This window comes from Bacillus paralicheniformis, from assembly GCF_001042485.2.
Lineage (GTDB): Bacteria > Bacillota > Bacilli > Bacillales > Bacillaceae > Bacillus > Bacillus paralicheniformis.
In genome coordinates, this window is record NZ_LBMN02000039.1 from 1 (window position 1) to 57,671 (window position 57,671).

Sequence of the window (57,671 nt, forward strand, 5' to 3'; positions counted from 1 at the left end):
CGACGGGAGCAACCGGTCCAACCGGAGCAACGGGAGCGACAGGTCCAACAGGTCCAACCGGAGCGACAGGTCCAACCGGAGCGACAGGTCCAACTGGCCCGACAGGTCCAACTGGCCCGACGGGTCCAACTGGCCCGACAGGTCCAACTGGCCCGACAGGTCCAACCGGCCCAACAGGTCCAACCGGCGCTTAATATTTAACGACTATTAGCAAATATTTTCCGTTTGTTTTTCCGGAACTTCGCTGGAATGCTATGCGAATGATTCAGGGGGCAGTAAACCTATGGTTTACTGCCTTTTTTCTATTGCTTATTTCTAAGAATAAAAACATCCCTGTCACTATTTTGTGAAAGGGATGTTTTTGATTGATTAGACTTTACGTTGGCTAAATGATTGAATGGCTGAGACTACCTGCTCCACATTGACTTGGTCATGACAGGGGAGGGTGATCGTATTTTGTTCAAGAAAAATGGAATTGGGTTTAATCTGTCTGTATTTGCGGCGGTAATAGGTAGTGCCGCTTAAGCAATAGGTGCCGAAAGTCGACTCTATATGGCAGTCGCTCAAATATTGAATCAATTCGTCGCGAACGATGTTTTTTGGAATTTTGAAAACGGCGGATTGTGTATTGTGTACAACGTCAGGTCCGATTTTTTGACTTTGGAATCCGAGGGGTTCAAGCTGTTCACTATATGCTTTCTGCTGAAGGTTTCTGCGATGAATGATGTCATCTAGTTTTTGGAGCTGTTTGATTCCAAGAGCGGCTTGGATATCAGATAATCTGTAGTTGTAGCCGAAATCCATAAAATCCAATTGGCCGTCAGAGATAGCGGCGCCATGGTTTAACTTGACTGAAAACCAATCTTTCAACGCTTCCCGGTCGGTTGTAATTGCCCCTCCTTCGCCTGTCGTAAGCAGCTTTCTGGGGTGAAAGCTAAAACAGGTAAGATCGGCAATTTTTCCGGATTTACAACCGTATTCACTGCTGCCCATCGCACAAGCGGCATCATCCACAAGCGGTAAGCCGTACGCTTCACAAATGTGTTTGATGTTTGTGATACCTGTCGGGTTTCCAAGAGCATCTACAAAAAGAACGGCTTTTGTCCGGGACGTGATTTGACTTTCCAGCTCTTCTGGAAGCATGTTAAATGTTTCAAGATCAACATCGGCAAAAATCGGCTTGGCACCTAAATCTTCTATTACATTGACAGTGGCGGGAAACGAAAAGTCTGAGACGATCACTTCGTCTCCGGGTTGGACGTTAAGGCTTTTAAGGCACATCGATAAAGCCGTTGTAGCCGATGTTGTTAAAAAAGCATGCTTTGCACTTACATACTGTTTAATATGATCAGCAAATGTTCTGACATAAGGGCCTTTTGTCAGGATGCCGGAAGAAAATATTTCTTTTAATTCTGCTTCCACTTCTTCAAACGTAATATACGGCTCGATCAATCTGATCATGAGGGCTCCTCATCTTTCATCCTTCGGTTTTTGATCACCTTTGCCGGCACGCCTACCGCTATGCTGTACGGGGGAATATGACGATTGACGACGGCGTTTGCTCCGATTTTGGAGTGGGCGCCTATCGTAACGCCTGCTAAAATAGACGCACCGATCCCGATGTTGCAGTTTTCTTCAATATGAATGGGAGCGAATGTAAGCGGCGAAAACAAAATGGTACTATCGGGTATATCAGGATCGGTATGGTAGGCGGCGTGTATCCGGACATTCGGACCAATTCCCGCAAATTCTCCGATTGTAACCCCGCCGGCACCGTGTATAAAACATTGCTGACCGATCCAGCTGTTTGAGCCGATGATCAGGTCATGCTTATAATAGCCTTTTAAAATCGTGTCATGGCCGATATAAACGTTATCTCCGATATAGATATTTTCCGGATGAAAAATGCGGACTCCGTCTTCAATAACGACATTTTCGCCGCACCCTCCAAGCTGGGAAAGGGTAAATTCACCTTTTCCTTCGCTTTTCCATTGTTTCAACAAAAGCGCCTCCTTTCTTATTGATCCAAATTTTTTCGAATGCTTTCAGCTGTTCTTGTGATCCCTTCTTCCAGATCTACTTTTGCGCTGAAACCGAGCATTTCTTTTGCTTTATTGACCTGAGGGATGCGAAGTTCAATATCGGCTTCTTTTTTCTCTCCAAAGATGATTTGCGATTTTGATCCAAGAACTCTGATAATCGTGCTTGCCAATCCGTATACAGTGATCACAGTCCGTTCATTGCCGATGTTGAAAGACTCTCCGATGGCTTCTTTCATCGTCAAACAGCGCAATATTCCGTCGATCATGTCATCTACATAACACCAGGCCCGGATTTGCGTTCCGTCGCCGTGAATATAAATCGGCTCATCTAACAGAGCTCTGTGAACCATCGTTTTGATGGCGCCTTCCCCGACTTGTTCCGGTCCATAAACATTAAAAGGGCGGACGGTGACGGTCGGGAGCCCCAGTTTTTTAAAATAGGCATATGCCATATGTTCCTCGGCGAGTTTGCTGACAGCATATGTCCAGCGAGCTTCTCCCACAGCCCCTAAAACAGTATGACTGGTCTCGCGCGCTCTGAAAGCGATTTGGCCGAACACTTCACTCGTACTGAAACAAACGACCCTTTTGCATTCGGTTAAACCTGCAGCCGCTTCTAGCAGATTGGCTGAACCGATCATGTTGACCTGCATCGTTTTAACGGGATTTTGAATGACCGTGTCAATCCCTGCGATGCCGGCGGCGTGGACAATGTGGCTGGCCCCCTGGATCGCCTTTTTAAGCGTGTTCACATCTAAAATGTCTCCCTGCACCACTTTCAAGTGAGGATGGTCCCGGTAAGGTTTATACCGGAGGGAGTCTCTTGAAAAATTGTCGTATACGGTGACGCTGTTGCGCTCTATCAGCTTTCCTATTAAAGAGGATCCGATAAAGCCTGCTCCGCCAGTTATGAAAATATGCTGGCCGGATAACTCTGTCATATCGCTCATCAATTGTTCACCTGCTTGTTTCGTTTTTTTGAATTACAAATCCCGCGACGCGAAAGGTGTTCAATATCATCCCGAAAGTAGCGCCTGATAAACAGCCAGCATTTTTTTGCTATTTTTCACCATATCATGATGAACTTCTGCATACTTTCTTCCTTTCTGGCCGATTTCCGGCAGCATATCCCGGTTTTTCAGCACATTTTCAATCACTTCTGTAATGTTGTCGGGATTTGCTCTTATGAGAGGCAGTTCGGAAGGATAGTGCTCCTTCATAAAATCACTGACCCAACAGATAACGGGTTTCCCCATTGCCATCGATTCGACGGCAAATAATCCATAGCTGCCGATATGAAGCTGATCAATGATCAAATCCGCCTTTTGATAGATTTTCTTTGCCTGTTCATGAGAAACCCCTCGTACTAGGTGAAAATGAAAATCGTATTTTTCTTTTAAAGACTCCACCGCCTTAAGGATATGGCGGGTTCCTTTTATTCCTGGAGAGGTGGGGGCATGAACGATGAGCGGTTTTTCATTTGACCTGTAGTCGGGAATATAGCGGTCAAGCTGGATCATGGTAGGAATCATGTGGATATGCTCATAATAGTCTTTTACATACTCGTAAAGTTCCATATCGGCGACGATGCAGTGCTGGACATATTGTGAAATTCGTTTGAGGTGATATCGAATTAGCGCTTCGTTTTTCGTTTTGACAACGGCGTATGGATTTGTTTTAGCCAATGTTGAATAAAGCCTCACATCGCTGCCCCAATGATGCATGATCATTGGTTTACCTGCCTGTTTTAAAATGGGATAATCCGACATGTCCAGCGTAAAGCTTGTGCCAAAATGAAAATGGAACAAATCATAGGATGGCAAGAGATCACTGGCAAGCCTTCTCAGCTTCGCATTCATGGCGGGCGTATTGCGTTCTTTCAGCAATGACCAGGTGTAGTCGGCAGCGTAATTTAAATAATAAGGATAGTAATTTAAAGTGTGGGCAAGCGCGCCATGCTGTGAGAGCCCTTTAGCCAAGGTGTTCATTTGGTTGGCGATTTCCATTGTGCCTTGCAAAACGCGAATTTGCCCGGCCGGAGGCTCGGTTTTTTCATGAACAGGAAGATCAAGCTTTGGCCCGCTTTCGGTTTCTGCTCCATCTCCTTTTTGAAGATAGGCCGCGCTCTCTTTTTCCCTTCCGGTGCGCAGGCACACTTTTCCCATCAGCAGATTTAAAGATCTGTTATCAGGAAAAAGGTCAAGCCCCCTCCAGAGCCATAGCCAGGCGTTATGGTCATGGCCGAGATAGACAGAAAGAGAGGCTTGAAAAAAATAAAAATCGGGCTCGTTATGCGAGCCGTCGGCTTCCCACTCTTTTAAGCGTTTCATGGCTTTGTTCCAATCTTTTTGTTCCAGACAATGAATGATGTCTGACTTGAAATCTTTCATGATGACCTCCCATCGATCACGCTGCTTTCAATTTCTCCTTTTAATGGCAGAATAAAAACGCTTTGTGCGCTCTATCATACGTATAAATGAATCTATATGACTGTGTATTTGTGCGAGAGTATAAGAGAAAAACCTTCCACAGAGCGGAAGGCATTATATCAGCTGGATTTTTTTTATATTTTTCATATATCGTTCATACTGATTGTCTGAAGCGAGGCTTAATAGGAAGTATTCATCCATTTTATCCAGGAGCGGCTGAATGCATTCTTTTTTGGCGTCTTGATCTAAATGCCGGGTATATCCGTTTTGTGCGTATCTCCGGGCCATTCTCCAAAAGGTTTTTCCGATGCTGAAATATTTCAAGGACTGTCTTTGATTTTCCTCAAGCTCCTTCCATTTGATATGGGGAAAATAGACGCTTTCGTCAAATTCTTTCACAATATAGTCGATGACGTACACAAGCGATTGAATCCTTTTATGCAATTGGTAGGAAATATTGTTTTGATGGCGGCGGTAGCACAATACAGGTTTTCTTAAATAGCGGCGCTTCCAGCCGCGCTTCGTGTTGGCCAAACAATTCAGCACATCCCCTGCAAGCGGCTTTTGCGGATCAACCAGCCAAGTAAAGCCTTTTTGCTGATAATAAGATGCTTTAAACATGCCCACCATCGGGACAATGCCTGAGCCGCCCCTTTGAAAAATAGTCCTCACCAGCTCCTCATCGCCATACTCTTGATACGTCCACAGCCCCGCATTTTTTCCGTGTTGATCAACAAGCAAAAGGTCCCCGTACACATAATCTAATCCCTCTTCTCCAAAAAAGCACTGCATAAAGTCATGGAGCACCAAATTGTGCGGAAGGAAATCATCTGCGCTTAAAAGCAAAACATATTCGCCTTTTGCCTCTTGGAAGATTTCCTTAAAAGCGAGATCAGGAAGTTTTGTATTTTCGCTGTGGCATATCGTTCGAATGTGCGGATGCGTTTTTTGATAGCTGCTGATTTTTTGCATCGAGTCGTCAGTTGAGTGGTCGTCAACGATCAGAATGTCGATATTAGGGTAGAGTTGATTTAAAACGGATTGAAGGCATTCATCAATAAAATTACTGTAATTATAGTTGATGATGCCTACCGTAATCAGCGGCGGATTTGGCATAACCGTCAACTCTGACTGCTTTGCAAAGCCTGAAATCATCTCTTCAATTTTGCGCATGCTCAGGTCATATGAATAATGCTCTTCAATAAACGACCGATAATGGAGAGATGTATAATCACCGCTTGTGATCATGGCCACGAATTCATCTATTGTATTCCAAACAACTGATTCATCGTATATCGTCTTTGCGCCGTAAAAATTGTGAATCAGCGGTTTTATGCCTTTAGCCATCGCTTCCATGGCCGACATATGCTGACTTTCAAGAAGGCTCGTGCAAATCAGGTAATGCTTATCTTCCAAGTATTGATTCATATCATCCTGCCATCCGTCAAATTGGACGCTGTCAGTCAGCCGGAGTTCATCAATCATTTGCTTGAAGTACAACTGATAGCGGGCGTCCTGAAACGTCCCGGCGATGAACAGTTTGTATCTTGAGTCTTTGTCAATCAGTGCCTTGAAAGCCTGCAGCAAAAGCATCGGACCTTTTTTATAGTTGATATAGCCGACATATGCGATATGAAAGCCTTTTTGCCTTTGCTGAAAGGTGTATTCGTCTAAATTGATTCCATTTGGAACGACGGCCGTTTTCTCTTTTTTCAACGATTTAACTTGATCTAATACATATTCCCGCATGTGTTCCCCGTCAAAGATCACTTGATCCACCGCTTGCCAATATACCTTTTTAATATAAAAAGTAAATGCTTCATAGCTGTGGAGCCTGCATATTAATGTTTTGGCCGCTGCAGAAGGGACTTTGCTCCCGTGGATCAATAAATCATCGCACCATTCAAACCAGCAAATATCCGCCCATTGCATACCAGTGTCGATTTGATTCAAATCATGAACCGCGATTTTTCTGGTCCGGTAAGTTCCGGAAAGGCGCTCAACGACAGCATTCAAAAACCGGTCTAAATCCGGTTTGACGAAAAAAATGATCTTTGGACGCCTGACCATTTTTTTGAAAAGGTCTTCTTTCTCCTTCATGAGGCGATGTTGATGTTCGCTCCTGACAAACAGGAGGGCATCATCATATAATTCAGACGCTCTCTGAACCTGCTGCTTTTTTTCATAAACAAAAGCAGCGCTTATCAGTAAGCCGGGATCGAAGGGAGCGGCTTCCAGCCTCTCTTCCAGCTTCTGCGCAGCATCGTGCCATTTGTGTTGAAATATCAGTTGGGATATTTCGGTTTCTCTCCAACTAAGCCCAACAGAGTCTAGCAAATATTCCAATTCATTATCCATCTGAAACCTCCTGGTTAAACACATTTTCGCTAGTAGTATCTATATTCAAGCGAGAAAAGAAAGTTCTATGAAAAATACTTCGGAAATGGCACAGCCTGAAAAGCTAAAACAGTGACAGCGGCACAAACGCGATCAGCTGCTGGTTCATATTTTATGGGTAGATTTTAAAAAAGAGTCTCAGGGAGTGAAGGCTTTGGTTACAATCAGTCTATGTATGATTGTCAAAAATGAAGAAGAAGTATTGGCGAGATGCCTTGATACAGTGAAAGACATTGTAGATGAAATTAACATTGTGGATACGGGATCGACAGATCAAACCGTAGAAATTGCGAAGCGCTACACAGACCGCGTCTTTTTCTTTGAATGGATCGGCGATTTTGCGGCTGCCCGCAATGAATCGTTTAAACACGCCACGAAGGATTATATTCTCTATCTGGATGCGGACGATGTGTTGCTTGAGAAAGATCAGAAAAAATTAAAAGAGTTGAAGGAAACGCTTGATCCTTCCGTTGATTCCGTGTCCATGTACTATGATGCGGGAACTGATGAATTCGGAAATGTGACCTTAAGGTACCGCCGCAACCGCCTGGTGAAAAGGGAGAAAAACTTTAAATGGAAAGGCGACTGCCATCAATATTTGGAGGTATTCGGGAACATCATCAATGCCGATATCTCGGTGACGCATAAAAAAATCCGCCACTCTGTCGGACGAAACCTCAATATTTACCAAAAGAAGATCGATCGCGGCGACACGTTTACCCCGCGCGACTATTTTTACTACGGAAATGAATTAAGAGAAAACAGACACTACGAAAAAGCAATTGAAAGCTACAATAAAAACATTGAAATGAAAGAAGGATGGATTGAAGACAAAGTATACGCCTGCATCAACAAAGCCGACTGCCACCGCTTTCTCGGCGACTTGGATAATGAGCTGAGATCGCTCTTCCAGTCATTTGAATTTTCCAAAACGCCTCGTGCCGAAACATGCTCAAGAATCGGCTATAACTTTCAGCGGCGGCGGGAATACAATGCCGCTATCTACTGGTATGAGCTGGCGACAACACTGGTGCCTGATTCGAATAAATGGAGCTTCACCTATCCGGCATATTACACTTGGTACCCTCACTTGCAAATGTGTGTGTGCTACTACAATTTAGGAGACTTTGAAAAGTCGTATCAGCACAATGAAGAGGCGAGAAAATACCGTCCCGATGACAAATCCGTCCTTCATAACAAACAGCTGCTGGAAGGGAAATTAGGCATTAACAAATAAGCATGGTCAAGACTTACTGAACAAGTAGGTCTTTTTTTATGAAAAAAATCAAGCCGTGCCAAATTACCGGCAGGCATCATAACTTATTTTGGAACTTTTTGATTTTAGAGGAGGAACAGAGATGATCCCGTTAATCAATTTAAAACGCCAGTTTCAAACGGTAAAAGAAGATATTTTACAAGAGTTTGAGCATGTGTTGGACAGCGGCCAATATATATTGGGGCCGAAGGTTGAAGAGCTGGAGAAAAGAATAGCCGAAAAGCTTGGTGTAAAAGAAGCGGTCGCGGTCGCCAACGGAACGGATGCATTAGTGCTGACGCTCGAAGCTTTCGGTATCGGCAAAGGGGATGAGGTCATTACGACGCCGTTCACTTTTTTTGCGACCGCCGAAGCTGTCTCAAGGGTGGGGGCTAAGCCGGTGTTTGCTGATGTTGATCGTGAAACCTGCAACCTTGATCCGGAAGAAATAGAAGAAAACATCACCTCTGCTACTAAAGCGATCATTCCCGTCCACATTTTCGGACAGCCGGCTGATATGGACGAGATCATGGCGATTGCCAAAAAACACGGACTGCTTGTGATTGAGGATGCCTGCCAAGCGTTCGGCGCATCGTATAAAGGGCGGCCTGTCGGCAGCATCGGGGATGCCGCCTGTTTTTCATTTTTCCCGACAAAAAACCTGGGAACGTTGGGAGACGGGGGAATGGTGACGATTTCAGATCCGGATGCGGCCCGGCAATTAAGAACACTCAGAACCCATGGCACAAGCAAAAAATACTTCCATGACAAAATCGGTTTCAACAGCCGTCTTGATGAATTACATGCCGCTGCTTTGCTCATTCTTCTTGAGAAAATCGACGGCTGGAATGAACAAAGAAGAAAAGTTGCCAGCCGCTACAAGAAAGGTTTGAAAACGGCGGAGCATCTCACACTGCCGGCTGAGAAAGAAGACCGCACACATATCTATCATCTCTATTGTATCGGCGCGAAAGACCGCGACGAATTCATTCAATCGCTGAAAGAGCAGAACATTCATTCTGGCGTGTATTATCCTTGCTGCCTTCATTTGCAAACGGTCTATTCTTCATTGCAGTACAAAAAAGGCGATTTCCCTATAGCTGAGTCCTTGTCCGAAACCCTTTTCGCGATTCCGATGGATCCTTTTCTAGCCGCTGAGGAACAAGAGCAAATTATTTCCGCGCTGCTGAAAAAAGGAGGAGGGGGAAAGTGACGGTTCATTTCGGTTTAATCGGCTGCGGCTATATGTCAAGAAAACATCTTCAAGCACTGGCCGGGTGCGGTGATGCAAAGTTGTCGGCCGTCAGTGATTTGCAGGAAGAACGGATGAAGGAGGCGGAACAATACTATGCTTCCTTCGCCGGAGATGAAAGCCGAATGACCCGTTATCAGCAGTATCAAGCGCTGCTTTCAGATTCTAAAATAGAAGCGGTCATTATTGCGGCGGTTTCGGGACTGCACGCCGAAATGGCCAAAGCTGCGCTGCAGGCAGGCAAGCACGTCATCGTCGAAAAACCAATGACCTTGTCATTACAGGATGCCGATGAGCTGATAGAACTGGCGGAACAGAACGGGCTGAAGCTCATGGTCTGCCACCAGATGCGCCACCGGCCGATCATGAAAAAACTGAAGGGAACGATTGAGAGAGGAAAACTGGGAAGGATCTACTTAGGCACAGTATCGCTTCGCTTAAACAGGTCACCCGCTTATTATGAAGCGGCAACCTGGCGGGGAAGCTGGGAAAAAGACGGCGGGATGCTGGTCAATCAAGGGATACATCTGATCGATCTGCTGCAATGGTTTTTAGGTGATGTAAAAGGCGTTTACGGAGATATACTGGGCGGTTCCGGAGCAAAAGAAACGGAAGATGTTGCTGTCGGTGTTCTGACGTTTGCCAGTCAGGCGAAAGGAGTAGTAGAAGCGAATATCGTCACACAGCCAAACAATATCGGAAGCTCTCTCTCGATTTTTGGAGAACATGGAACGATTTCATTGGAAGGCCCGGCATTAAACCGGATCAGCCGCTGGTATATCCACGGGGAGAAGGATGCTGCTGAAGAAGCGGCGCAGCTGATTGATCTCGGCGGCGAACAAACCGTCATGTACCAAAACTTTATAAGCGCCGTCAAGCGCCAAGACACACTATTGGTTGACGGTTATGAAGGGAAAAAGGCGATTGAAACGATTTTTGGAATCTACCAGTCTGTGCTGCAGAAGCAGCCGGTGCAGCTGCCTCTTTCTTCGTTTCAAACATCTGATATGAAAAATAAATAGGTTTTGATTTGGTAGATCGTCCCTTTCAAAAAAAGATTTAAAACATAGTTTATTAAAGGAATGTACAGAAGGGGCGATTTGATAAATGAGCAAACAGGAAATGCATAACGAAACGATAGCGGTCATCGGCTTGGGGTTTGTCGGTCTGCCCTTGGCCATGTTGTTGATATCAAAAGGAATTCGGGTTATCGGTGTTGATTTGGATAAAAAGAAAGTCGAGGCATTACGGAAAGGGAACAGCTATATTTCAGATATCAATGATCAAGCGGTGCAGGACGGAATAGGCACCGGTTTCTTTCGTCCTGTTTCGGACTACGGTTTAATCGGCGAAGCGGATGCCGTCATCATCTGCGTACCGACGCCGCTGAATGATGATGCGGGTCCTGATTTGACTTATGTGAAAAGAGCGGCGCAATCGATTGGAGGGCACTTGAAAAAAGGGCAGCTCGTTGTGTTGGAAAGCTCGACATATCCGGGTACGACAAGGGACATCGTCAAACCGATCCTCGAAGAAAGCGGCCTTGTATGCGGAAAGGATTTTTATTTGGCTTATTCTCCAGAACGCGTTGATCCGGGCAATCAATTCCCGATTGAAGTCGTGCCGAAGGTAGTGGGAGGCACGACGGAGGCATGCCTTGAAAAGGTGCATCAATTATACAGCGGCATTTATGAAGAGGTTGTGCCTGTCACATCGCCTGAAACAGCGGAGCTGACAAAGCTGCTGGAAAATACGTACCGGTTTATTAATATTTCATTCATTAATGAATTTGCGATGATATGCGACAAGCTCGGGGTGAATGTATGGGAAGTCATCGAGGCGGCAAGCACGAAGCCGTACGGCTTTGCGGCGTTTTATCCAGGTCCCGGCATCGGCGGCCATTGCATCCCCGTCGATCCGCTGTATTTGCAGTTTGTCATGAAACAAAGCGGTTTATCGAGCGACTTTATCGAGCTGTCGGAAGCGACAAATGATAGAATCGTCCGCTATATCGCAGAGCGTTCCTTGCAACTGGCAGGGAAAGATAAGGCGACAGACGCCCGCATTTTAATCTATGGCGTCACCTATAAACGTAATATAGCGGATGTCCGCGAATCAAAATCGCTTGATATTATAGAGAAGCTGATCGGCATGGGGGCTGATGTTTCCTACCATGATCCGCACGTTCCGGAACTCGACCTCAGCGGCAAAAAACTGGCAAGCATGCCGATAGATTCAGAGATGCTGAAAGCGTACGACTGTGTTGTCGTTTTGACCGATCATGACGCACTTCCGAAAGAGCTGTTACTAAACCATGCAACCGTGATATTTGATACAAGAGGCGTGTTGAGAGAAGCAGCAGGAAAAGCGAAAGTCATCCAGCTCGGAAACGGGTGCTCTTGACGCCAATTTTTTTTCCGCGACTCACGCCCAGACCCGTTCGGAATACAATAAGTTAAAACAAGAACGTAAAGGGTGAGGGCCGTGTGGATCGGAGTTTTGTTGATGGTCTTTGGAATTGGGATCAGTATTTTTGCCGTCAGTTTGATTGTCAGCTATTTGTTTGTTATGCCGAACAGGAGCACATATGAAGAAACCTTTTTCAGCGGACTCAAACACGGCGAGATCATCGATGATGTGTTTGAGTCACACGACAAAGAAGAGCTGTTTTTGACGGCGGGGGATGGATGCCGGCTGCATGCGCTGCTTTTTCCCGTTCAAAAGAGCAGGAAAGCCGTCATCGTTTCCCACGGCATCAAGTGGTCGCTGTTTGGAGGGTATAAATACGTCGAGCTGTTCCAGTCCATCGGCTACAATGTTCTGCTTTGCGACAGCAGGTGCCACGGATTGAGCGGCGGTTCACACGTTTCTTACGGATTTTACGAAAAGGATGATTTGGCGAGGTGGGCTGACGAGCTTGAGAACAGGTTCGGCAAAGACCTTTGGATCGGAGTGCTTGGCGAATCGCTAGGAGCCGCGGCTGCCATCGAGCTGATGAAACAGGACAGGAGAATCAAGTTTTGTATTGCCGATTCCTGCTTCAGCGATTTAACAGAGCTATGCCGCTTTCAGCTGAAAGCCGCCGTCAAATTGTCCGTGCCGTTTCTCATCCCGTTGGCAAGCGGGCTGATCAAACGGCGCCACGGCTGGAGCCTTGCCGACATATCGCCGGTCAGCAATCTTGAGCAGTCAGACACGCCGCTGTTGATCATCCACGGCACAAATGATCAGCTTGTTCCGCCGGAAATGGCCAAAAGCCTGTATAACCGGAAAAAAGGGATAAAGAAACTGTATTTGATTGAAGGTGCCGGACATGTCGGCGGATTCCGCCACGATCCTGAAGAATACTTAAGCAGAATCAAAGACTTTCTCTTGAAAATCGAGCCGGCCAATTAGCCTTGCGATTCCAGCATTTCAGCGGCAGCCGATCGTTGGCGCGCTTCCTTGATTTTTCCGGCATAGGAAGCTCCCCAATTCATCATTTGACTGATGATCGGAATCAGCGTCTTGCCGAACTCAGTTAAACTGTACTCGACTTTCGGGGGAACCTGCTTATAAATCGTGCGGCAGACGATGCCGTCACGCTCAAGTTCGCGAAGCTGGAGGGTCAGCATCCGCTGTGTCACGGCGGGAATTAAACGACGCAGCTCATTAAAGCGTTTTTTATCATCGATCAAATGATACAGAATGACGCTTTTCCATTTGCCGCCGATGATATCGATCGTTGCTTCCACCGGGCATGAATAACCGTCCGGTGTTTCGCATGCCTTCGGATTCTTGTTCATTTTCCTCTCTCCTTAGTATAAAAAATGATACTATGCCACAAAAATGTGCGTACTTTCTTATTGCTATTATAATGATTAGAATGAAATTAAGAAAGGAATATAAACTATAGACAAAAGGAGAGAACAGAACATGACACAGCAATCCAAGAAGCAGGAGATTCTTGACGCATTCCAATTTAGACACGCGACAAAAGAGTTTGATCCGGACAGAAAGATATCAGACGAGGATTTTCAGTTCATTTTAGAAGCGGGCAGACTGTCGCCAAGCTCTGTCGGCCTCGAGCCGTGGAAGTTCGTCGTCGTCCAAAATAAAGAGCTGCGTGAAAAACTGCGCCAGGTCTCATGGGGCGCACAGGGACAGCTGCCGACAGCCAGCCATTTCGTTTTGCTGCTCGGACGCACGGCTAAGGAAATGCGGCATGATTCCGGGTATGTTGCAGATCAGTTAAAGCATGTGAAAAAAATGCCGGAGGACATCATTGAAAATATGCTGAAAGAAGACGGCGTTCTGAAAAGTTTCCAAGACGGCGATTTTCATTTGTACGAAAGCGACAGAGCGATGTTTGACTGGGTATCAAAGCAAACGTACATCGCGCTAGCCAACATGATGACGGCGGCCGCCTTGATCGGTATTGACTCCTGCCCGATTGAAGGCTTTAACTACGACAAAGTCCACGACATCCTTGAAAAAGAAGGATTGTTGGAGGACGGCCGCTTTGACATCTCGGTCATGGCCGCTTTCGGTTACCGCGTGAAAGAACCGCGTCCGAAGACGAGACGGGCGCTTGATCAAATCGTGAAATGGGTTGAATAAAAAAAGTGCGGTTCTGCCTTTAGCAGACCGCACTTTTTTATTTAGATTTGGAGTTTGCGCCGCTTCCTTTGGTAAAGGTACAGACCGCTTCCGGATATAAGCAGCAGCAGGCCGAGCATCAGCCAATGATAGGCGTTTGAAGCGGTGTCAGGCAAAAACCCGCCGTTTGAACCATCTGAAGGTTCATTTCCGTCATCTGACCCGCCGCTGCCATGACCGCCTGATCCGTCTCCGCCGCTTCCGGCGCCGGGCGAAGCAGGGGGTTCACCGCCGCTGCCGCCATTCGGACCGTCATCATCGCCTGAACCCGGCGGAAGTGAAGGAGACCCGGCATCTTTGTCATTCATCACGGTATACTCGCTGAAATGGTCGACATAGCCTGCAACGGTACGGCCTTTCGTATAGCCGTTTGTCACTTTTGTGAAGCTGTTGTTTTTGCGGTCGACATAATAGACGCTCAAATGTTTGTCAGGAGCCTCGACTTGGAAAAACAGTCCGACAGGCTCTTTAAATGTGCTGACCGTTTTTCCATTCTGCTGAATGTTGAAATCATATACCTTTGTGACCGCCTGTTTGATATTCTTGGCGATTTTGATGCTGATTTTAGTCTTTTCGCTTGCCAGATTAACGGCTGGAAGCTGCATCGCAATGCGATCGTTTTTCAGGGTGATACTTGGATCATCAGTTCTTTCTTTGACAAGGTCAGTCTGTGCTTTTGTCATATTCAGCTTGATGTGGTCTTTTTCTGTGTCGGGGAAATAAGCAATCACCTGATTTGCGTTTTTCGCGTATGTTTCGAACGGTTTTTCCGCAAGCGTCCAAGTGCCGTCTGTCTGACGGTCAGGAAGGAACACTTCTGTGATTCTGTTTTCGATGTTCGGTGAAACAGAATCGTACAAGGCAAGCTGCTCTGTAAAAATGTCGTAATCGGTAAAACCGAGATCGACACCGTTTTTCGCTTCTTTAAAAACGGAATAGCCGTCTCCGCCGCCGCCCATGAAGTTATTTGTAGCCACACGATAGGTTTTGTCCAAATCGAGCGGAACAGCATCCCCTTTGTCATTGACAAGGTTCACATCAAGGATGCGCTCACCTTTTGGCTTGCTCAGTGTAAATGTGAAGGATAAACCCGCGACATGCGGAAACGCGCCTCCGCCTTCTTCGACTTGGCTCACCCCGTGCTCAAGCGCTTCTTTGATTTGCGCACCCGTCAAATCAGCGGCATAAAGGGTGTTGCCGAACGGCATAACCGTCAGCACATCGCCGAGTGTGATGTCGCCTTTGGCAATACCGCTTCTGATTCCGCCGCCGTTTGTGATGGCGATGTCAGCCCCGCCAGCTTGTTTTGCTTTCTTCAGCATGCCGTCCGCGATAAAATTGCCGAGGTTGGTTTCTTTTGAGCGGACATGCTCGCGTTTTCCGTCAAGCGGGACATCGGCATAGCCTACTTTTTTCTTCTTCAGTTCGTCAATATCTTCTTTAAAGCCGTCAAGCACTTCTTTCGCTGGAGGATCTTCGTCCACTTTGCCGTCAATCGCGATCAAATTGAACCTTGATTGATCCGTTTGAACGACGCCTTTCTCATCAAACACAACATCGACCCGTCCTAAAAACTGCCCGTAGTCTTTCACTTGGGCGACGATTGTCGGTTCTTCGCTCTCCACCACTTTTAAATGATCGACGAGTGTATGCGTATGCCCGCCGATAATCAAATCGATGCCCTTCACTTTTTTTGCCAGCTCCAGATCCCGGTTGTAGCCGAGGTGGGTGAGGGCGATGATTTTGTTGACCTTTTCTTTTTCTTTCAGTTCCTTGACCGTTTTCTCCGCTGACAGATAAGCGTCATGGAACGCAATGTTCGGTCCGGGGCTTGACGTATATGACGTATCTTCCGTCGTCAGGCCGAATACGCCGACTTGCTCGCCATTTACATCAAGCAGAATATAAGGATAGATGCCGCTTTCTTTCTTTTCTCCCGCTGTTAAGAGTGCAGGCTCTTTTTGAAAGCTTCGCAGCTGAGGCTCCTTTGATACATCGACATTGGAGCTGACGATTGGAAAATCGGGCTTTTCCAGCTGGTGTCTGTTTAACGGATCGACGGCCGCATTGTTTCCGCTCAGAAAGTCTGCGAGCACTTTCGGCCCTTTATCAAATTCATGGTTGCCGAAGGTCATGGCGTCATAGCCCATCATGTTCATCAGCTTCAAATCGGCGAGTCCGTTCCATTTTGTAAAATACAAGTCACCGGAAAAGACATCGCCGGCATCGAGCAGCACATTGTTTTCTGCTTCACTGCGGATTTCTTTCACTTTGGCAGCGCGCCTTGCCGCTTCATCAAGGTGGGCGTGCGTGTCGTTCGTGTGCATGACTGTTAACGTCCAGTTTCCATTATCAACCGGAGGCTCTGTACCTTCAAAGTTCAGCTTATAGACGCCATATCCGCTGTTTTCGGATTCTCTGACAAAATCGATGTCCTTCGCTTTTTCAGCAAACGGTTTGGCGAGGAGAGAAGATTCGAATGTCACATCGGCTCCTTTAATCGGAGCGATCGACCAGTTGTTATCGGCGGCAGGATTGACCGTTTTCTTTTCCATGATGTAGTTCATGAGCACCTGCCTGTTTTCATCAGCCGCCGCATAAACGACTTTGTCCTGCGTCAGATGCGGGAATCCGCCGCCCCCGGACGCGCGGTAATTATTTGTGACCACAAGGAATTCCTGATCGTCGCGGACGGCTTTTCCGTTGTAAGACAACTGTTTGACGCGGTTAGCCTGCGGATTTTTCACCCCGCCTGACGCATTGTATTTTGCCGGTTGTGTGACATCGATCTGGTAGGTCACACCGTCAATGACATCGAAATTATACGACCTGAAATCGGGGTTGAGGAGCGCCTGTTCACCCGATTTTGAAGGGGCGATCTGGTTGAACTGCCCGGCCGACATTTCGATCCAGTCCTTCACTTCGCTTCCCGTCAGCTTGACGATATAGAGCGTATTGTCGTACAAATACAAATCGCCGATGTTTTTGATCGCAAGGTTTCCTGCTTTAATGTTTGTATAATAATCAGCACCGTTACGCCCTCCTGCTTTAAATGGCGCGCCCGCTGATAAAATCGGCAGGTTTTCGTATTCCGTTCCCTTCATGACATCTTCCGCATACCATTTTTGTGCGTCTGTGACAATCTGAATCGAAGGATCGTCTTTTACTTGTGCGAAAAAGCTGTTAATATCAGCTTCCGTTTGGCCAACCGGCGCGCGGACGTATTCAAGCGTTTTTTCGTGTGTGTCTTTAATCGTGGAAACGACGGTGTCGTGTCGTGACGTCACATGTCCGGCAATCGCTTCCGTTTTTGCGCTGGCATCTTTCACTGTCCATTTGCCGCCGTCCTGTTCAAGTTGCATATCGATGATTCCTAAATGGCTGCCCCAGTTTTTCGGCATGACGACAGGGATGCCGTTGATCGTTCCTTTTTGATTGTCGATCACGCCATTTCCTGGATAGTCCGTACCGGGGAACAGACCGTGCTGATGTCCGGAGATGATCGCATCTATTCCTTCCGTCTTGAGAGCCAGGTCATATACGGCGTTTTCTGCTCCCGCCGCCTGTTCGCCATTTTCAATTCCGGAGTGGGCGATCGCAATGATCACGTCGGCGCCTTCTTGCTTCATTTTCGGAATCGTTTGTTTCGCTGATTCGGTGATGTCCTGCACCGTGATTTTGCCGTCCAGATGCTTTTTATCCCATGTTAAAATCTGCGGCGGAACGAAGCCGATGTAGCCGACTTTAAGCTGGTGCTTTTGGCCGCTTTCATCCGTCAGCGTCCGCTCTTCAATATGATATGGCGTATATTTGTTCTTTCCGTCCGATGTTTTTATATTGGCATTGACGATGGGAAATTCGGCGCCTTTTATCGTGCCGTCAAGGAATTCAAGGCCATAGTTGAATTCGTGGTTTCCGAGCGTGCCGGCGTCATAGTGCAGTTTGTTCATGACATCAATGATCGGGTGTGTTTTCGTTCCGGAGATAATTGCTTCACGTTCATGTTTGAAGATATACTCCCCTAGAGGGTTCCCTTGAATTAAGTCGCCGTTGTCGACAAGAATCGTGTTCGGATTCCGGCTCCGGTGCTTTTCGATCAGCTGAGCCGTGCGGGCCAGTCCGAATTCTGCCGTTTCTTTGTCGGCATAGTAGTCATAGTCCATGATATGGGCGTGGATATCTGTCGTACCCAGGATGCTGAGGTTGATCAGCGGGTGTTCATTTGGTTCTTCTGCATATGTCTGGGTGTTTGGAATGAGTAAACTGAGTATCATCACTGAGGTTAGCAGAATACGGAGAATGTTTTTCCTTGAAAACCGTCTTTTCTGTATTCCCACCATTTCTCCACCTTTCAGATTAGAGTAACAATTTCTATTGTAAGAACTTTTTGTAAAGTTTTGTAGAACTTTCGTTGCGAATATTGTAAACACTCAGAAAATGATTCCAAAGTCTGTCCCTGTCTGCCGGGTGACTTAGGTACTTTGTCGCGAGGAACGTGCGGATGTTTTATTTAGTGTGGCAGGGGGAAATGGATTTATGTAGACAGAAGCTTTTGGGAGGGTGATCAAATATGAGCAAAAACATTGCAGTTGTTCTGACAGATTACTTTGAGGATTCGGAGTATACCGAGCCTGCGAAAGCGTTCAAAGACGCCGGGCACCAGCTTACGGTTATTGAAAAAGAGAAAGGCAAAACGCTGAAAGGCAAGCAAGGCGAGGCGCAAGTGGAAACAGATGCGTCCATTGATGAAGTCAGCCCGGCCGATTTTGACGCGCTGTTGATTCCAGGCGGATTTTCGCCGGATATTCTCAGAGCCGACCAGCGTTTCGTATCGTTTGCGAAATCCTTTATGGATGACAAAAAACCGGTGTTTGCGATCTGCCACGGCCCGCAGCTTTTAATCACCGCCAAGGCTCTGGACGGACGCAGTGCAACAGGCTACACATCGATTCAAGTCGATTTGGAAAACGCCGGGGTTCAATTTAAGGACGAGGAAGTTGTCGTCTGCCAGAACCAGCTTGTTACAAGCCGGACGCCTGACGACATCCCTGCGTTTACACGCGAATCTTTGAAGCTGCTCGGCTAATGAAAAAGACCGGAATAGATTTCCGGTCTTTTTTATGTTTATTTTCGGAGTGCAGCCAGTTCCTCTGCGATTGCCTGCATTTCGCTCGGACTGAAAGATTTCTTTTTCATCACCATTTTGTGCAGGTATTCAAGATCTTCAAGCTTTTCATTGCTGAAGGCTTCAGCTTTGATGACGCCGATGTTCAGCATGTTTAGTTTTTGCGAGATCTCTTCGATCATTTTGTTAAGCTCGGCTGTTTTCTGCTCTGACAAGAAGGCACATCCTTTCTCACTGATTTTGTAGTCTTTATTGTAACAGAATTAAGCGAGAAGAAAAGGACGGCTGTCAAAAAGCATCTCCGGTTTAAACGGATACGCTGTTTTGCTTTTCCGCTTTTTCGGCTTTGATTTTGGCAAGGATCTGTTTGGACTCATAGATGACAATCCCTGTCAAACCGAGCAGGCCGATCAGGTTCGGTATCGCCATCAGACCGTTCAGCATATCGGCGAGCGCCCAGACAAAGTCATTTTTAAAGACCGCTCCGAAAAAGACGGCGATCACAAAGATGACACGGTAGACGATCGCATATTTTTCATTCAGCAGGTAGGTGAAGCATTTTTCTCCGTAGTACGACCAGCCCAAAATCGTCGAATAAGCGAACAGCAGCAGACCGATCGCAACGATTGTCGATCCCGCAGGGCCGAGAAAATGTGCGAATGTCATCGATGTCAGCGCATCGTTTTTTTCTGTCAGATACATGTTTCCCATGACAATCGATATCCCCGTAATCGAGCAGACAATCAATGTGTCGATGAAAACCTGGGTCATAGAGACAAGCGCTTGGCGAGCCGGCATATCAGTTTTTGCCGCGGCTGCCGCGATCGGCGCCGAGCCGAGCCCTGCTTCATTTGAAAATACGCCCCGCGCCACGCCCCAGCGGATCACGGTTCCGATCGCGCCTCCTGCCACGGCCTGGCCGGTAAACGCGTCAGAAAAAATTAAACCGACCGCGCCGGGGACAAGTTCAAAGTTTGTGACAAGAATGATCAATCCGGCGATGACATAAAATAAAGCCATGATCGGCACGAACAGCGAGGTGACTTTGCCGATGCTTTTAATCCCACCGAGAATGACAAGTGCTGTAAAAATCGTGACAATGATGCCGGTTACCCAGGCAGGCACGGAAAATGTGGAGCTCATGACTCCGGATACAGAATTTGACTGAACCATATTGCCTATTCCGAAAGCGGCAAGCGCCCCGAATATGGCAAATAACACACCAAGCCACTTTTGCTTGAGGCCGTGTTCCAAATAATACATCGGGCCGCCTGACATTTCGCCGTTTTTGTCTTTCACGCGGAATCTGACGGCAAGCACCGCTTCGGCATATTTCGTGGCCATTCCGAAAAAGGCGGCGAGCCACATCCAAAACACGGCGCCAGGCCCTCCGGCAATGACAGCTGAGGCGACACCGACGATATTCCCGGTACCGACCGTAGCGGCAAGGGCAGTCATCAACGCCTGAAAGTGGGAAATATCGCCTTCGGAGGATTTATCCTGATGTCTTGAAAAGGCAAGCTTTAATGAGTAAGGCAAAAGTCTGATCTGCAAAAAAGCCAGCCTGAAAGTCAAATAAATACCTGTTCCAACAATGAGGATCAAAAGCGGAGGTCCCCATAAAAAACCGTTCATTGTATCTACAATATGTGAAATAAAATCCATAGGCGAAATATCCCCCTTTAATTTTGTGTCTAACTAGAATATTCTGAAAGTTTGTTAGATTTGTCAATAGCATTGTCATCTTTTCTTCCCAAAGTTGAAAAAAACAAAAAAATCTTTAGTATAAAAGCAAAAGTGTTTTTTCTTTCTGAAATGTGGGGAAAGAATAGAGGAGGCTCTTGTTTGATGATCAAAGTGCTATTTGTCTGCCTCGGCAATATTTGCCGCTCTCCGATGGCAGAAGCTGTATTTAACGACATGCTCAAAAAAAGCGGACTGGAGGACCGAATTGAAGCCGATTCGGCGGGGACGGGGAACTGGCATGTCGGAAAACCGCCTCATGAAGGCACACGGTCGCTGCTATCTGCAAAAAAGATAAGCTGCGAAGGCCTTTACGCGAGGCAGATTACCGACAAAGACCCGGAAGCGTTCGATTATATCATCGCGATGGATGCCGAAAACGCTGGCCATGTGAGAAGCCTTGCCGGCTACGGGAGCAAAGCCGTCATCCGGAGGCTGCTCGACTATGTCGAGGACTGTGAGACGGCAGATGTTCCTGATCCATACTACACCGGGAACTTTGATAAGGTGTACGAACTCGTCGCGAAAGGATGCAGCGAATTGCTAAAGGACATTCGAAAAGAACACAAATTATAAAAAACGAAGGGAGAGATTTTTTATGAAAAACGACCGCGTTTTCATCAGAAATATCCTCCTCGGCGCTTCGGTCGGGGCGGTTATGTCACTGCTGCACAAACCGACCAGAGAAGCGTGCGGCGCAAAGCTTGACGCGTGCAAAAACAAAGTCCGCCTTTACCGCGCAAATCCCGGAATGTTCACCGAATGCGTGAAAGAAAAAATGGACGAAGCCAAAAAACTGACCGCTTCCATATCGGACGATTTAAGCTTCTTAAATCAACAGATGAAAGAACTGAAAGAGACGACGCCAAAAGTGATCGGTCTGATCGAGGAAACGAGGGATCACTTCACAGCTAAATCCAAAGGGCGTACGGAGCCGGAAAAAGAATGAGCTTTTTGAAAGAGCTGGCTTGGCGTTTTTTCCTTCATGAAGGGCCGAGCAAATCGGCGGAACTTGCCTACTTTTTCCTGCTGTCCCTGTTTCCGTTTATGATTTTCCTATTGACTTTGATCGGCTACCTGCCTGTCAAAACGGGCGATGTCATCGGGCTGATTGAACAGTATGCTCCAGAAGACACGATGTCCGTTATTGAAGAGACGCTCAATACAGGAAACAGGGGCCTGCTTTCTTTCGGGATCATCGCGGCGCTCTGGTCTGCGTCAAACGGATTGAACGCGATTGTCAGAGCCTTTAATCATGCTTATGAAGTGGAGGAAAACCGCTCATTCATCATGGTTCGGCTGACATCACTCCTCCTGACCGCCGCGATGGTTTTCACCATATTGGTCGCGCTTCTTCTTCCGGTATTCGGGAGGGCCATCGGCCATTTCATCGCCAATCTGGACGGTACGCCGGAAATGTTTCTAGCGGCATGGTCAGCGCTCCGCTGGGGAATCAGCCCGCTTGTGCTGCTGATCGTCTTTACGGCTTTATACTTTTTTGCCCCGAATAAGCGGCTGTCATTTAAATTCGTGCTTCCGGGAGCCGTTGCAGCGACAGCCGGCTGGATCCTCGTCAGCATGCTGTTTTCATACTACGTCAGCGAATTTGCAAACTACAGCGCAACATACGGAAGCCTCGGCGGCATCATCGTCCTGATGATCTGGTTTTATTTAAGCGGAATGATGATTATTCTTGGAGGGGAGATCAACGCCCTTTTACATAAACGTAAAATCATTCCTGAAGAAAATCCGCGGAAATGAGCAATCTATAAAAGAACGTTTCATGAGTTCAAAAGCGGAGGGATCATCATGACAAAACACACGAAAAAAGGCGGCAGCCATAATAAACAAAATTCAAAGCAAAGTTCGAAAAACAAAACGAGCGGAAGCGCCAACGGACAAAACGGATATCATTAAAACTGCCTGACGTTTTCGAAAAGGCCGGCTGCCTATAGTAAGCAGCCGGCCTTTTTTACATTGGCGCCGCCTCAGATTGTTCGAGAGCGCCGTTTTTCTTCGTTTTGCCAAAGAGCACCCCGATCCAGATCAACACCATCACGATTGTAATCAAATAAAACAGATTGCTGTTATGAAATGTCTGCATATACCAGCCGCCGGCAACCGGGCCGAAAATGCTTCCGAAGCTGAAGGTGATTCCGCACATCAAGTTTCCGGCCGGGAGAAGGCGTTTTGGAAGCAGGTCGGCCATAAAGCTGATGCCGAGTGAAAAAGTTGATCCAACAGCCATTCCGGCTATGAAAAAACATGCCGCAAGCAAGGGGACAGAATCGGAAAAGCCTGCCGCAAAGAAGCAGCCTGCCCCGACAGCCAATATGACAAGGAGCACATTTCGTCTTCCATACTTGTCGCTCAACACGCCGAGCGGATACTGAAAGACGATGCTTCCGATCGCAAAAGCCGGAAGAATAATTGATAGGCCTTCGACGGAAATGCCCGAGCGGAGAGCGTAGACGGGAAAATTGCCGTTCAGGGCGGTTTCCAAAAAGCCGTAGCCGAATGTCGGCAAAAACGCGACCCATCCTAGCAGAAAGGCTTGGACGAAGCGCTTCAAGCTGTTATCGCTGCGGCTTTCAGAGCCGCTTTTCTCAGGAAAATCGTTTTGAAGGCAAAAAATAAACAGCCACGCCAGCAGGCTGAATGCACCTGAGACGATAAACGGCAATGACGGGGCAATGTTGACAAGCGGCGTTAAAAAAGGACCGGCAGCAAATCCCAAACCAAACGAAAGGCCGTACAAAGAGATATTGCGGCCGCGGTTTTTTTCAGACGATAATGTGGTCACCCAAGTTTGCGTTGAAAAGTGCAGCATATGATCCCCGATTCCAATCAAGAGCCGTAAAAAGAACCAGACGATAAACGACTGAATAAAAACAAAGGCGAACAAACTCGCGCAGACCATCACCCCGCCGATGACGATCAGCGGTTTAAAACCGAGCCTGCGAAGCGGTGCTTCCATAAACGGCGAAGCGATCAGGACGCCGATGTAGAGGCCTGTCGCATGTAGACCGTTCAGCGCAGCCGAATGGCCTTCCTGTTCGAAAATAACAGAGATGACAGGAAGGAGCATCCCTTGCGAAAAACCTGATATACTGACAATCAAAACGAGAATGAAAAAGTGAAATCTAGTCATCGGCCGATTCTCCTTATCCGTAATCCTTCTTTGATCGTACAACTTTCACAAGTTTTTAGGCAAGGCGATTTTTCTTTTTCTGTCAAAAGAGGTGTGAATCATGGAAATCGTGTGGAATCAGAACGGCTTTGAGGCTGATCTGGAATATGGAAAGCTTAAGATATCAGGCAATGAAGAAGCAGGATTCAGGCCTTATCAATTGCTGGCCGCTTCGATTGCGGCATGCAGCGGAACCGTTCTTCATAACATATTGGAAAAGAAAAGGATACAGCTGAAAGATATGACCATCGAGACAAAAGAAGAACGCATTTCCGAAGAGGCGGGCCGCATCAAAAGCATCCATCTTCACTTCATATTGAAGGGAGAAAACCTCGGTGCAGAACAAATTCAAAAGGCGCTGAAAGTAGCGATGAAAAATTGTGCCATGGTGAGATCTGTTGAAAACAGCATCAAGATCATCGAAACATTTCAGATTCGCTGATGTTTAAAAACCTGCGTCAATGCGGAATAGATCAGTATGCTGTATATAAACTGAAAAGTTCGCACAAAAATAACCTACACCAAAAAAGAAAAGAGGAATGAAAAATGGGCCGTTTTTTCTTTTGGATGATGGCTGCGGGAGTTCCCCTTTCTGTCGCAGGGAGCATGTTGCATTGGCCGCAGGTTTTATTGTTCATCATATACTGCCTGACGATTATCGCGCTTGCAAGCTATATGGGAAGAGCCACCGAAAGCCTTGCGATTATTGCGGGTCCGAGGATCGGGGGCCTTTTAAATGCGACGTTCGGAAACGCCGTTGAGCTGATCATTTCGATCTTCGCGTTGCGGGAAGGACTGACCGGCATTGTGCTCGCATCGCTGACAGGATCTGTCCTCGGCAACCTTCTCCTGGTCGCCGGCCTGTCGTTTTTCATCGGGGGCCTGAAATATAAGCGCCAGGAATTCAACGTGTATGATGCGAGACACAATTCAGGTTTGCTCATGTTCGCGGTGATTGTCGCTTTCGTCATCCCTGAAGTATTTTCAGCCGAAATGACAGAGCCGAGGAAGCTGTCGATGAGCGTCGGCATCAGCATCATCATGATTTTGCTTTACCTGGCAGCGCTTTATTTCAAGCTTGTCAGCCACCGCGGGGTTTACCAGACGAATCAAAATGAGCGGGAAGAATCGCATGAAGAGCCGGAATGGTCGGGAAAGAGGGCAACATTGATTTTATTTTTGGCGACCGTTGCCGTTGCCTACATTTCCGAGCACCTCGTTCACACATTTGATACGGTGGCCGAACAATTCGGCTGGTCGGAGCTTTTCATCGGGGTCATCATTGTCGCGATCGTCGGAAACGCGGCAGAGCATGCTTCCGCCGTCATTATGGCCTATAAGGACAAAATGGATGTCGCAGTTGAAATTGCGATCGGATCAACGCTGCAGATCGCGATGTTTGTCGCACCCGTTCTTGTGATCAGCTCTTTGTTTTTTCCAGTGAGCATGCCGCTCGTCTTTACCTTGCCGGAACTCGTCGCCATGGCTTCCGCCGTCCTTTTGATGATCGTCATTTCAAACGACGGGGATACGAACTGGTTTGAGGGCGCGACATTGCTGGCTGCTTATATCATCATGGGAATCGGTTTTTTCCTTCTTTAAAAAAATGGGGATAAACGGAGAGCATCCGGAAAACAATAAGGGAAAAGAAACAGAAAGAGTGATAGTATGAAAAAGCTTTTGTGTTTTACGCTAACTGCGTTTTTATCCTTTAGTTTTTTCGCTGTACAGGAAGCTGATGCAGCCAAGCCGATCAAGATTCCAAGCTCTGTCACGAATATTTCCAAAGAGAACACATACCCTAACGCCTCCCAGGATCAGCCGAGGCTGCAGCCGAGCGAACTGGCTGAAGAGCTGCTGAAAACAACCGATATCGCGATTGAAAATCCGCATCTCATCAAAATGCTGAATGAGTCAAGCATTTCCGGCACACCGCTGGCAATCGGCTACAGAGCGACGATCTATTTGGGCAGATGGGCGCTCGGGTATACCTCGAATGAAACCGTTGCGAACTGGGAATACCGCAAAATCAACACAAACCGCTTTGACAACCGGGGCGGGAAAGCACCTGCCGAACTCACGTATTCCCAGGAACAGACGAGCAAAATCAAAGGCGGCTTAACAGCGAAAGTCCCGAAAGCGGACGATGTCAAAAACATGATGATGCTTGAAGCCATGGAAAAAACAAAGCTGCCGCTCGCCTTTGAAACAGTCGTCGGCGCCGGCACAAAACGCGATCAGATTTATAAAGTGCAGCCGAAAAAGCTGGGGAATTTACACGCCTATGCACCTGCCGTCAATGAAAAAGGGAAGGTCACCTACGGTGAAGTGTACATTGTATTAAAAGGCAACAAAAGAAAGCTGGTCGTCAAAAATATCACCTCGCAAGGAATCGGCGCCTGGATTCCTGTACAGGATCACCTCACATTCGGCTTTCAGCTCAGCCATCAGCCGAAATAAAAAAGCAAGCCTTTTGCGGCTTGCTTTCAGCGTGTCGAGAAACCCTCGCATTCGTTGTCAGGCCTGCGCGTCGGTGCTCACGAATAGGAGAAGGATCGGCGGCTAACCGTCCAGGCGTCCTGCCTGAACGCCGCCGTCATCACCTCCTGTGAAAGTCAGCTCCGATGCTCGGCCTTCCTAGACTGCAAGGGTTTTCAATCACGCTGAAAGGATGACAAAATCCCAAAACAAAAAGTCGTTTTGGGATTTTGTCAACAATCTGAAAGCAAGCCTTTTGCGGCTTGCTTTTTCATACTCTTGCTGTTCTGGAAGTAAAATCAACATCTTGATAATAGCTGTTTTTGACGAGCACATTCGGCCCGAGGCATCGGACGTGCGGGCAGTGGCAGTTGAGCTCCTTGGCAAGCTCTGTTTTTCTCCACTTCGCATAGGCGCTTGGCAGGCTGTCGGTTTGAATGTTGCCGAGCGGCGGAGTATCTCCGAAATCGGTCACGATGATATTGCCGTCAAAAATATTGACGTTCAGGCGCGATCTGCCGTCAGGGTCGTTTCTGACCGTGACATTTTTCGCTTCGCGCAGCCGCTGTAAAAGAGCGTGGTCTTCAGGATCAGGGCTGCACGCGTAAAACGGCAGGGTGCCGAACAGCATCCACGTATTTTCGTCGCGAATGTCAAGAAGGCGGTGGATCGCTTTCCTCATGTCTTGTAAGCTTAAAGATTCAAGCGCGCTTGCAAAATCGCTCGGATACATCGGGTGAACCTCATGGCGCTGGCATTTCATGTCTTCGACAATTTGCCGGTGAATATGCTCGATGTGAGGAAGCGTCCGTTTGTTGAGCATCGTCTCGGCGGATACCATAACCCCTTCATCAACAAGCGTCCGGCTGTTTTCGATCATTTTTTCGAAATAGCGCGCCCGCTGGGCAAACGTCGGCTTTTTATCCATCATGGCGAAGCCGATTTCTGCAAAGTCTTCGACTGTTCCCCAGTTGTGGGAAATATGAAGCACATCAAGGTAGGGGATGATCAGCTCGTAGCGCCCGATATCGAGCGTCAAGTTTGAGTTGATCTGCGTCCGCACGCCGCGTTCATGAGCGTATTTTAATAAAGGAACGACATATTCCTTTACGGATTTTAATGAAAGCATCGGCTCGCCGCCCGTAATGCTTAAAGAACGAAGGCGGGGAATCTCATCAAGCCGTTTCAACAGAAGGCTGACGGGCAGCGCGTCCGGGTCCTTCGTCTGGAGCGTATACCCGACGGCGCAGTGCTCGCAGCGCATATTGCAAAGAGTCGTCGTCGTAAATTCAACGTTCGTCAGTTGTATATCTCCATATTGGTCAACGTCCATGTAGGCTTCCCACGGATCATATTCCGGGGTAATCGGACGAACCTGCGTTTTTTCTGTCATGACATATCTAACTCCTTTATGATAGGACATACTAATATAGCCCAACTATTCATTTTAGACCTGATCCTTGAGGCGTGCAAGTCATGGATGATTGAAAAAAGGCCGTTTATAGGCTACGATAAAGGAACAAAAGGAGGAGAATCATGGGTAACGCAGTACATGACAAAGAACAGCAAGTCAATTATTTAAAAAACAGATTGGATATGTTTATGTCAGTCATCGATTCTTTAGACCCGGAATCGACCGACCTTGAAGATATTGACAGACTGATCAGCATGCTCGACGACTTGGAAGCCAAATACGAGCGCTTTAAAAAAGACTGGAAATAAAACCGCTGCATTCTTTGCCGCGGTTTTTTTGTTTTCCAAGTGTTGCTTGGTATGAAAAGCTCAGCCCTTCTGCACAATAAGAAAAAAGAAAAACTGGGAGCGAGAAGATGATGAAACGATTCTTTGCCTTATGCTGCGGATTCCTGCTGATGCTGGCCTTCAGCGGCAATGCTGAAGCGATTTCCAACAAGCCGATCCATTGGGGCTTTTCAAAAAGCAAAAACCATCAGCCGGCAGATGCGGGACAAGAGCTGAACAGCCTTTTGCAGCAGTACGACGCCTTTTATTTGGGCAACACAAAGGAAAAAACGATCTATCTGACCTTTGATAACGGCTATGAAAATGGCTACACCCCTAAGGTGCTAGATGTTCTGAAAAAACAAAACGTCAAAGCTGCCTTTTTTGTGACGGGCCATTTTGTCAAAGATCAGCCGGAGCTGATCAAGCGAATGGCCGAGGAAGGACATATCATCGGGAATCATTCCTATCACCATCCGGATCTCACGACGAAAACAAGCCGCGTGATACAAGAGGAATTGGAATCGGTCGATGAGGAGGTTTACAAAATCACAGGCAAAAAAAACAACCTCTACCTGAGGCCGCCTCGGGGCGTTTTCAGCGAGCGGGTGCTTGAAGAAACGAAAAAGCTCGGTTATCAAACGGTATTCTGGTCTGTTGCTTTTGTCGATTGGAAAATCAATGCCCAAAAAGGGTGGCGCTATGCGTACGACAATATGATGAAACAGGCCCATCCCGGCGCCGTCTATTTGCTTCACACCGTCTCGAAAGACAATGCCGAAGCGCTTGATCAGGCGATCACCGACTTAAAAAAAGAAGGCTATACATTTAAAAGCCTTGATGACCTGATGTTTGAAAAATCTATGATGCTAAAGCCCTTTTGAAAGAAATGCCCCGGACGCTGAGACGGGGTTTTTGCTTTGAGCGGAAAAGTTGATGGTTCAGGCTCTTTTATTTCCCCTAGTCAATTCCATAGAATAAAAATCCATTCTATATACATATATTACTAGATTTAAAAAGAAAATAGGTATATCATTGATAGTGAAGGGGGAATTACCATGTCAAAATTAGTAAAATCAGTCACATCGCCTAAAAAATTTATTACAGGAAAACGACTCCTTGAGAACTTGAACGATTACATTGAAGATTATGGTGATCACGCATATATCATTTGCGATGAATTCATTTTAGAACGCGCTCAAAAAGAAGCGGGGAATTCGATTCAGAAAGCCGGCAATCAAGCTGTTTTTGAAAAATTCAATTACGAATGCACACAGGAAGAAATCGATCGTAACCGGGAGCTTGCACGCAATGCAGGCGCTAATATCATCGTTGGGATCGGCGGGGGAAAAACGCTTGATACAGCAAAGGCCACCGCTTATTACGAGAAGCTGCCGGTTGTGATTTTCCCGACAATTGCTTCAACAGATGCTCCATGTACGGCCCTTGCTGTCATTTATAAACATGACGGATCGTTTGACCGATATCTGTTTTTGCCGACGAACCCAGATGTCGTTCTCGCGGATTCTGACATTTTGGCATCCGCGCCGCCGCGCTTTTTCGCAGCCGGTATCGGAGACGCCTTGGCGACGTATTTTGAAGCGCGCGCCTGCTTTAAAGCAAACGGCGACAACCTCGTGCTGATGAAACCTTCAACAACTGGATTGGGACTTGCCCGCCTTTGCTACGATACGCTATTGGAAAACGGCGTAAAAGCGATGCAGGCGATCAAGCATGGCGTTTCTACACGAGCCGTTGAAGACACAATAGAAGCGACCATCTATTTAAGCGGCGTCGGCGCCGAATCAGGCGGTCTTGCCGCCGCACATGCGATCCACAATGGAATGACAGCCGTTCCTTCTCTGCACAGAGCTCAGCACGGCGAAAAAGTCACGTTCGGCCTTTTGGCACAGCTCGTTCTTGAAAACGCGCCGGCCGAAGAGCTGGAGACCGTCATTGACTTTATCAAAGGCGTCGGTCTGCCGTTGACATTAAAAGACCTCGGAGTCGACGAATTTGTCGAAGAAGAATGGCGCCAAGTCGCTCAAAGCGCTTGCGCAGAAGGCGACACAATGGGCAACATGCCGTTCCCAGTCACCCCTGACGATGTCTACAATTCGATCGTCGCCGCCAACGCGATTGCAGAATCTTATCGCGATTAATAGACGAAAAGCCGCTTCCGTGAAGGAGCGGCTTTTTTCTTTGAGGTTTGTCTATTAGTTTGTGAAGCGGCTGTTTGCAGTTCGTTTTTTCTGTATACCTTTTACTTCTAAACCTTCTCTTCCATGTAATATTTTTAAAAGTTTCCAAAAGCGTGCTGCTTGACTCGAGTGAAGTCGCTCATTTCACCACTTCAACCTTCATCCTCGGCTCTTCTTCTATCCCTGATTCATACACATCCTCATTTCCCGGAGCCTTAAAGGTGACGCTGTACGTCTCTTGTGAATGCGGAGACAGTTCCAGCTCTTCCGGCTGAAAGTCAAATTCGCTCGTTATATCAGGGATGAGCTGGATGCGTTCGGTCTTTTTTCCGTAATTGTTCACTTTCACCTCACAGTCCATGTTTCCTTCCTCCATATCGCTCTGATAGCTGCAAGTGCTTCTCTTTTTCATATATTCCACGGCATCATCGCCTTGTGCATTCCATTTTTGAAAGAGCATCAGCTGTTCTGTAACCAGCGGGTAAAATACTGAAATGCCGATAATAAACAAAAACAGCTTAAAGCGGATCCACGGTACTCCATAATAATGGCGCCACGCCATAATGAAGCCGATGATGAGCATCAACATGCAGATCAGAACCACTAAATTGCGGACAGGCAGTCTGAAAAAGTCCGAAAGCGCGTCTGCAGCAGACACGCTTTGATGATTTTCGGCGCTAATCAACAAGCCGAGAACGATCAAGAAGATGCCGGCAAGCCCTGTATGTACCTTCATTTCTTTCCCCCCTCAGTTATAGAAATAGTCGAACAGAGAGGAAAAAGGTTTCCGGTTTTACTTGAAAATGTCAAACCATCCTTTATGCCGGAACCAGAAGATCATGCCGGCGACAACGGCTCCCATCATGACGAGGATGAAAAAATAGCCGTAGCGCCAATGCAGTTCAGGCATGTTGTCAAAGTTCATGCCGTACACTCCGGCAATGAAGGTGAGCGGAATAAAAATCGTTGAGACGATCGTCAGCGTCATCATAATGGCGTTCATCCGGTTGGAGTTGAGCGTCTGGTAGCTGTCCCTTAAATCGGCGGTCATGTCGCGGTTGTTTTCGACGATTTCGGTCAGCTTCAAGAGGTGGTCGTAAATGTCGCTGTAATACGCTTTTCGTTCGCGGTTTTCTTTTGAGATTTCAATGTTTAAAATCCGGTAAAGCAAATCCCGCATCGGAATGATTGTTTTCCTAAGCTTTAGAAGGTCGCTCCGGATATCAAACACTTCATTCATCAGCGTTCCATACGTTTTTCTGCTGTCGCTTTCAGCAATTTCATTGAGGCGGTCTTCTATTTTGTAAAGAATCGGGAAATATTCGTCAACAAGCTGATCCATGACCATATAGGCGATATGGCTCGGTCCTTTTTTCCACAACTCGCTGTTTTCCGAAAGCTGTCTTCTTACTTTTTCAATACCGTCTGAACGATGAAAGTGAAATGTGATGATAAAATCTTTTCCAACGAATAAGTCAACTTCTTCAGACGCCAGCGTCCTTTGATTCAACGCGTGTATGACGAAAAAAAGATATTCTTCGTATTGATCAAGCTTCGGACGCTGCAAATGATGAACGCAGTCCTCAACTGCTAAAGGGTGAAAGTGAAAATGGCTTTTGAGTAAAGAGACTTCTTCATCCGAAGGCTGATCGAAGTCCGTCCAGTACCACTCAATATCTTGATCTGTCAGCCTTTCTGCTTTGATGTCGGTAGATAAAAGTTTTCCGTCCTTTGTCATCGCAAAATGTTTAATCATCGGCACCCCTCCGCTTCCATAGGATGCTGCGATGCCCTGTGATTCATTCGGTGAAAAAATAAAATGTTGTTCTTTTTTAAGAGAATTTGAAACATGGTATACTGTGGACAAAGAAGAAAAAGGGATGGGAAGCGATGTGGAAGGAAACTGTAAGCGTATCACCGCCGTATCATTTTGACCGCGTCTTGGACAGGCTTTCGCTTGATCCGCTCAATGCGGTCAACCTCGACAAAAGGGAGGTCAAGCTGCCGCTCCGCAATCAAAACAAAGAGCCCCGGATTGTCGCTGTGCAGGCGACGGGAACTGTCGAAGCCCCGGCGTTTGCCGTCAGCGGTACAGACGATCGAGACGCCATGATGAAAGAAGTGAAACGGATCTTCAGATGGGAGGAAAATCTTCAGCCTGTACTGGATCACTTTTCACAATCAAGCTTGTCATCAATTTTCGCAGAGCATGCCGGAACGCCGCTGGTGCTCGATTTTCATTTGTATCATTGCTTGATGAAATGCATGATCCACCAGCAGCTTAATCTGTCTTTTGCTTATACGCTCACAGAGCGGTTCGTTCACACTTATGGAGAGCAAAAGGACGGGGTCTGGTTTTATCCGCTTCCCGAAACGATTGCACAGCTCGACTATAACGACTTGCGCGAACTTCAGTTCAGCATGCGGAAGGCTGAATACGTCATCGATACATCAAGAATGATCGCAGACGGCCGTTTAAATCTTGATGAGCTTGATCAATTATCAGATGAAGATATTATGGAAAAGCTGGTGAAAATAAGAGGCATCGGCCCGTGGACCGTCCAAAACGTTCTGCTGTTCGGACTCGGCCGTCCCAATCTGTTTCCGGCCGCCGATATCGGCATCCAAAATGCCATCAAACGCCATTTTGGCTTAAACGATAAACCGACAAAAGAACAAATGGTTGAAATGAGCAAAGAATGGCACCCTTATTTAAGCTATGCTTCCTTGTATTTATGGAGGAGCATTGAGTAGAAATGGAGAGAACATCAGTGAAACGTGACAAAAAAGGATCATCAGCAGAATTAAAAGTCGGACAGCAATTTCCGCTGACGATCAAGCGCCTCGGCATCAATGGCGAAGGCGTCGGCTACTTCAAGAAAAAAGTCGTCTTCGTCCCCGGCGCACTGCCGGGTGAAGAAGTCGTCGTCGAGGCGACAAAGGTTCATCTGAAATTTTCCGAAGGGCGGGTCAAAAAGGTGCGCAAGCGTTCAGAGCACCGCGTCAAGCCGCCCTGCATCATCTATGAGCAATGCGGGGGCTGCCAGCTCCAGCATCTGGCTTATGAAGAGCAGCTGAAAGGAAAACGGGACATCGTCATTCAATCGCTCGAACGGCACACCCGTTTTGACATCGGCAAAATGGACATCAGGCCGACGATCGGCATGGAAAACCCGTGGCACTACCGGAATAAAAGCCAGTTTCAACTCGGGCTTTCGAAAAATGGAAAGATGGTAGCAGGGCTGTACGGCCTTGACTCACACCGGCTTGTCCCGATTACGGAATGCATCGTTCAGCATCCGGCGACGAACAAAACGACACAAACCGTCAAGCAGATTCTTGAAGACTTCGGCATTTCCGTCTACAACGAACGGAAGCGAACGGGCGACGTCCGCACGATCGTGACGAGGGTCGGCTTTGAGACGGGGGAAGTGCAAGTTGTCATTGTCACGTCAAAAGAAGACCTGCCGCGCAAGGAGCTCATTGCAGAAGAAATCAAAAAGCGTCTGCCTGAAGTGACATCCGTAATTCAAAACGTCAACAAAGCCAAGACATCGGTTATCTTCGGCGATGATACAAGGCTCCTAGCCGGCAATATGGTCATTCAGGAATTTCTCGGCGAGGTTACGTTTGAGCTGAGCGCACGCGCTTTTTTTCAGCTTAATCCGATCCAGACGGTCAAGCTGTATGACGAAGTGAAAAAAGCGGCGAAACTGAGCGGGCGCGAAAAAGTCGTCGACGCCTACTGCGGCGTCGGCACAATCGGAATGTGGATCGCCGACGGAGCAAAAGAAATCCGCGGCATGGACGTTATCAAAGAATCGATCGATGACGCCAACCAAAACGCCAAAAAGCACGGAATTGAAAATGCGCGTTATGTCACAGGAACGGCGGAGCACTGGCTGCCGAAATGGACTAAAGAAGGCTTCAGGCCTGACGTCGTCATCGTCGATCCGCCAAGAACAGGCTGTGACCGCACCTTCCTTGATACGATCAGGCAGGTTAAGCCGAAGCGGTTCGTTTATGTCTCATGCAATCCGTCAACACTTGCGAAAGATTTGCAGTACTTAGCGAAGGATTACCATGTCGAATACATTCAGCCTGTCGATATGTTTCCGCAGACGGCGCACGTCGAATCGGTCGTATCGCTGAAGCTGAAATAAAACGCCTTTTTAAAGGCGTTTTTTAGCGGAACCAAAAGGGGGGTCATATGATGAAAAGACTCTGCATCATCCCGTGCGGGGCGAAGAAAATCTGGGATGTCGATCCGGGCATCGGCCCGTCCGCCGCAAAGGATGTCTATCTGAGTCCGTTTCATCGGGCGTGCCGCGCATATGCGCAGACGTTTTTTGCGGATTGGGTGATTCTTTCAGCAAAACACGGTTTTTTAAAACCGGAAGATATCGTTCCTGAAAACTATGATGTCACATTCGGGATGGACCACCCGGAGATTATGGCGGATGATGAGCTGAAGGCGCAAGGTGAACGGAAAAACTTGATGGATTATGACGAAATCGTTATGCTCGGCGGGAAAAAATACAGGCCTGTTTTGAGGAACGTGTTTGGCAGCCGCCAGCAGATCACTTACCCGCTGGCGGGCTATCGGGGAATCGGCTATATGCTGCAGGCGCTGAAGCGGGCTGTCGATGAAGGCCGGGAGCTTAGTGAACCTGAAAACAACTGAAGAGAAAGTGAGTTTTTTAAAATCGCTGGCGGGTTTGCCTAAATAAGGGCAGGGCATGATCTGGAAGGCATTTGTTTGGCGGCTGGGATATCTGGAGGCAAAATGAAATATTCATTTTTGCCTCTTTTTTTATGCAATTTTTTGTAACAAAAAGAGGTTCAGCGGTACTAATAAGTGAATGGAAAAATAGCGGCAGCCCAGCCGGGGAGGGGCTTTATGAAGCTTGAGGAAGTCTACAAGAGTATTCAGCCTTCCGTTTATGCCTTTTTCTACGTTAAGACATTTCATAAAGAAACAGCGGAAGATTTAACACAGGAAGTATTTTATCAGGCTGTGAAAGGCTATCATACATTTTCGGGAAAGTCGACAATCAAAACATGGGTGTTTGCGATTGCTAAAAATGTGTTGAAAAAACACTTTCGTTCAGGAGCCTCAAAAGCCGGGACAAACACGATATTTCAGCATGAGGAAGCGGCTTGCTTATCTCCTGAAGAACACCTTCTGAAAACCGAGAAAGAGCGGCGGCTTCTCGAGGAAATCAACCGGCTTGATGAGGTTTCAAAGGAAATTGTCACCCTCCGTATCTACGGAGAATTATCATTTAAAGAAATCGGCATGCTCACAGGCAAAACCGAAAACTATGCCAGGGTCGGGTTTCACAGAGCAAAGCTCAAGCTACAGCAAGAAATGGAGGGCTATGATGAAGGATAAGGAACGCAGTGTATTCAAAGATTTGCTTCCTTTATACCATGAGGGGCTGTTAAGCAAAGAGTCGGCTGAATGGATTGAGGAAGCGGCCGAAAACGATGAAGAGCTTCAAAAGCTTTTGAAGATGACGGAGGCCGAGCTTCCGAAGGAACATATCGAATCGACTGTTCATGAAAGTCAAATGTTTAAAAAAATCAATCGGAAGCTCTCCTTGTACCAATTGATGTTTACAGCCATTTCGTTTTTTCTCGCGATTCACACATCCCTGTTAAATGAGAGCTTCGGCTTTATTTTGTGGTACGCCGTGCTTGGGCTTGCGGTGTACTTGTTTTACCGGGATATGAAACTTGTGATTCTCCTCTCCTTTGCGCCGATTTTCATTTGGGGGATGGGGGATATTCTGGCCAGCTGGGATGCAGCCGACGGTACAGGGGTTGTGGAGCACCTGCTGTATTCTGTCTTTGGCGCTTTCATGCTTGCTGTTATTCACTGTTTTTTCGCCGCGGCCGGGATGATGATCGGATGGCTGTTCTTAAAGCTGAAAGAAAGTAGTTGATATGATGAAAAAGAAAATCTTGTATAGCGTATTGATCGTGCTGCTCGTTTCTTTTGTGCTTGCCGCATATAACGCCTTCAACGGAAATCCCGTAAGCAAGAAGCTGTCTCAAACGGCGCTTGAGCATTATTTGACTGACCGCTATCCTGAAAAAGACTTGCGGATCGACAGCGGGCTTTATAATTTCAAGTTCTCCGAATATGTATTTGAAGTCACGGATACCGGTGATCAAAAGCGCAAAGATCCCTATCTGTTTTCTTTGAGAGGGTTTGTTCAACCAGAAGTACACACGGACGGTATCTATGAAGAGAACCTCAACGAACCGCTGATGGAGCGGCTTGGAGAAGAAGCCGGAAAAGAAATCAAAACGTTTTTATCGAAAAGCATAAACCATCTGAAAGACGTTGACGTGCATGTGGAAGTATTAAAAGGAAAGCTGAAAGAGGACGCAAAATGGGAGAAAAGCCTCCGCTTAGAGCGGCCGATGGAGATTCATATTTTACTTGATGCCGCAAATGCCGACCGAAAAGACGTATACAAAACGGCGCAAAAGATTCAGCGCCTGTTGAATGAAGAAAGGTACGACTATGAAAGCGTGACGATTAATGCCAACATTTTTGAGGGGGAAGATATCAAAGACGACGAGACCGGCTATGTCAAATACAGCACCTTCTTTGAAAAAAATACGGATACCAGGCTGAAGGATGTTGAGGAGCTAAATGAGTAGCGATCCATCCTTCAGTCTGAAAGGTTAGATCAGATGTGCAAACCGCCGCAGAAAGCGGCGGTTATCTGTTTAATATAAGTGTCTTTAGCGACTTTTTGAAACCGGCCGTCAGCCAATACGCCAGAAGAGAAGTATCCGTATAAAGATGACAGAAAAGCGAAGGCCTGTGAATCCGCATCTCCCTTTTTCATCAGGCTTTTGTCCTGCATCGTTTGAAAGTAGTCTGTTAAATAACGAAGGAGTTCTTCCATATGCTTTAACAGAGAACCGAAAAGATCAGTCATCCTTCCGCCGTCTTGAACAGCGATAAGGTAGAGGGGCTTGTTTTTTTCCATATGAAGCAAATACGATTCTGCAATCAATGTTAAGTCATTCTCCAGGTTCCAAGTGATATCATTTTCAAATACGCGCTGAAAGGCTGGTATATAAGAAAATTGCTGAACGGCCGCTTCCAAAAGTCCGAGCTTTGTGTTGAAGTGGCGATAGACCGTCATCTCGCTGACGCCTGAATGGAGCGCGATATCCTTTACCGTCACCGACTTGAAACCGTATTTTTGCATTAAGTCTAAAGCAGCAGATATGATCCGTTCGTTCGTCTCTTGCAAAGGTGTATACCCCCATTTTATGATAGTTAGTAGTAACTAACACCAGTCTAATCAGGCGCTGAATTGATGTCAACCCGTTTCAAAAAGGATAAAAAGGAGTTTTAATCATGAAAAATATTTTAATCGTCAATTTTCCGGCGGAAGGGCATGTCAATCCTACATTAGGGATCACCAAAGCATTTGCTGACAGAGGCGACAATGTGCACTATCTTTCAACAGAAAAGTATAAAGACAGGCTGGAGGGCGTCGGGGCTACCGTCCATTTATACAAAGATCTGGTAAGAAACGCGCATATTGATCCGAATTCACCGTCCGGCCTTCTTGAATTTTTAAAAATTCATCTCAAAACCTCGCTGTATATTTTAGACATTGTAAAAGAGCTGTCCAAAAGCATTTCGTTCGATGCCGTGTATTATGACACATTCGGTGCAGGTGAATTGGTCAGGGATTATTTGAACATTCCGGGAATCGCTTCGTCGGCTTCATTTCTCTTCGGACAAGAACATATGAAGATTCTGCCGCTGCATCCGGATTCAGGCGCGGAGCTGCACTTGGACAAAGAATGTGAAGACATGCTTAGTGAACTGAAAGAAAAGTACGGCGTCTCACCTAGGCATACAGGACAGTTTATGAGCAATCAGGCGGAGTTGACGGTTGTGTATACAAGCCGGTATTTTCAGCCTGAAAGCGACCGTTTTGGGGATGATGTGCTGTTTATCGGTCCGCGTTTTCCGAAGCGCCTGGACAAGACCGATTTTCCGATAGAATCGTTAAAGAATGAGAAAGTCATTTATATTTCAATGGGAACCGTACTTGGTAAAACTGAGGATTTTTTCAATATGTGCATCGATGCATTCCGTGATTTCGACGGCAAGGTTGTCATCGCCGCCGGCGAAAAGTCGAACTACGCGGATATAAAAGAAGTGCCGGATCATTTTATCATTGCACCGTATGTGCCGCAATTAGAGGTGCTTAAAGAAGCCGATGTGTTCATCACCCACGGCGGCATGAACAGCGTCAATGAAGGCATTCATTACCGTGTCCCGATGGTCGTGCTTCCGCATGATAAAGATCAGCCGATGATCGCCCAGCGCCTGAAAGAACTGAATGCTGGATATCCGCTGTTTACAGAAGAGGTCAATGCTGAAAGATTGAGGGATGCAGCAGAACAAGTACTTACTGACGGAAAGTATCAGGAAGGCATTCAAAAAATTGATGAAAGCTTCAGCAACTGCATGGACATGATAGACGCATTGGCGCGCATTGATGAATATACGGCGCGGAAATCGCTGCAGCCTTAATAGAAAGCCCAGCCGCTTTACCAAGCGGCTTCAGCGTGTCGACAAACCCTCGCATTCGTTGTCAGGCCTGCGCGTCGGTGCTCACGAATTCCAACATTCGCTGTGCTCCGATGCTCGGCCTTCCTAGACTGCAAGGGTTTTCAATCACGCTGAAAGGATGACAAAATCCCAAAACTAAAAGTCGTTTTGGGATTTTGTCAACAATCTGAAGCCGCTTTACCAAGCGGCTTTTTTTTATGCATAAACTCCGCAAAACAGATAAAAATAGAATGAATCATAGATCAGAAAGGATGTTGCATGATGCGCAAACTGTGCGTTTGCCTGCTTCTCGTCATACCGCTGTCATGTACGGCTGTCATATCTTCTGCCTACGGGGAAACACGCGTTTATCAAGAGTTGACCGACAAGCAAAAAAATGAACTGGCTTCTTTGCAAAAGGACATTGTGGAAAAGAAAAAACAGCTGATCAATAAGTATGTGGAGTACGGAATCCTTGATCAGGAGAGGGGTAAAGAAATTAAATCTCATATTGAGAAGCGCTATGAAAAAGAGCGGGAAAACGGGTTTCTGCCAAAGTTGAAGCACCAAGAAGAAAAGTTTCACAAGCATCATATTCATTAAACTGAAATAGACGGCGCCTCATTTTCTTCGTGACAAAAGTGTAAAGACAGGTGTAAACTAATACTCATGTAAACTGCTAAGAGAGTAAAGAGGTGTAGTGAGTATGAAGAAGAACCGTCCTGTTTCAGAGCGCAGACTGCTTGGCATCGCCGGTCTCGGCTGGCTTTTTGATGCTATGGACGTTGGCATATTATCGTTTATTATCGCCGCTTTGCACGTGGAATGGAAGTTGACGCCGCAGGAGATGAGCTGGATCGGCAGCGTCAACTCAATCGGCATGGCAGTCGGGGCGTTTGTCTTTGGCCTTTTGGCTGACCGTGTCGGAAGAAAATACGTTTTTATGATTACGCTGCTGTTTTTCTCGATCGGCAGCGGGTTATCCGCTTTGACGACGACATTGTGGGCATTTTTAGTCCTGCGCTTTTTCGTCGGTATGGGGCTTGGCGGAGAGCTTCCAGTCGCATCTACACTCGTATCCGAAACGGTTGCGCCGGAGCGGAGGGGAAGAGTCGTCGTCCTGCTCGAAAGTTTCTGGGCATTCGGCTGGCTGGCCGCAGCGCTCATTTCGTATTTTATTATTCCGGCCTACGGCTGGCAGGTTGCTTTATTAATAACCGCGATACCGGCTATTTACGCCTTATATTTGCGGATCGCCCTGCCGGATTCTCCGAAATATGAGAAGCTTGCGCAGGAAAGGAAGCCGACCGTCGTGGAAAATGTGAAAAACGTCTGGTCCCCCAAATATGCCCGGCCTACGGCCATGCTGTGGATTGTCTGGTTTTGCGTTGTCTTTTCCTACTACGGCATGTTTCTTTGGCTGCCGAGCGTCATGGTGATGAAAGGATTCAGCATGATCCAGAGCTTTGAGTACGTCTTGATCATGACGCTGGCTCAACTGCCCGGCTATTTCTCCGCGGCATGGCTGATTGAAAAAGCCGGCCGGAAAATGGTGCTTACCGTCTACTTGTTAGGGACGGCTGTCAGCGCCTACTTCTTCGGATCGGCTGAATCGCTGGCGCTTCTGCTTGCGTCAGGTATGTTTTTATCGTTTTTCAACCTTGGTGCCTGGGGCGCGCTTTATGCTTATACGCCTGAACAATACCCGACATCAATCAGGGGGACCGGCGCAGGAATGGCAGCCGGCTTTGGCCGAATCGGCGGCATCCTGGGCCCGCTTCTTGTCGGCTATCTCGTCGCCCGGGGAACAGAGATTTCTATGATCTTTTTGATCTTCTGCGTCGCCGTTATTGCGGCTGTCGCGGTGATCTTCTTTTTGGGGACGGAGACGAAGCAGAAAGAGCTTGCCTAATGTCCGAATTCTCCTTCATAATGGACGGGACGCGAGAATTTGGAAAGAGTTGATTGAATTGAAAAAGAAAGCCATCATTACTGGTCTCTCGTTGTTGATTCTTGTGACAGGCTGTTATGTGTATAACGCCTTTTACGGAAATCCGTTCAGCCGCGCGCTGGCTGAACAAAAGCTATCGGCATACTTGCAGGAAGCACACGCCGGTGAAACCTTAAATATGAAAGGGAGCTCCTATAATTTCAAGTTTGCTGAATACCTTTTTCGTGTGTCAGATGAGCGGAATGATGAGTACATTTTCAGCGTGAAAGGCGGATTGCACCCGGCTGTCACAAACGATGGCATCAAAGAAGCCAGACAGGAAAAGACGAGAGCCAGAATAAGCAAAGAAGCCTCAAATGAGATCAAGAGAGAGCTTGAAAAAAAGCTGAAAAACGTAATTGACGTCCAAGTTTCTCTATCAGGAAGCTATGATGTCAATACAAATTGGAAAAAACTGAAGCAAACAGAACCGATCGCTGTTACAGTTACCTTGAATTCAGGCCGGGACGGCCGGAGGCAGGTCTATGACCAGGCAAAAGTGGTGAAAAAGTTATTGAGCGGCTACCATTATGAAAACATTGAGATTGACAGTATGGGCTTAGACGGGGAAGACCGGCCAGGCTATGTGAAGTACAGTGTGCATGTTTTAAAGGACCGTGCGATAGCCATTGAAGATGTAGAGAAGACGCTTTAACGCCTTCTCTTTTTTTATACGGGGGATATATAGGCGATTTGCACTATTGATGTCCAAGGCCGAAGCGAATAGAATCATATTAAGAACAAATATTGACGGGATTGTTACTGGTAAGGCAGGCAAGACCTAAAATGTGCCAAAGGAACTACAGACCTTAGTGTGCTTTTTTTGCGCCTATCGGCTGATGCTTTCGCATGTTTTAGGTCTTTTTTTATTCCTTTCGCCAGGGGTCTTTGGATGTGATGGCACATTTTTCATTTTGATCGTCTTCTGTTGATTTGATAGGATAGAAAAATTGGAGGAGGTAGATCCGGGTGCTGCATAAAGAGATTGCAAGAGTTCTCTTGCCCCTCATTGGAGGCGCGGAGAATATCATCAGCATCAGCCATTGTACGACAAGGCTGCGCTTCAATGTCAGAGATGAAGAAAAAATCGATATAGCTGCTATTGAAAAGATGGAGTCTGTGCAGGGGACTTTTTTCAGATACGGTTTGTTTCAGATCATTTTCGGTACAGGTGTAGTCAATAAGATTTATAAGGAAATGATTCAATACAGCGATCCGGCTCCTCTTGAAGAAGCCCGGCGGGAGGCGCCGCCAAACATGAACGTATTGACGCGATTTGCCAAAACGCTGTCAGACATCTTTGTGCCGATCATTCCGGCAATCGTTGCGAGCGGATTGCTCATGGGTCTCATCAGTGTGCTTAAAGAATTCAGCCTCGGCGCTTATGGTGGCCCGCTGATGAAAATGCTCGATATTTTTTCAAGCTCAGCGTTTGTCATTTTGCCTGTGCTGATCGGGTTCAGTGCGGCTAAACAGTTTGGAGCAAATCCGTTTTTAGGCGCTGTCATCGGCGGAATTCTGACCCATCCCGATTTACTCGATCCTTCATTGCTCGGCAGCCAAAAGCCGGAATCCGTCGAAGTATTCGGTCTTGAAGTCCCTTTGATCGGATACCAGGGGACGGTCATACCGATTCTCTTATCCGTCTACATAATGAGCAAAATCGAAAAATTCTTAAAAAGAATCGTCCCCCGTTCTTTAGATTTGCTTGTCGCACCGTTTATTACAGTCATGGCTTCCGGATTTGCCGCGCTGTTTATCATGGGGCCGCTCTCACTGATCATCGCTCATTTCGTAAGCGACTGTCTCGGGTTTGTTTATCATTTTGCGGGGGCCTGCGCCGGATTTTTATTTGGCGGGCTTTACTCCTTACTCGTTTTGAGCGGCCTGCACCATAGTTTTTATGTGATTGAAGCGTCGCTGCTTGCAGATCCCGAATATGGGGTCAATTTTCTGCTTCCAATATGGTCGATGGCCAATGTCGCGCAGGGAGGAGCGGGGCTCGCCGTATTTTTGAAAACAAAGAATGCCGCTATCAGAAAGATTGCGATTCCGGCTTCTCTCACCGCTTTTTTGGGAATCGTCGAACCTGTCATGTTTGGCGTCAATCTGAAGCTCGCGAGACCGTTTATCGGCGCATCGATCGGAGGCGCCATCGGAGGGGCATACGCCGTCTTCACACACGTTGCGGCAAACTCTTACGGATTGTCCGGCATCCCGATGATTTCAATCATTCTCCCTCTTGGCACCGCCAATCTCATTCATTATTTAATCGCTTTTGCGATTGCGGTGATTTCAGCATTCATTGCGACTTTGTGTCTTGGCTTTAAAGATGAAAAAGAATAATTCCGTTTTCATTCATTAAAACAGGATGAAAGGAAGGCAGCTATGAAAGTAAAAAAAATCTTAAATAACAATGCGCTCGTCGTCAAGGATGGCGGCGAGGAAAAGATCGTATTAGGTTCCGGAATCGCATTTCAAAAAAAGAAGAATGATATTGTCGATAGATCTAAAATTGAAAAAATATTTGTGATGAAAGATTCAACAGAATACCGCCAATTCGAGGAGATCTTAAAAACGTTGCCGGAAGATCATATTCAGGTGGCGGAGGACATTATTTCTCATGCGGAAAAAGAGCTCGGGATCAAAATCAATGAGCGAATCCATGTCGCTTTTTCAGATCATTTATCATTCGCGATAGAACGGTTAAGCAAGGGAATGGTCATTAAAAATCCGCTGCTTCAGGAAGTTAAAGTCCTCTATACGAAAGAATTTCAAATCGGCCGCTGGGCAAAGGCCCTCATTAAAGATAAGCTGAAGATCGATATTCCGGAGGATGAAGTCGCCAATATTGCGCTTCATATTCATACAGCGAAAACAAACGCGGGAGATATGACAAAAACGCTCGATCTCACAACGATGATCAAGGATATTATCGAGATTATCGAAGATAAACTCAACATTAAAATAAAGGATGAGACGATTTCGTATGAGCGGCTTGTCAACCATCTCCGTTTCGCCATTCAGCATATTGAATCGGGAGAGACATTTTACGAAATGGATGGTGAAATGATCAGCCTCATTAAAAAGAAGTTTGGACAAGCGTTTATGTGCGCAGAAGAAATCGGGGCATTTGTGAAGCGGGAGTATGGCTTTGAATTTCCGGAAAAAGAGCTGTGCTATATTACCATGCATATTCAGAGATTTTATCAGCGGTCTGCTGTTGTGTAAAGAATGCCTGTGTTTAAGACAAAACGGAGCCCTGTTATCGGGCTCCGTTTTTGTTTAAGGTTTCAATTTCCGTTAAAACCGAATTTTCGATTAGAAATCCTTTTACATTGACGTGCGAAGGGATTAACGGGTGCTGTCGGATGGCGGCGACGCTTTTTTGGACGCCTTCGGCCGCATTTTCGCTCGGTGACAGCCATTCATCGATGCTGCCGTACGGAAATTCCGGACGGCAGTTTTGGAAAAGGTACTCTAAAGTTTGCATTCTATCGCTTAAATCTTTGTTTCTATTTAAAAGGTCAGAAATATCTTTATCTGCCGTTTGCTCGTATTTATCGCGGACAATCCAAATTTCTTCCGCTTTGTTCCGGTGGACAAGGGTAATGATATCCCTCATCATATCACCGTAGGGCTGTGAAATATCAGGGAAGACGCTTTTTAAAACAAGGGCGTTCTCAGGCTGAATATTCCCTGCCCGGCAGATGGTCTGTTCAAGCTGTTTCTCCATTCCGATAATCATCAGTATTTTTTTGTTTTCTTCCATGACATTTCACCTCATTCATTTATCGTGTTTGTCCAGTTCTTCCATTTTCCCTCCGGGTTAATAGATGCCAGGTGGATCCATCCGTTCTCCGCCTTTTGCCGGAAGCTGTGATCGCGGTCAAGGAGACGTTCGATAGCATCATCCGGTGCTTCGATCACGATCAGGAGTCTGAGAGGCGCATGATATATTTCGTCATCCGACCGCATGACGGACTGCCACGGGAGACCGGCCAAAAGATCGCTTGCATTTCCTTGCATGACGCCGAGGCCTGAAGTGACGGTTTGAGTTGCCTTATTTCCGCTTCCATAATAATGCGGTGCGACGGTTGACGCGTAATATTGCAGATTGATCCATTGGGCTACTGTTCCAGGCCCTGAAATGATGCCGCTGAGGATGGAGCCGTCCTCGTCATTCCGCCAGTCATAGCTGTGCAGAAAAGCTCTTCCTTCAAGATCAGCTTCGCGTGTAAGCCGGCGTGTGCCGATGATGAATGAAGCATTTCGTGCCAGCCCCCATTCTGGACGGACTTCGCTCCAATCTTCGGCGAAGCGCTCAACTTCATTCCGCGGATTTTGGTAGCCGAGCTGCGGCAGCTCTTCTAAGCGTTCGGCTCCGACAGTGCGGCTCACATCGGGAAGCACCGAGTTGATGCGGTCGAACGCTTGTTGAGCTTTAGCCGGAAGCTCAGGTACATAGAGCCACTGCAGTTCATCCAATGTTGTAATGTGCTCTGCGGCGGCGAATACCGTATCATCCGGAATAAAAATGCCGTCGGAGCGGAGCCTCTGTCTGACGCTCGGAAGGTTGCATAAAGCGGCTAGGACGCGTGCGTTAAAAGCGCCTGATGCGCCTCCGCAGGCGCCGCAGTCCAATGCCGATGCATAAGGGTTATTCGTGCTTCTGCTGGCGTGCCCGCAAATGACAACCAGCGGAGCGAACCGGTCGGTGATCCCCATCATCTTTAATGCCTGTCTGGCATAGGCGGCTTTTTCTTCATCCGTAAATCCGACCGGAATACCGGCATCAGATGTTTCCATACGATCAAGCGAGAGCTTTGCCTGAGGCTTTTTCAGCCATGTTTTCCGCACATTCCGGAAAGTTTGCCCGGCTGTGCGGGGGACCAGGCTGCGCGCGGCCATTTGCAGGCTCAGCCATGGTCCGCTCACTTCGGGAAGGAGCATACCCGCCAATAGATTCTGTTTCATCTTTTTAAAGGCGGAGCTCAGCGAAGCTGCTGCTTTTTTATGTTCTTGATACGATTTAAAGCTTGATTCATCGGCCGTTTCATTTACTCGATGCTGAGGTTTAAGGATGACCGGCAGAGAGCTGTGAGTGTGCTTAGTGCCAAGTTCGCACGTTTCGATTGCCAGATTGAAAAAGCCCGCTGTTCCATACGTTTCAAAAGGGCCTGACTTTTCCAATGCCCGTCGGAACGGCTCTGAACGGACATCAATACAAAATGCAAGCTGGGCCAGCGCCGCTTCACTTTTGGCGGCAGCGGCAGGTTTGTTTGCCGTGATGAGGTTCCTTACCTCAGCAGCGTATGATTGTTCCCATGCTTCCAGCCAGATGCGCCTGCGCGTTAGATCATCAAAGCGGCGGGCGAGTGTTAATCTCGCTTTTTGCTCTGCTGCTGAAAGTTTGAGCCATTCGTCAGGCGCCAGGCCGCCCCAATGCAGCCAGGCCGCAATCAAAGGAACGACCTGCATCTCTTTTTCAGGTTTTGGCTTAGACAGCGGCAAATAAGGTTCAATAAGCATCCATTCCATTGAAAGCCGGATGGCCAAATACTCGAGAAGCAGCCCTTGTTCGTCCTGCGATTGCTGGGAACGCCAAAGCATCATCCCGGCCCATCCCGGAAGAGAGAGCAAATGAGCTTCAAGGTATGCCTGAACGTCTCCATCAGAAATATCAAGCGCTCGGAGTGCTCTTTTCATCGCGTCCCGAGGCTCCTCCGGCCACCCTTTCAGTCGTTGGCGTTCCGCTCGCGCCAGGGCGGGATCATGTTCAACAAGCTGCCGCCAAGCGCTGTAAAACCCTTTCTCGCGATGTGGAAGCCGCCATTCCGATTGTGATTCATCGAGAAACAGCTTGCACCATTTAATCACATGATGATCAAGAAGGTGAGCGGTTTTTTGTCCGGCAAAAACGCTGAGCGGTTTGATCAAGCGTGTTTTTTGATCATCGATTGTCCCGCGCGCGGCTTGTTTGGCAAGCTTTTCGACTTGCCGGGATCTCAAGAGCTGTTCAGGGATTACATCCAGCTTGAGCGCGGCTTTGCAAAACGCTTCCGCTGTTTCCCTCTGCATGCCGGGCTGATGTGAATCGAGCCAATGCGTCAGCTTTTTTTCAAGAATGGCCTCATCGATTTCTCCCCTTTGTTTTGCGGAGCGGAAAATGGAGGACTTTGGGTATATATCAACCTGAAGCTGCTGTTTAAGCTGCCGGGCCGTCTGTTCAAATGTCTGTTCTTCAAGACCCATCCACGGATGGCGCGCGGCAAAGGTTTCAATCGGCCAAAGCGGCGCAATGACTCGTGCTGCTGATTGAACCGATTCATCAATATTAAAGTCCGCTGTCTGATGTTCATATTTGAAGATCAATTGTTTAGACAATGTGGGTGCTGCTTTCATGATTGACGACCTCCTTGAGTAAGATATTGGTCAAGATAATTCGGCCGTTCTTCGACCGATTCAAAATGAGGCTCACCCGTTTTTACAAGACGCAGATAAAGTGCGCCGGACCATGCAAACCGCTGCCGAACGATCAAGGCGCCGGCCGCAGTGCCAGCTAACAAAACGACTACCGTTAAAACGGCCGCCATGACGGGTGGTTGCGCCCCCTGTACAACGGCTTCCTTCAGGAGCCCGTGTAAACCGGAATGAATGATGGCAAACGCGAGTGAAGCCCCCGTTAAAATGAAAAGCCCGGCCATTCGTGTGACGCGACCGTCATTGGCTGTGACAAGCTGTCTCCAAGCAATGAACAATGCCCAGCCTAAAACAAGGGCGCTGATCAATTGATAGCCATCGTCCGCAGCTGAGACCCAGATTCCGATGACGACAGTAAGAGCAAAGGCGCCGCCTATCATGTCCCAGAAAAGAGCCGGTCTGCCCCGTTTAGAGGCGAACGATTCATAACGGCGCACCGCTGATCCGGCTTGCAGGAAAAGGGCGGCTTTGAACAGGCCGTGCAAAATGAGGTGAATAACAGCCGCAATATAGGCTCCTAATGCGCATTGGACGAGCATAAAACCCATCTGCGCGACCGTTGAAGCTGCGAGCTGCCGCTTGTAGTCCGTCTGGACGATCATCATGCCCGTTCCGAGCAAGACGGAAAAGACGGCGGGAACAAGCAGAATAAGCTGCAGCCCATCACCGCTGAACATCGGTGCGAAACGGGTCAGCATGACGCCGCCTACATTTACGAGTCCGGCGTGCATGACCGCGGAAACGGGAGTCGGAGCGATTGCCGAATCGAGCAGCCAGCGATGAAACGGCCACTGTGCCGCAGGAATCATCACCGTTAAAATGATAAGGAGGCCAATCCCGGTTTTCTCCCATGAACTGAGCTGTACAAGGCTTTCCTCCGCTATGGCGGATGATAGCTGCCAGTGTCCTGTCGCGAGAGACAGCCAAAGAGCGGCTGCTGCTATCGCCAGCCAGCTGAGTGCAAAGATTCGGCCCGCATACAAAGCGGCATTTTTGGCCGCTTGCCACGCGCTGTTTAAGCCGATTAGCGCGGTCAAGCCGAAAAGCGTGATACCCCAGCATAAGAGGAGCCAGCGAAGATCATCGTTCAGCCAGGCGCATGAAGCGCCTCCTGTTGTAAGCGTCAGCAGCACAAAAAATTTACGGTAGGAGCGGTCGCCGAACAAATACCGGACAGAGTAGCGCTGGACGATGAAGCCGATTGTCAAGACAAACAAGGCGATCAGCCAAGCCAGCGAATCCAAGCGCCAAGGAGCTCCAGCTTGCCCGGGATTTGCCGTTATCAATGCTGCCAGCGCGGCAAGCGGCGGCAGGGCGATGATCTTGGCGTGAATCCGTACATATGCCAATGGAACCTTTCGATTCAGGACGAGCAGTGCGCTTAACAAACAAAGCGCAAGCGACGCGAAAAATATTTTCAGCCAAAATAAAGAATCTAGCAGATCAAACATCCGGCATCCCTCCGTCGGGATGATGGAAAAGAACATACTGTTTCATGTCTTGCCTTCCTTTCTGAAAACGTAAAAAAGCCGGTATATTCAGGATCGGCCCATTTCAGCCAATCTTTCTGAATAATACCGGCTTATCTTTAACTCATGTTCATGCTTTAAAGATCTTCCGTTTTTCTATGCCAATTTTTTTTGCAGGTCGTTTGCCAATTTAAATACCATGATCCGCTCGCCAGTGCGGGTGCTGATATCCGTGTGAAAGCTGATCGTCTCTTCACCGGTCAGCTCCTTCATTATGCGGCTCAGTTGTTCTATACCCGATTCCACCAAACCGGAGCGGGTTCTTTTAATTGACAGCAGGCCTTCTTTTGTACTGCAAAGTTCGTATTCGGCGGGTGTCAAAATACCGTTCAGGGAAATGATGACCATATTTCTGAGAATGTCTGTTTTAACAGACACGGAGCCGCGGCCCAAATAGTCTTTTTCCCATTGGGTTAAGGTTTTGCTGATCTCCGCCTCCAGAGACCCCTTTGTCACTTTCTGTTTTTTCAATGTTATATCCTCCTGAAAAACGGTATATTTCTTTTCCTTATACATGAGTATAGGGAAAATGAAATATACCGTCCTATCAAAATGTTAATGTCATACATGGTAAAGGGTGCTTTTTCACGCGACCATAGGGATTATAGCCGAGTGCTAAAGCTCTTTTGCATGAGATTACAATTATTGATTTTACGGAATTACTTTTTAAATATCATATCTTTTAAGATTTATGATGTCAATACCGTTCTTTTATGGATAAAAAAGAGGAATGCCGTCTTAGCAGACGAGCATTCCCTTGGCAACTGCATCGGCTTTTTCTTTGCCGTTCAGCAATTCGGCAAGCTTGAGGGCAAATGGAATCGTGGTCGCCGGGCCTCTGGAAGTAATGATGTTTCCATCTACGACAACATTTTCATTTGCAGTGACATCCGCTCCTGTTAAATGTTCTTCAACCCCGGGATAGCAGGTCGCTTTTTTCCCGCTGACAAGCCCCGTTTTTCCGAGCGTCATCGTTGCGGCGCAGATAGCGGCGACATATTTTCCTGCATCCGCCGCTTCTGTCAGCGTCTTGTGCAAAGCTTGGTGTTCCAGCATTTTTTTGCTGCCTACATTTCCGCCCGGAAGAATCAGCATATCCGCTTTTTGAAAATCAGCATCCTCAAACATGACGTCTGCCTCGACGACAATGTCATGCCCGCCTTTCACGCTGCGCGATGGATCAAGCGAGACGGTGACGGTCTCGACTTCAGCCCTCCGTAAAATATCAATCGTTGCTATCGCTTCGATTTCTTCAAATCCGCCGATTAAAAAAACATACGCTTTCTTCATGAAAAAAACCTCCTTCGTCTCTACCGTTCATTCTAACTGCGGCAAAGACATTTCCGCAACTGATGAAGTAGACAAATTGAGACACCCGTCTCGTTTTGTCTCTTGTTTTGGAAGGATGTCCGCCTGAAAAGAGCTTCATGTTCGCGTCGGAGAGCTGGCACGATTTTTGCATCATAACGTGTGAGTAAAAAAAGACAGGAGGTTTTTTCATATGGAAGAGGCACTGACAAAGGAAAAGGCGGTATGGATGTATCAAAAAATGCTGGAAATCCGCTATTTCGAAGATCGGGTTCATCAGCTGTTTGCTAAAGGGATACTGCCGGGTTTTGTCCATCTTTACGCCGGGGAAGAAGCGGTCGCTGCGGGCGTCTGCGCCCATCTGAATGATGAAGACACCATCACGAGCACACATCGCGGCCATGGGCACTGCATTGCAAAAGGGTGCGACTTGAAAGGGATGATGGCCGAGATATACGGGAAATCTGCAGGACTTTGCAAAGGAAAAGGCGGATCGATGCATATCGCAGACTTTGACAAAGGGATGCTAGGCGCAAACGGAATCGTCGGCGGGGGATTTCCCTTGGCCTGCGGAGCTGCCCTCACTGCAAAGTATAAAAAGACTAAAAATGTAAGCGTTTGCTTTTTTGGCGACGGCGCCAACAACCAGGGGACGTTTCACGAAGGGATCAACCTTGCCGCCATCTGGAAGCTCCCTGTCATATTTGTCGCCGAAAACAACGGGTATGGCGAAGCGACGCCGTTTTCCTATGCGTCAAGCTGCGAGTCGATCGCAGATCGTGCGGCCGCCTACGGGATTCCGGGCATTCGCGTGGATGGAAAAGATGCAGCCGCGGTTTTCCAGGCTGCGGGCCGGGCGATAGAGCGTGCCAAAAACGGTGAAGGACCGACGCTTATTGAGTGTATGACATACCGGAACTACGGCCATTTTGAAGGAGATGCCCAGCGCTACAAAACAAATGACGAAAAAGCGGTGCATCAGGAAGAAAAAGATGCCATTGCCGTGTTCAAAAGCGAATTGCTGGCAAAAGGGCTGATGAGTGAAGAAGAGCAGTCACGGATTGAAAAAGAAGTTGAAGAAGCGGTCGAGCAAGCGGTCGCATTCAGCGAAAAAAGCGCTTATCCGGAAGAAACCGAACTGCTGACAGATGTATATGTATCCTATTAATTCATGAAGGGGGAAGGAAACATGACGAGGGAAATCAGCATGTCAGCCGCATTGAATGAAGCGATCAAACTTGCGATGAGAAAGGACGATCACGTCATTTTAATGGGGGAAGATGTCGCAGGAGGAGCGAATGTCGATCATCTGCAGGATGATGAAGCATGGGGCGGTGTACTTGGCGTCACGAAAGGGATTGTTCAGGAATTTGGACGGGAGCGCGTCCTTGATACGCCGATCAGTGAAGCGGGGTACATCGGCGCAGCCATGGCGGCGGCTTCAACAGGTTTAAGGCCGATCGCGGAATTGATGTTTAACGATTTTATCGGCACGTGTCTGGACCAGGTGCTGAACCAGGGAGCGAAGTTCCGCTACATGTTTGGCGGAAAAGCGGAAGTTCCGATTACGATCCGGACGACCCACGGAGCCGGCTTTAGGGCAGCCGCCCAGCATTCGCAAAGCTTGTATGCCCTATTTACAAGCATTCCCGGCTTGAAAGTGATTGTGCCGTCGACCCCGTACGATGCGAAAGGCTTATTGCTCGCTGCGATTGAGGATCAGGACCCGGTTATCTTTTTTGAAGACAAAACGCTGTACAACATGACAGGCTATGTGCCGGAAGAATATTACACGCTTCCGATCGGAAAAGCCGATATCAAGCGGGAAGGCGCTGATGTAACGATTGTCGCAGTCGGCAAACAGGTTCATACGGCGCTTCAAGCGGCGGAACAGCTCTCACTGCAGGGAATCGAAGCCGAAGTCCTTGATCCGAGGAGTCTTTCACCGCTTGATGAGGAGGCCGTCCTTGCATCTGTTGAAAAAACAAACAGACTTGTGATCGTCGATGAAGCCAATCCGAGATGCAGCATCGCCGCGGATATCGCATCTTTGGCGGCAGATAAAGGATTTGATTCGCTTGATGCACCGGTTAAAAAGGTAACGGCTCCACATACGCCGGTTCCATTTTCACCGCCTCTTGAAGACCTGTATTTGCCGACGCCGGAAAAAGTGGTGAACACCGTGCTGGAGATGCTCGGAGAAATCTCAACACATACGGTATAAAGATTGGAAAGGAGAGGAGAACATGGCTGTCGAGGTTGTCATGCCGAAATTGGGAATGGCGATGAAAGAAGGTACGGTTTCCGTCTGGAATAAAAAAGTCGGTGAAGCCGTTGAAAAAGGAGAAAGCATTGCCAGCATCAATTCCGAAAAAATCGAAATGGAAATCGAATCTCCGGCAAACGGAACCGTGTTGGACATCAAAGTGTCCGAAGGAGAGGGAGTGCCGCCGGGAACGGTCATCTGCCAGATCGGGAATGAAAACGAACAAACGCCGGAAAGTCAAACAAAACAGCCGGATTCCCCGAAAGAACGGATTAAAATTTCTCCGGCTGCACGCAAAATCGCGCAAAGCGCAAATATAGACATCAAAACGCTGAAAGGCACGGGGCCCGGAGGGAGAATTACGAAAGCGGATGTGCTGCAGGCGCTTCCCGACAGGCCGAACAAGCAGGCGGATAAGGCTGAAGATCGTCCGCCGGCAAGCCCGATGAGGAAAACGATTGCCGCAAGAATGACGGAAAGCCTGCAAAACAGCGCCCAGCTGACGATTACGATGAAGGCGGACATCACGAAATTAACAGCCCTGCAAAAACAGCTTAATGAAACAGCTCAATCCAGGTATGATACAAAGCTGACGATCACTGATTTTGCCGCCAGGGCAGCTGTTTTTTCGCTTTTGGATCATCCGGCCATGAACAGCGTTTATCAAGACGGAAGGCTTGCGACCTTTGATCATGTTCATTTAGGAGTGGCGGCGGCTTTGGACGAAGGCCTGGCCGTTCCCGTCATCCGTCATGCCGAGCGGCTTCCGCTGATCGAACTGGCCAAGAAAATCAAATGGTACGCCAAAAAAGCGCGGGAAGGTAGGCTTCTGCACGACGAAATAGAAGGATCGACATTTACGATTACAAATCTCGGCGCATATGGTGTCGAGCACTTTACACCGATCTTAAATCCGCCGGAAACCGGGATACTTGGAATCGGCCAAATGTATTCGGCCCCCGTCTATCAAGACGGAGAACTGACAAAGGGCGCCATTCTGCCGCTCAGTCTGACTTTTGATCACCGCGCGCTTGATGGTGCGCCTGCTGCAGCATTCCTTTCAGATGTAAAAAAATATTTGGAAGATCCTGCATCGATTCTTTTATAGGGAGAAGGTGGATAGACTGTGACACTCGCGATTATAGGAGGGGGACCTGCGGGTTACGTAGCGGCGATAACAGCCGCCAAGAATAGCAGAGAAGTCATCCTGATTGAAGATGGCCCCCTCGGAGGGACGTGTTTAAATGAAGGGTGCATACCGACAAAAGCGCTTCTTGAGAGCGCCGATATGTTCGAGAAAGTAAAGTCCGCCGGTGCATTCGGCATCGGGCTGGCAGGCGAAAGCCCGACGGTTCAGTGGGAGGCCGTCCAGAGCCGTAAGAGAGAGATTATTCAGCGCCTCGCCGGGGGTATTAAATATTTGATGAATAAAAACAAAATCAAGGTGCTGCAAGGAAAAGCATCGTTCTTGTCGGAACACGACATAATTGTTGAAAAGGACGGAAAACAGGAGGTCATCAATGCCGGGCATGTGATTATAGCGGCAGGAGCGGAACCTGCCGCACTGCCTTTTGCGTCTTTTGACGGGAGCTGGATCATCGACAGCGGAGATGCCATGTCATTGCCGTCCATTCCTGAAACAATTTTTATTATCGGCGGAGGAATCATCGGTTGTGAATTTGCCAGTATATACAGCAGGTTGGGAGCGAACGTAGTGATAGCCGAGCAAGCGGAACAGATTTTGCCTGAGGAAGATCCGGATATTGCCGCCTTTCTGCACACAAGTCTCGAAGAGTCCGGCGTCCGTGTTTTCACATCTGTACAAGTGGAGCGTCTTGATCCTGCCCGGCAGCGCGTCTTTCTGAAAAATGGCGATGACAGCTTTAATATTCAAGCGGATCGATGTCTGGTCGCCGTCGGCCGAAAACCGAGAACTGCTGATTTGAAGCTTGAGCATATCGGAGTCCGATATGACAGGAAAGGGATTCAAGTCAACCAGCATATGCAGACAAACATTCCGCATATTTATGCGTGCGGGGATATCACAGGCGGAGTTCAGCTGGCGCATGCCGCCTTTCACGAAGGAATCGTCGCCGCATCCCATGCCTCGGGCAAAGACATGAAGGTCAACAGTGAAATCATTCCGCGCTGCATCTATACCTCGCCTGAGATCGCAAGCGTCGGCTTAAATGAAAAAAAGGCGAGGGAGCGCTACGGGGATGTTCGTATCGGTGAGTTTCCGTTTTCTTCAAACGGAAAAGCACTTATTTTAAATGAGGCTGCCGGAAAGGTCAAAATCATCACAGAGCCGGAGTATCAGGAAATTGTCGGGGTTTCGATCGTGGGTCCGGGAGCAACCGAACTGATCGGCCAGGCAGCCGTGATGATGCACGCTGAGCTGACGGCAGACGCAATGGAGCACTTCATCGCGGCTCATCCGACTCTTTCGGAAACGATTCACGAAGCTTTGCTGCAAGTCGCAGGCCAGGCGGTTCATTGCTGAATAATGGAAAACTTCGCACAGCAGGTAAGTGCGGAGTTTTTTTTATCGATATTGAAAGCGCTTTTATAATATAATGAGGAAAAAGCATTAGGAGAGGATGGAATGAATCCGACGCCCTGCTATTTAAATACGTGGAAACGTTTTGTTCAGGAGGGGCTCCTTGACCAGGCCCGCTTGAACAAAAGAGTCATGGAATCATGGTACCGCTGCAAAAGCCGAAATGTAAATCCGTATTTAGATAAAGGACAGTCAATTTTAAAAAAGGATTTATTCAACGCTCAAAAAAAGAAACATTCGTTATTCCTCGATATCGCCCTGCCTTATTTACACAATATCAGCCGTGAATTAAAAGAGTCGGAAATGATGGCGCTCTTGATCGATGCCGACGGGTACGTATTGAGTTTGGCCGGATGCCTGAGGACGCTTGAAGAGGCGAAAAAAATCAATTTTGTTGAGGGTGTGCGCTGGACGGAAACAGAAGTCGGCACGAACGCCATCGGAACCGCACTTGAAATCGGCGAAGCTGTCACCATTCACGGGACCGAGCATTTTTCGGTGGCATCCCATCATTGGAGCTGTTCTGCTGCACCGATTCGCGATGAAGACGGCACCGTTATGGGTTTGATTGATATTTCCTGTCTCACGGATAGAAGGCATCCCTTTATGCTTGGGATGGCTGCTACTGCCGCACACGCCATCGAGCGCGAGGTCAGCGTACACACGAAAAAAAACGAAGCCGAGCTCATCAGCCATTGTCTTGAAAAAATCGATTCGGATCAGCCGTTTATCGTCTGCAATGAAAAAGACAAAATCGTAGCTGCGAGCAGATCGGTGCGGGAACGTTTTTCCGACTGGAGGAGAATGGATGTCAATGATCTGTATGAGCGCGGGTTTGCCGGCGTGCACAAGCAGACGATTTTCTCCGCAAAAGACGGGAGGCCCCTCGGAAAGTCGATGGCACTGGCTGAAGTCTCCCGCAAAAAAACAGCTCCATCACTCGCATCCGGTTTCATCTATCCAGGAGAAACCGGAACAAGCCGGGCGTTTCAGCAGGCGCTTAACGACATGAGGCTTGCGGCTCAGACGGATGCGAATGTATACATATGGGGGGAGACAGGCTCCGGAAAGGAACTTGCCGCAAGGGCCATTCATCAGGCAAGCGCCCGGAGAAACGGGCCTTTTATCGCCGTCAACTGCGGCGCCATTCCTGAAAGCCTGATGGAGAGCGAATTGTTCGGCTATGCCGAAGGTGCATTTACAGGAGCAAAGCGCCGCGGTTCAAAAGGGAAGTTTGAACAGGCTCACCGCGGTACGATTTTTCTCGATGAAATCGGTGAGATCCCTTATCAGATGCAAGTGGCGCTCTTAAGGATCATCGAAGAGCGGAAGGTCACCCCGATCGGCGGAACCCGTGAAGTTCCCCTCGACATCAGAATCATCACAGCAACACACCGTGATCTGAAAGATCTTCTCCAAAAAGGAAAGATACGTGAAGATCTGTATTACCGCCTTCATGTTTATCCGGTAAAAGTACCGCCGCTCAGAGAGCGCAAAGAGGACATACCTGATTTGTTCCGCCACTATCAGCAGCAACACGGGTGGAAGGCCGATTTTCCGCCGATTTTTTTCAATCGGCTTCAAGAATATCACTGGCCGGGAAACGTCCGTGAGCTCTTTAATACGTTTGAAAGGCTCAGGGTTTTATTTCCGGACGGCGGGCTGATCGCCCCGTCCCAATACAGCGCGGTGCTGGACGGACTCCATTGGAAAAGCGGCGCACCTTCTGAAGAAGACCGGCTCACATTCAGAGAACGTGTTCAAAAACAAACGATGATGGAAGCTTTGCAAAAAACGAAAGGAAATGTGTCCGAAGCGGCTAAGCAGGCCGGAATTCCAAGAAGCACATTTTACAAGCGGCTTCGAAAGTATAACCTTTAACCTCTCGGCGCCCAAAGCATGACGCTGACACCGGCTAAACAGATCACGGCCCCGGCCCAATCATAGAGGTCGGGGGTTTTTTTGTCCACCAGCCAACCCCAAAGCACAGCCAGAATAATAAATACGCCCCCGTACGCGGCATAGACGCGCCCGAACGATGGAAACGCCTGAAAAGCCGGGATTATGCCGTAAATGATTAAAGTCAGCCCTCCGGCTACCCCGTACCACAGCGGTTTGGCTTCCCTCAGCCACAGCCATACGAGATAGCCCCCGCCGATTTCAGCCAAGCCCGCCAGCAAAAATAAACCGATTGCGATCAGCATCAACAACACACTCCAATTCAGTGAATTGCCTTTATTCTACACGACATAAAACGGCCGGGAAAGTTCCCGTTTTTCGGGAAAATAAACAGAACGCGAGTATAGGAACTGTCTTTCCCGAACCTGTTGGAACGGCTCCTTCAGCATGATATAAGTAAATTGTAAACGCTTATAAGGGGGCTTTAAAAATGGATAAAACGTATTCGATTGTCATTGCAGGCGGAGGAAGCACATTTACCCCGGGG

At 47.8% G+C, this 57,671-nt stretch carries 55 protein-coding genes (1 of these 55 running past the window's edge); 35 read left to right on the plus strand and 20 right to left on the minus strand.

Features of this window, described 5'->3' with window-relative positions:
• The coding region (locus tag ACH97_RS22055) for a hypothetical protein (protein WP_193787099.1) at positions 1-194 on the plus strand (194 nt) is incomplete at its 5' end.
• 175 nt (positions 195-369) lie between these two features.
• Here the strand turns inward: ACH97_RS22055 and ACH97_RS22060 are convergent.
• From ACH97_RS22060 to ACH97_RS22080, 5 genes are all read right to left on the minus strand, one after another.
• Positions 370-1,461 (minus strand): DegT/DnrJ/EryC1/StrS family aminotransferase, encoded by a 1,092-nt coding sequence (locus ACH97_RS22060; RefSeq protein WP_035339212.1) that lies wholly within the window; start codon positions 1,459-1,461, stop codon positions 370-372.
• A complete protein-coding gene (locus ACH97_RS22065) occupies positions 1,458-2,000 on the minus strand; it encodes an acyltransferase (RefSeq protein WP_035339210.1) in 543 nt (180 codons plus the stop codon). The genes ACH97_RS22060 and ACH97_RS22065 overlap by 4 nt, the downstream gene beginning before the upstream one ends.
• Positions 2,001-2,017: 17 nt before the next feature.
• Positions 2,018-2,992, minus strand: coding sequence for an NAD-dependent epimerase/dehydratase family protein (locus ACH97_RS22070; RefSeq protein WP_020450553.1), 975 nt, complete (start codon positions 2,990-2,992; stop codon positions 2,018-2,020).
• Positions 2,993-3,058: 66 nt separating this feature from the next.
• A complete protein-coding gene (locus ACH97_RS22075; RefSeq protein ID WP_020450554.1) occupies positions 3,059-4,432 on the minus strand; it encodes a glycosyltransferase in 1,374 nt (457 codons plus the stop codon).
• 153 nt (positions 4,433-4,585) lie between these two features.
• Positions 4,586-6,829 carry a glycosyltransferase gene (locus ACH97_RS22080; RefSeq protein ID WP_020450555.1) on the minus strand — a complete coding sequence of 748 codons (2,244 nt, stop codon included), beginning with the start codon at positions 6,827-6,829 and terminating at the stop codon, positions 4,586-4,588.
• Between the two features lie 193 nt (positions 6,830-7,022).
• On the opposite strand from ACH97_RS22080, the gene ACH97_RS22085 reads away from it, so the two are divergent.
• The 5 genes from ACH97_RS22085 to ACH97_RS22105 all read left to right on the plus strand — a co-directional run bounded on the left by ACH97_RS22085 (position 7,023) and on the right by ACH97_RS22105 (position 12,771).
• Positions 7,023-8,105, plus strand: a complete 1,083-nt coding sequence (locus tag ACH97_RS22085) for a glycosyltransferase (RefSeq protein WP_020450556.1) — start codon at positions 7,023-7,025, stop codon at positions 8,103-8,105.
• Positions 8,106-8,226: 121 nt separating this feature from the next.
• The gene (locus ACH97_RS22090; protein ID WP_020450557.1) at positions 8,227-9,336 is read left to right on the plus strand and encodes a DegT/DnrJ/EryC1/StrS family aminotransferase; all 1,110 of its coding nucleotides are present in this window, start codon (positions 8,227-8,229) and stop codon (positions 9,334-9,336) included.
• Positions 9,333-10,397 (plus strand): Gfo/Idh/MocA family protein, encoded by a 1,065-nt coding sequence (locus ACH97_RS22095; protein ID WP_020450558.1) that lies wholly within the window; start codon positions 9,333-9,335, stop codon positions 10,395-10,397. Before ACH97_RS22090 ends, ACH97_RS22095 begins: the two co-directional genes overlap by 4 nt.
• An 85-nt stretch (positions 10,398-10,482) precedes the next feature.
• Positions 10,483-11,778 carry a nucleotide sugar dehydrogenase gene (locus tag ACH97_RS22100; RefSeq protein WP_020450559.1) on the plus strand — a complete coding sequence of 432 codons (1,296 nt, stop codon included), beginning with the start codon at positions 10,483-10,485 and terminating at the stop codon, positions 11,776-11,778.
• A gap of 102 nt (positions 11,779-11,880) precedes the next feature.
• Positions 11,881-12,771: an alpha/beta hydrolase gene (locus ACH97_RS22105; protein ID WP_020450560.1), complete on the plus strand. Its 891-nt coding sequence runs from the start codon at positions 11,881-11,883 to the stop codon at positions 12,769-12,771.
• Here ACH97_RS22105 and ACH97_RS22110 read toward each other — a convergent pair.
• On the minus strand, positions 12,768-13,160 hold the full coding sequence (locus tag ACH97_RS22110; RefSeq protein ID WP_020450561.1) for a winged helix-turn-helix transcriptional regulator: 393 nt from the start codon (positions 13,158-13,160) through the stop codon (positions 12,768-12,770). The two genes, ACH97_RS22105 and ACH97_RS22110, sit on opposite strands and share 4 nt — an antisense overlap.
• A gap of 130 nt (positions 13,161-13,290) precedes the next feature.
• Here ACH97_RS22110 and ACH97_RS22115 point away from each other — a divergent pair, with 130 nt between their 5' ends.
• Positions 13,291-13,974 (plus strand): NAD(P)H-dependent oxidoreductase, encoded by a 684-nt coding sequence (locus ACH97_RS22115; protein WP_020450562.1) that lies wholly within the window; start codon positions 13,291-13,293, stop codon positions 13,972-13,974.
• Between the two features lie 41 nt (positions 13,975-14,015).
• On the opposite strand, the gene ACH97_RS22120 is transcribed toward ACH97_RS22115, so the two are convergent.
• Positions 14,016-18,353, minus strand: coding sequence for a multifunctional 2',3'-cyclic-nucleotide 2'-phosphodiesterase/3'-nucleotidase/5'-nucleotidase (locus ACH97_RS22120; protein WP_020450563.1), 4,338 nt, complete (start codon positions 18,351-18,353; stop codon positions 14,016-14,018).
• 230 nt (positions 18,354-18,583) lie between these two features.
• Between ACH97_RS22120 and ACH97_RS22125 the strand changes: the two genes are divergently transcribed.
• On the plus strand, positions 18,584-19,099 hold the full coding sequence (locus ACH97_RS22125) for a type 1 glutamine amidotransferase domain-containing protein (RefSeq protein ID WP_020450564.1): 516 nt from the start codon (positions 18,584-18,586) through the stop codon (positions 19,097-19,099).
• 38 nt (positions 19,100-19,137) lie between these two features.
• Here ACH97_RS22125 and ACH97_RS22130 read toward each other — a convergent pair whose 3' ends face one another.
• Both ACH97_RS22130 and ACH97_RS22135 read right to left on the minus strand, forming a co-directional pair.
• Positions 19,138-19,353, minus strand: coding sequence for a DUF1128 domain-containing protein (locus tag ACH97_RS22130; RefSeq protein ID WP_020450565.1), 216 nt, complete (start codon positions 19,351-19,353; stop codon positions 19,138-19,140).
• A gap of 91 nt (positions 19,354-19,444) precedes the next feature.
• Positions 19,445-20,803 carry an alanine/glycine:cation symporter family protein gene (locus ACH97_RS22135; RefSeq protein ID WP_020450566.1) on the minus strand — a complete coding sequence of 453 codons (1,359 nt, stop codon included), beginning with the start codon at positions 20,801-20,803 and terminating at the stop codon, positions 19,445-19,447.
• 183 nt (positions 20,804-20,986) lie between these two features.
• On the opposite strand from ACH97_RS22135, the gene ACH97_RS22140 reads away from it, so the two are divergent.
• The 3 genes from ACH97_RS22140 to ACH97_RS22150 are packed head-to-tail and all read left to right on the plus strand — an operon-like array spanning position 20,987 to position 22,642.
• A complete protein-coding gene (locus ACH97_RS22140; protein ID WP_020450567.1) occupies positions 20,987-21,457 on the plus strand; it encodes a low molecular weight protein-tyrosine-phosphatase in 471 nt (156 codons plus the stop codon).
• Between the two features lie 22 nt (positions 21,458-21,479).
• Complete coding sequence (locus tag ACH97_RS22145; RefSeq protein ID WP_020450568.1) at positions 21,480-21,830, plus strand: hypothetical protein; 351 nt, start codon at positions 21,480-21,482, stop codon at positions 21,828-21,830.
• On the plus strand, positions 21,827-22,642 hold the full coding sequence (locus ACH97_RS22150) for a YihY/virulence factor BrkB family protein (protein ID WP_020450569.1): 816 nt from the start codon (positions 21,827-21,829) through the stop codon (positions 22,640-22,642). The genes ACH97_RS22145 and ACH97_RS22150 overlap by 4 nt, the downstream gene beginning before the upstream one ends.
• Positions 22,643-22,853: 211 nt before the next feature.
• Here ACH97_RS22150 and ACH97_RS22155 read toward each other — a convergent pair whose 3' ends face one another.
• Entirely contained in the window at positions 22,854-24,032 is a 1,179-nt protein-coding gene (locus ACH97_RS22155) for an MFS transporter (RefSeq protein ID WP_020450570.1), read from the minus strand.
• 100 nt (positions 24,033-24,132) lie between these two features.
• Between ACH97_RS22155 and ACH97_RS22160 the strand changes: the two genes are divergently transcribed.
• The 3 genes from ACH97_RS22160 to ACH97_RS22170 all read left to right on the plus strand — a co-directional run bounded on the left by ACH97_RS22160 (position 24,133) and on the right by ACH97_RS22170 (position 26,531).
• Positions 24,133-24,513 (plus strand): OsmC family protein, encoded by a 381-nt coding sequence (locus tag ACH97_RS22160; protein ID WP_020450571.1) that lies wholly within the window; start codon positions 24,133-24,135, stop codon positions 24,511-24,513.
• 104 nt (positions 24,514-24,617) lie between these two features.
• Positions 24,618-25,673, plus strand: a complete 1,056-nt coding sequence (gene cax, locus ACH97_RS22165) for a calcium/proton exchanger (protein ID WP_020450572.1) — start codon at positions 24,618-24,620, stop codon at positions 25,671-25,673.
• Between the two features lie 66 nt (positions 25,674-25,739).
• Positions 25,740-26,531, plus strand: a complete 792-nt coding sequence (locus ACH97_RS22170) for a YfkD famly protein (protein ID WP_020450573.1) — start codon at positions 25,740-25,742, stop codon at positions 26,529-26,531.
• Positions 26,532-26,820: 289 nt separating this feature from the next.
• Here the strand turns inward: ACH97_RS22170 and yfkAB are convergent, their stop codons facing one another.
• Positions 26,821-27,942 (minus strand): radical SAM/CxCxxxxC motif protein YfkAB, encoded by a 1,122-nt coding sequence (gene yfkAB, locus ACH97_RS22175; protein ID WP_020450574.1) that lies wholly within the window; start codon positions 27,940-27,942, stop codon positions 26,821-26,823.
• A gap of 143 nt (positions 27,943-28,085) precedes the next feature.
• On the opposite strand from yfkAB, the gene ACH97_RS22180 reads away from it, so the two are divergent.
• The 3 genes from ACH97_RS22180 (at position 28,086) to ACH97_RS22190 (ending at position 30,451) form a co-directional block, all read left to right on the plus strand.
• The gene (locus ACH97_RS22180) at positions 28,086-28,271 is read left to right on the plus strand and encodes an SE1561 family protein (RefSeq protein WP_003179806.1); all 186 of its coding nucleotides are present in this window, start codon (positions 28,086-28,088) and stop codon (positions 28,269-28,271) included.
• A gap of 110 nt (positions 28,272-28,381) precedes the next feature.
• Positions 28,382-29,173, plus strand: coding sequence for a delta-lactam-biosynthetic de-N-acetylase (gene pdaA / locus ACH97_RS22185; protein ID WP_041817427.1), 792 nt, complete (start codon positions 28,382-28,384; stop codon positions 29,171-29,173).
• Between the two features lie 174 nt (positions 29,174-29,347).
• On the plus strand, positions 29,348-30,451 hold the full coding sequence (locus tag ACH97_RS22190) for a glycerol dehydrogenase (RefSeq protein ID WP_020450576.1): 1,104 nt from the start codon (positions 29,348-29,350) through the stop codon (positions 30,449-30,451).
• A 178-nt stretch (positions 30,452-30,629) separates the two neighbouring features.
• Here ACH97_RS22190 and ACH97_RS22195 read toward each other — a convergent pair whose 3' ends face one another.
• Both ACH97_RS22195 and corA read right to left on the minus strand, forming a co-directional pair.
• Positions 30,630-31,226 carry a hypothetical protein gene (locus tag ACH97_RS22195; RefSeq protein WP_020450577.1) on the minus strand — a complete coding sequence of 199 codons (597 nt, stop codon included), beginning with the start codon at positions 31,224-31,226 and terminating at the stop codon, positions 30,630-30,632.
• A 57-nt stretch (positions 31,227-31,283) separates the two neighbouring features.
• Positions 31,284-32,246, minus strand: coding sequence for a magnesium/cobalt transporter CorA (gene corA / locus ACH97_RS22200; RefSeq protein ID WP_020450578.1), 963 nt, complete (start codon positions 32,244-32,246; stop codon positions 31,284-31,286).
• Positions 32,247-32,380: 134 nt separating this feature from the next.
• Here corA and ACH97_RS22205 point away from each other — a divergent pair, with 134 nt between their 5' ends.
• The 6 genes from ACH97_RS22205 to ACH97_RS22230 all read left to right on the plus strand — a co-directional run bounded on the left by ACH97_RS22205 (position 32,381) and on the right by ACH97_RS22230 (position 37,165).
• Positions 32,381-33,244 carry a DNA-3-methyladenine glycosylase family protein gene (locus ACH97_RS22205; protein WP_020450579.1) on the plus strand — a complete coding sequence of 288 codons (864 nt, stop codon included), beginning with the start codon at positions 32,381-32,383 and terminating at the stop codon, positions 33,242-33,244.
• Positions 33,245-33,246: 2 nt separating this feature from the next.
• Positions 33,247-34,653: a 23S rRNA (uracil(1939)-C(5))-methyltransferase RlmD gene (gene rlmD, locus ACH97_RS22210; protein WP_020450580.1), complete on the plus strand. Its 1,407-nt coding sequence runs from the start codon at positions 33,247-33,249 to the stop codon at positions 34,651-34,653.
• Between the two features lie 50 nt (positions 34,654-34,703).
• Entirely contained in the window at positions 34,704-35,174 is a 471-nt protein-coding gene (locus ACH97_RS22215) for a DUF6884 domain-containing protein (RefSeq protein WP_020450581.1), read from the plus strand.
• A 216-nt stretch (positions 35,175-35,390) separates the two neighbouring features.
• On the plus strand, positions 35,391-35,885 hold the full coding sequence (locus ACH97_RS22220; protein ID WP_020450582.1) for an RNA polymerase sigma factor: 495 nt from the start codon (positions 35,391-35,393) through the stop codon (positions 35,883-35,885).
• Positions 35,875-36,438, plus strand: a complete 564-nt coding sequence (locus tag ACH97_RS22225) for a hypothetical protein (protein WP_020450583.1) — start codon at positions 35,875-35,877, stop codon at positions 36,436-36,438. The genes ACH97_RS22220 and ACH97_RS22225 overlap by 11 nt, the downstream gene beginning before the upstream one ends.
• A 1-nt stretch (position 36,439) precedes the next feature.
• Positions 36,440-37,165 (plus strand): YfjL-like protein, encoded by a 726-nt coding sequence (locus ACH97_RS22230; protein ID WP_020450584.1) that lies wholly within the window; start codon positions 36,440-36,442, stop codon positions 37,163-37,165.
• A 29-nt stretch (positions 37,166-37,194) separates the two neighbouring features.
• Here the strand turns inward: ACH97_RS22230 and ACH97_RS22235 are convergent, their stop codons facing one another.
• A complete protein-coding gene (locus tag ACH97_RS22235; RefSeq protein ID WP_020450585.1) occupies positions 37,195-37,770 on the minus strand; it encodes a TetR/AcrR family transcriptional regulator in 576 nt (191 codons plus the stop codon).
• A gap of 107 nt (positions 37,771-37,877) precedes the next feature.
• Here ACH97_RS22235 and ACH97_RS22240 point away from each other — a divergent pair, with 107 nt between their 5' ends.
• From ACH97_RS22240 to ACH97_RS22265, 6 genes are all read left to right on the plus strand, one after another.
• Positions 37,878-39,071: a macrolide family glycosyltransferase gene (locus ACH97_RS22240; protein WP_020450586.1), complete on the plus strand. Its 1,194-nt coding sequence runs from the start codon at positions 37,878-37,880 to the stop codon at positions 39,069-39,071.
• 297 nt (positions 39,072-39,368) lie between these two features.
• Entirely contained in the window at positions 39,369-39,692 is a 324-nt protein-coding gene (locus ACH97_RS22245) for a YckD family protein (protein WP_020450587.1), read from the plus strand.
• A gap of 103 nt (positions 39,693-39,795) precedes the next feature.
• On the plus strand, positions 39,796-41,001 hold the full coding sequence (locus ACH97_RS22250) for an MFS transporter (RefSeq protein ID WP_020450588.1): 1,206 nt from the start codon (positions 39,796-39,798) through the stop codon (positions 40,999-41,001).
• On the plus strand, positions 40,994-41,734 hold the full coding sequence (locus tag ACH97_RS22255; RefSeq protein WP_020450589.1) for a YfjL-like protein: 741 nt from the start codon (positions 40,994-40,996) through the stop codon (positions 41,732-41,734). Before ACH97_RS22250 ends, ACH97_RS22255 begins: the two co-directional genes overlap by 8 nt.
• 314 nt (positions 41,735-42,048) lie before the next feature.
• The gene (locus tag ACH97_RS22260; RefSeq protein ID WP_020450590.1) at positions 42,049-43,425 is read left to right on the plus strand and encodes a sucrose-specific PTS transporter subunit IIBC; all 1,377 of its coding nucleotides are present in this window, start codon (positions 42,049-42,051) and stop codon (positions 43,423-43,425) included.
• Between the two features lie 42 nt (positions 43,426-43,467).
• Positions 43,468-44,310 (plus strand): PRD domain-containing protein, encoded by an 843-nt coding sequence (locus tag ACH97_RS22265; protein ID WP_020450591.1) that lies wholly within the window; start codon positions 43,468-43,470, stop codon positions 44,308-44,310.
• 34 nt (positions 44,311-44,344) lie between these two features.
• Here ACH97_RS22265 and ACH97_RS22270 read toward each other — a convergent pair whose 3' ends face one another.
• From ACH97_RS22270 to ACH97_RS22290, 5 genes are all read right to left on the minus strand, one after another.
• The gene (locus tag ACH97_RS22270) at positions 44,345-44,851 is read right to left on the minus strand and encodes a carbonic anhydrase (RefSeq protein ID WP_020450592.1); all 507 of its coding nucleotides are present in this window, start codon (positions 44,849-44,851) and stop codon (positions 44,345-44,347) included.
• A gap of 11 nt (positions 44,852-44,862) precedes the next feature.
• Positions 44,863-47,484, minus strand: a complete 2,622-nt coding sequence (locus tag ACH97_RS22275; protein WP_020450593.1) for a DUF2309 domain-containing protein — start codon at positions 47,482-47,484, stop codon at positions 44,863-44,865.
• The gene (locus tag ACH97_RS22280) at positions 47,481-49,013 is read right to left on the minus strand and encodes an NADH dehydrogenase subunit 5 (protein WP_020450594.1); all 1,533 of its coding nucleotides are present in this window, start codon (positions 49,011-49,013) and stop codon (positions 47,481-47,483) included. The genes ACH97_RS22275 and ACH97_RS22280 overlap by 4 nt, the downstream gene beginning before the upstream one ends.
• A gap of 174 nt (positions 49,014-49,187) precedes the next feature.
• Positions 49,188-49,562, minus strand: a complete 375-nt coding sequence (locus ACH97_RS22285) for a Na-translocating system protein MpsC family protein (protein WP_016886253.1) — start codon at positions 49,560-49,562, stop codon at positions 49,188-49,190.
• 267 nt (positions 49,563-49,829) lie between these two features.
• Entirely contained in the window at positions 49,830-50,381 is a 552-nt protein-coding gene (locus tag ACH97_RS22290; protein ID WP_016886252.1) for a DJ-1 family glyoxalase III, read from the minus strand.
• A 211-nt stretch (positions 50,382-50,592) separates the two neighbouring features.
• Between ACH97_RS22290 and ACH97_RS22300 the strand changes: the two genes are divergently transcribed.
• From ACH97_RS22300 to ACH97_RS22320, 5 genes are all read left to right on the plus strand, one after another.
• Entirely contained in the window at positions 50,593-51,567 is a 975-nt protein-coding gene (locus ACH97_RS22300) for a thiamine pyrophosphate-dependent dehydrogenase E1 component subunit alpha (RefSeq protein ID WP_016886251.1), read from the plus strand.
• Positions 51,568-51,588: 21 nt separating this feature from the next.
• Positions 51,589-52,623 carry an alpha-ketoacid dehydrogenase subunit beta gene (locus ACH97_RS22305; RefSeq protein ID WP_035339180.1) on the plus strand — a complete coding sequence of 345 codons (1,035 nt, stop codon included), beginning with the start codon at positions 51,589-51,591 and terminating at the stop codon, positions 52,621-52,623.
• 22 nt (positions 52,624-52,645) lie between these two features.
• The gene (locus ACH97_RS22310; protein ID WP_020450596.1) at positions 52,646-53,773 is read left to right on the plus strand and encodes a dihydrolipoamide acetyltransferase family protein; all 1,128 of its coding nucleotides are present in this window, start codon (positions 52,646-52,648) and stop codon (positions 53,771-53,773) included.
• Between the two features lie 18 nt (positions 53,774-53,791).
• Entirely contained in the window at positions 53,792-55,168 is a 1,377-nt protein-coding gene (gene lpdA / locus ACH97_RS22315) for a dihydrolipoyl dehydrogenase (protein ID WP_020450597.1), read from the plus strand.
• A 102-nt stretch (positions 55,169-55,270) separates the two neighbouring features.
• Positions 55,271-57,106 (plus strand): sigma-54-dependent Fis family transcriptional regulator, encoded by a 1,836-nt coding sequence (locus ACH97_RS22320; protein ID WP_020450598.1) that lies wholly within the window; start codon positions 55,271-55,273, stop codon positions 57,104-57,106.
• Here ACH97_RS22320 and ACH97_RS22325 read toward each other — a convergent pair.
• Entirely contained in the window at positions 57,103-57,432 is a 330-nt protein-coding gene (locus ACH97_RS22325) for a YnfA family protein (RefSeq protein ID WP_161513128.1), read from the minus strand. The two genes, ACH97_RS22320 and ACH97_RS22325, sit on opposite strands and share 4 nt — an antisense overlap.
• 182 nt (positions 57,433-57,614) lie before the next feature.
• Between ACH97_RS22325 and glvA the strand changes: the two genes are divergently transcribed.
• Positions 57,615-57,671 carry the beginning of a maltose-6'-phosphate glucosidase gene (gene glvA, locus ACH97_RS22330; protein ID WP_020450600.1) on the plus strand. It continues 1,293 nt past the right edge of the window, so 57 of the gene's 1,350 nt are visible here — the first part of the coding sequence; the start codon lies at positions 57,615-57,617; its stop codon lies off the right edge, out of view.

Coding starts and splice junctions, on each gene's coding strand:
- ACH97_RS22060 (WP_035339212.1), bottom strand. CDS start 1,461: ATGATCAGATTGATCGAGCCGTATATTACGTTTGAAGAAGTGGAAGCA.
- ACH97_RS22070 (WP_020450553.1), bottom strand. CDS start 2,992: ATGAGCGATATGACAGAGTTATCCGGCCAGCATATTTTCATAACTGGC.
- ACH97_RS22075 (WP_020450554.1), bottom strand. CDS start 4,432: ATGAAAGATTTCAAGTCAGACATCATTCATTGTCTGGAACAAAAAGAT.
- ACH97_RS22080 (WP_020450555.1), bottom strand. CDS start 6,829: ATGGATAATGAATTGGAATATTTGCTAGACTCTGTTGGGCTTAGTTGG.
- ACH97_RS22090 (WP_020450557.1), top strand. CDS start 8,227: ATGATCCCGTTAATCAATTTAAAACGCCAGTTTCAAACGGTAAAAGAA.
- ACH97_RS22100 (WP_020450559.1), top strand. CDS start 10,483: ATGAGCAAACAGGAAATGCATAACGAAACGATAGCGGTCATCGGCTTG.
- ACH97_RS22105 (WP_020450560.1), top strand. CDS start 11,881: ATGGTCTTTGGAATTGGGATCAGTATTTTTGCCGTCAGTTTGATTGTC.
- ACH97_RS22110 (WP_020450561.1), bottom strand. CDS start 13,160: ATGAACAAGAATCCGAAGGCATGCGAAACACCGGACGGTTATTCATGC.
- ACH97_RS22115 (WP_020450562.1), top strand. CDS start 13,291: ATGACACAGCAATCCAAGAAGCAGGAGATTCTTGACGCATTCCAATTT.
- ACH97_RS22120 (WP_020450563.1), bottom strand. CDS start 18,353: ATGGTGGGAATACAGAAAAGACGGTTTTCAAGGAAAAACATTCTCCGT.
- ACH97_RS22125 (WP_020450564.1), top strand. CDS start 18,584: ATGAGCAAAAACATTGCAGTTGTTCTGACAGATTACTTTGAGGATTCG.
- ACH97_RS22135 (WP_020450566.1), bottom strand. CDS start 20,803: ATGGATTTTATTTCACATATTGTAGATACAATGAACGGTTTTTTATGG.
- ACH97_RS22140 (WP_020450567.1), top strand. CDS start 20,987: ATGATCAAAGTGCTATTTGTCTGCCTCGGCAATATTTGCCGCTCTCCG.
- ACH97_RS22145 (WP_020450568.1), top strand. CDS start 21,480: ATGAAAAACGACCGCGTTTTCATCAGAAATATCCTCCTCGGCGCTTCG.
- ACH97_RS22150 (WP_020450569.1), top strand. CDS start 21,827: ATGAGCTTTTTGAAAGAGCTGGCTTGGCGTTTTTTCCTTCATGAAGGG.
- ACH97_RS22155 (WP_020450570.1), bottom strand. CDS start 24,032: ATGACTAGATTTCACTTTTTCATTCTCGTTTTGATTGTCAGTATATCA.
- ACH97_RS22160 (WP_020450571.1), top strand. CDS start 24,133: ATGGAAATCGTGTGGAATCAGAACGGCTTTGAGGCTGATCTGGAATAT.
- cax (WP_020450572.1), top strand. CDS start 24,618: ATGGGCCGTTTTTTCTTTTGGATGATGGCTGCGGGAGTTCCCCTTTCT.
- ACH97_RS22170 (WP_020450573.1), top strand. CDS start 25,740: ATGAAAAAGCTTTTGTGTTTTACGCTAACTGCGTTTTTATCCTTTAGT.
- yfkAB (WP_020450574.1), bottom strand. CDS start 27,942: ATGACAGAAAAAACGCAGGTTCGTCCGATTACCCCGGAATATGATCCG.
- ACH97_RS22180 (WP_003179806.1), top strand. CDS start 28,086: ATGGGTAACGCAGTACATGACAAAGAACAGCAAGTCAATTATTTAAAA.
- pdaA (WP_041817427.1), top strand. CDS start 28,382: ATGAAACGATTCTTTGCCTTATGCTGCGGATTCCTGCTGATGCTGGCC.
- ACH97_RS22190 (WP_020450576.1), top strand. CDS start 29,348: ATGTCAAAATTAGTAAAATCAGTCACATCGCCTAAAAAATTTATTACA.
- ACH97_RS22195 (WP_020450577.1), bottom strand. CDS start 31,226: ATGAAGGTACATACAGGGCTTGCCGGCATCTTCTTGATCGTTCTCGGC.
- corA (WP_020450578.1), bottom strand. CDS start 32,246: ATGATTAAACATTTTGCGATGACAAAGGACGGAAAACTTTTATCTACC.
- ACH97_RS22205 (WP_020450579.1), top strand. CDS start 32,381: ATGTGGAAGGAAACTGTAAGCGTATCACCGCCGTATCATTTTGACCGC.
- rlmD (WP_020450580.1), top strand. CDS start 33,247: ATGGAGAGAACATCAGTGAAACGTGACAAAAAAGGATCATCAGCAGAA.
- ACH97_RS22215 (WP_020450581.1), top strand. CDS start 34,704: ATGAAAAGACTCTGCATCATCCCGTGCGGGGCGAAGAAAATCTGGGAT.
- ACH97_RS22220 (WP_020450582.1), top strand. CDS start 35,391: ATGAAGCTTGAGGAAGTCTACAAGAGTATTCAGCCTTCCGTTTATGCC.
- ACH97_RS22225 (WP_020450583.1), top strand. CDS start 35,875: ATGAAGGATAAGGAACGCAGTGTATTCAAAGATTTGCTTCCTTTATAC.
- ACH97_RS22230 (WP_020450584.1), top strand. CDS start 36,440: ATGATGAAAAAGAAAATCTTGTATAGCGTATTGATCGTGCTGCTCGTT.
- ACH97_RS22240 (WP_020450586.1), top strand. CDS start 37,878: ATGAAAAATATTTTAATCGTCAATTTTCCGGCGGAAGGGCATGTCAAT.
- ACH97_RS22245 (WP_020450587.1), top strand. CDS start 39,369: ATGATGCGCAAACTGTGCGTTTGCCTGCTTCTCGTCATACCGCTGTCA.
- ACH97_RS22250 (WP_020450588.1), top strand. CDS start 39,796: ATGAAGAAGAACCGTCCTGTTTCAGAGCGCAGACTGCTTGGCATCGCC.
- ACH97_RS22265 (WP_020450591.1), top strand. CDS start 43,468: ATGAAAGTAAAAAAAATCTTAAATAACAATGCGCTCGTCGTCAAGGAT.
- ACH97_RS22270 (WP_020450592.1), bottom strand. CDS start 44,851: ATGGAAGAAAACAAAAAAATACTGATGATTATCGGAATGGAGAAACAG.
- ACH97_RS22275 (WP_020450593.1), bottom strand. CDS start 47,484: ATGAAAGCAGCACCCACATTGTCTAAACAATTGATCTTCAAATATGAA.
- ACH97_RS22280 (WP_020450594.1), bottom strand. CDS start 49,013: ATGTTTGATCTGCTAGATTCTTTATTTTGGCTGAAAATATTTTTCGCG.
- ACH97_RS22290 (WP_016886252.1), bottom strand. CDS start 50,381: ATGAAGAAAGCGTATGTTTTTTTAATCGGCGGATTTGAAGAAATCGAA.
- ACH97_RS22300 (WP_016886251.1), top strand. CDS start 50,593: ATGGAAGAGGCACTGACAAAGGAAAAGGCGGTATGGATGTATCAAAAA.
- ACH97_RS22305 (WP_035339180.1), top strand. CDS start 51,589: ATGACGAGGGAAATCAGCATGTCAGCCGCATTGAATGAAGCGATCAAA.
- ACH97_RS22310 (WP_020450596.1), top strand. CDS start 52,646: ATGGCTGTCGAGGTTGTCATGCCGAAATTGGGAATGGCGATGAAAGAA.
- ACH97_RS22320 (WP_020450598.1), top strand. CDS start 55,271: ATGAATCCGACGCCCTGCTATTTAAATACGTGGAAACGTTTTGTTCAG.